This is a genomic window from Psychrobacter sp. DD43 (genome assembly GCF_904846555.1).
In the GTDB taxonomy this organism is placed as follows: domain Bacteria; phylum Pseudomonadota; class Gammaproteobacteria; order Pseudomonadales; family Moraxellaceae; genus Psychrobacter; species Psychrobacter cryohalolentis.
The window spans coordinates 1-57671 of the sequence record NZ_CAJHBE010000009.1 but is presented as its reverse complement, the minus strand read 5'-3'; the positions used below and the strand labels follow the sequence as shown (position 1 = coordinate 57671).

Annotated in this window: 53 protein-coding genes and 1 pseudogene (1 of these 54 running past the window's edge); 12 read left to right on the top strand and 42 right to left on the bottom strand. The window is 39.7% G+C overall.

Annotated features, from left to right (window positions below):
* From pilW to JMX89_RS06665, 5 genes are all read right to left on the bottom strand, one after another.
* A protein-coding gene (gene pilW / locus JMX89_RS06685) for a type IV pilus biogenesis/stability protein PilW (protein ID WP_227673034.1) crosses the window boundary here: on the bottom strand, nucleotides 1-916 show its 5' portion. It extends 17 nt beyond the left edge of the window; only the first 916 of its 933 coding nucleotides appear in the window; its start codon is at nucleotides 914-916; the stop codon falls past the left edge of the window.
* Between the two features lie 230 nt (nucleotides 917-1146).
* Entirely contained in the window at nucleotides 1147-2388 is a 1242-nt protein-coding gene (rlmN, locus tag JMX89_RS06680; RefSeq protein ID WP_227673033.1) for a 23S rRNA (adenine(2503)-C(2))-methyltransferase RlmN, read from the bottom strand.
* A gap of 337 nt (nucleotides 2389-2725) precedes the next feature.
* Entirely contained in the window at nucleotides 2726-3157 is a 432-nt protein-coding gene (gene ndk / locus JMX89_RS06675; RefSeq protein ID WP_011512998.1) for a nucleoside-diphosphate kinase, read from the bottom strand.
* A gap of 299 nt (nucleotides 3158-3456) precedes the next feature.
* A complete protein-coding gene (locus JMX89_RS06670; protein WP_133105247.1) occupies nucleotides 3457-4746 on the bottom strand; it encodes an adenylosuccinate synthase in 1290 nt (429 codons plus the stop codon).
* Between the two features lie 184 nt (nucleotides 4747-4930).
* Complete coding sequence (locus JMX89_RS06665) at nucleotides 4931-6235, bottom strand: ATP phosphoribosyltransferase regulatory subunit (protein WP_201551192.1); 1305 nt, start codon at nucleotides 6233-6235, stop codon at nucleotides 4931-4933.
* A 507-nt stretch (nucleotides 6236-6742) separates the two neighbouring features.
* Between JMX89_RS06665 and JMX89_RS06660 the strand changes: the two genes are divergently transcribed.
* Entirely contained in the window at nucleotides 6743-7132 is a 390-nt protein-coding gene (locus JMX89_RS06660) for a DUF2237 family protein (RefSeq protein ID WP_149492997.1), read from the top strand.
* 61 nt (nucleotides 7133-7193) lie between these two features.
* A complete protein-coding gene (corA, locus tag JMX89_RS06655) occupies nucleotides 7194-8411 on the top strand; it encodes a magnesium/cobalt transporter CorA (protein WP_201551190.1) in 1218 nt (405 codons plus the stop codon).
* Between the two features lie 130 nt (nucleotides 8412-8541).
* Here corA and JMX89_RS06650 read toward each other — a convergent pair whose 3' ends face one another.
* The 11 genes from JMX89_RS06650 to JMX89_RS06600 all read right to left on the bottom strand — a co-directional run bounded on the left by JMX89_RS06650 (nucleotide 8542) and on the right by JMX89_RS06600 (nucleotide 20461).
* A complete protein-coding gene (locus tag JMX89_RS06650; protein WP_201551188.1) occupies nucleotides 8542-9039 on the bottom strand; it encodes a phosphate-starvation-inducible PsiE family protein in 498 nt (165 codons plus the stop codon).
* Nucleotides 9040-9183: 144 nt separating this feature from the next.
* On the bottom strand, nucleotides 9184-10080 hold the full coding sequence (folD, locus tag JMX89_RS06645; protein WP_201551186.1) for a bifunctional methylenetetrahydrofolate dehydrogenase/methenyltetrahydrofolate cyclohydrolase FolD: 897 nt from the start codon (nucleotides 10078-10080) through the stop codon (nucleotides 9184-9186).
* A gap of 394 nt (nucleotides 10081-10474) precedes the next feature.
* Complete coding sequence (locus JMX89_RS06640; protein WP_201551184.1) at nucleotides 10475-11917, bottom strand: capsule assembly Wzi family protein; 1443 nt, start codon at nucleotides 11915-11917, stop codon at nucleotides 10475-10477.
* Nucleotides 11918-12038: 121 nt separating this feature from the next.
* Entirely contained in the window at nucleotides 12039-13238 is a 1200-nt protein-coding gene (locus JMX89_RS06635) for a DegT/DnrJ/EryC1/StrS family aminotransferase (protein ID WP_201551182.1), read from the bottom strand.
* A 97-nt stretch (nucleotides 13239-13335) separates the two neighbouring features.
* Nucleotides 13336-13995, bottom strand: a complete 660-nt coding sequence (locus JMX89_RS06630; protein ID WP_201551180.1) for an acetyltransferase — start codon at nucleotides 13993-13995, stop codon at nucleotides 13336-13338.
* Nucleotides 13988-14611, bottom strand: a complete 624-nt coding sequence (locus JMX89_RS06625; protein WP_201551178.1) for a sugar transferase — start codon at nucleotides 14609-14611, stop codon at nucleotides 13988-13990. Before JMX89_RS06625 ends, JMX89_RS06630 begins: the two co-directional genes overlap by 8 nt.
* The gene (locus JMX89_RS06620) at nucleotides 14612-15742 is read right to left on the bottom strand and encodes a glycosyltransferase family 4 protein (RefSeq protein WP_201551176.1); all 1131 of its coding nucleotides are present in this window, start codon (nucleotides 15740-15742) and stop codon (nucleotides 14612-14614) included.
* A complete protein-coding gene (locus JMX89_RS06615; RefSeq protein ID WP_227673037.1) occupies nucleotides 15739-16749 on the bottom strand; it encodes a hypothetical protein in 1011 nt (336 codons plus the stop codon). The genes JMX89_RS06620 and JMX89_RS06615 overlap by 4 nt, the downstream gene beginning before the upstream one ends.
* 73 nt (nucleotides 16750-16822) lie before the next feature.
* The gene (locus tag JMX89_RS06610; RefSeq protein ID WP_201551172.1) at nucleotides 16823-17899 is read right to left on the bottom strand and encodes a glycosyltransferase; all 1077 of its coding nucleotides are present in this window, start codon (nucleotides 17897-17899) and stop codon (nucleotides 16823-16825) included.
* Between the two features lie 31 nt (nucleotides 17900-17930).
* Nucleotides 17931-19004 (bottom strand): glycosyltransferase family 4 protein, encoded by a 1074-nt coding sequence (locus JMX89_RS06605; RefSeq protein WP_201551170.1) that lies wholly within the window; start codon nucleotides 19002-19004, stop codon nucleotides 17931-17933.
* Nucleotides 19001-20461 carry a capsular biosynthesis protein gene (locus JMX89_RS06600; protein WP_201551168.1) on the bottom strand — a complete coding sequence of 487 codons (1461 nt, stop codon included), beginning with the start codon at nucleotides 20459-20461 and terminating at the stop codon, nucleotides 19001-19003. The genes JMX89_RS06605 and JMX89_RS06600 overlap by 4 nt, the downstream gene beginning before the upstream one ends.
* Nucleotides 20462-21077: 616 nt before the next feature.
* Here JMX89_RS06600 and JMX89_RS06595 point away from each other — a divergent pair.
* Nucleotides 21078-21518 (top strand): transposase family protein, encoded by a 441-nt coding sequence (locus JMX89_RS06595; protein WP_201551166.1) that lies wholly within the window; start codon nucleotides 21078-21080, stop codon nucleotides 21516-21518.
* Nucleotides 21519-21536: 18 nt separating this feature from the next.
* On the top strand, nucleotides 21537-21911 hold the full coding sequence (locus tag JMX89_RS12975; protein WP_201551231.1) for a transposase family protein: 375 nt from the start codon (nucleotides 21537-21539) through the stop codon (nucleotides 21909-21911).
* A gap of 59 nt (nucleotides 21912-21970) precedes the next feature.
* Here JMX89_RS12975 and pseI read toward each other — a convergent pair whose 3' ends face one another.
* The 8 genes from pseI to JMX89_RS06550 are packed head-to-tail and all read right to left on the bottom strand — an operon-like array spanning nucleotide 21971 to nucleotide 29525.
* Nucleotides 21971-23032 (bottom strand): pseudaminic acid synthase, encoded by a 1062-nt coding sequence (gene pseI / locus JMX89_RS06585; protein ID WP_201551229.1) that lies wholly within the window; start codon nucleotides 23030-23032, stop codon nucleotides 21971-21973.
* Complete coding sequence (locus JMX89_RS06580; protein ID WP_201551164.1) at nucleotides 23022-23669, bottom strand: formyltransferase family protein; 648 nt, start codon at nucleotides 23667-23669, stop codon at nucleotides 23022-23024. The genes pseI and JMX89_RS06580 overlap by 11 nt, the downstream gene beginning before the upstream one ends.
* 2 nt (nucleotides 23670-23671) lie before the next feature.
* Nucleotides 23672-24775, bottom strand: coding sequence for a UDP-2,4-diacetamido-2,4,6-trideoxy-beta-L-altropyranose hydrolase (pseG, locus tag JMX89_RS06575; protein ID WP_201551162.1), 1104 nt, complete (start codon nucleotides 24773-24775; stop codon nucleotides 23672-23674).
* Nucleotides 24772-25458, bottom strand: a complete 687-nt coding sequence (pseF, locus tag JMX89_RS06570; RefSeq protein WP_201551160.1) for a pseudaminic acid cytidylyltransferase — start codon at nucleotides 25456-25458, stop codon at nucleotides 24772-24774. Before pseF ends, pseG begins: the two co-directional genes overlap by 4 nt.
* Nucleotides 25455-26612 carry a UDP-4-amino-4,6-dideoxy-N-acetyl-beta-L-altrosamine transaminase gene (gene pseC / locus JMX89_RS06565; protein ID WP_201551158.1) on the bottom strand — a complete coding sequence of 386 codons (1158 nt, stop codon included), beginning with the start codon at nucleotides 26610-26612 and terminating at the stop codon, nucleotides 25455-25457. The genes pseF and pseC overlap by 4 nt, the downstream gene beginning before the upstream one ends.
* Nucleotides 26613-27611, bottom strand: coding sequence for a UDP-N-acetylglucosamine 4,6-dehydratase (inverting) (gene pseB, locus JMX89_RS06560; RefSeq protein ID WP_201551156.1), 999 nt, complete (start codon nucleotides 27609-27611; stop codon nucleotides 26613-26615).
* 57 nt (nucleotides 27612-27668) lie between these two features.
* A complete protein-coding gene (locus tag JMX89_RS06555) occupies nucleotides 27669-28670 on the bottom strand; it encodes a glycosyltransferase family 2 protein (RefSeq protein WP_201551154.1) in 1002 nt (333 codons plus the stop codon).
* A gap of 45 nt (nucleotides 28671-28715) precedes the next feature.
* On the bottom strand, nucleotides 28716-29525 hold the full coding sequence (locus tag JMX89_RS06550; RefSeq protein ID WP_201551152.1) for a glycosyltransferase family 25 protein: 810 nt from the start codon (nucleotides 29523-29525) through the stop codon (nucleotides 28716-28718).
* An 89-nt stretch (nucleotides 29526-29614) separates the two neighbouring features.
* Here JMX89_RS06550 and JMX89_RS06545 point away from each other — a divergent pair, with 89 nt between their 5' ends.
* Both JMX89_RS06545 and JMX89_RS06540 read left to right on the top strand, forming a co-directional pair.
* Complete coding sequence (locus tag JMX89_RS06545; protein ID WP_192529622.1) at nucleotides 29615-29965, top strand: IS630 transposase-related protein; 351 nt, start codon at nucleotides 29615-29617, stop codon at nucleotides 29963-29965.
* Nucleotides 29949-30464 (top strand): IS630 family transposase, encoded by a 516-nt coding sequence (locus tag JMX89_RS06540; protein WP_227673031.1) that lies wholly within the window; start codon nucleotides 29949-29951, stop codon nucleotides 30462-30464. The genes JMX89_RS06545 and JMX89_RS06540 overlap by 17 nt, the downstream gene beginning before the upstream one ends.
* On the opposite strand, the gene JMX89_RS06535 is transcribed toward JMX89_RS06540, so the two are convergent.
* The 6 genes from JMX89_RS06535 to JMX89_RS06510 all read right to left on the bottom strand — a co-directional run bounded on the left by JMX89_RS06535 (nucleotide 30451) and on the right by JMX89_RS06510 (nucleotide 39364).
* Nucleotides 30451-31419, bottom strand: coding sequence for a polysaccharide pyruvyl transferase family protein (locus JMX89_RS06535; RefSeq protein WP_201551150.1), 969 nt, complete (start codon nucleotides 31417-31419; stop codon nucleotides 30451-30453). The genes JMX89_RS06540 and JMX89_RS06535 overlap by 14 nt on opposite strands.
* Before the next feature lie 45 nt (nucleotides 31420-31464).
* Nucleotides 31465-33264, bottom strand: coding sequence for an ABC transporter ATP-binding protein (locus tag JMX89_RS06530; RefSeq protein WP_201551149.1), 1800 nt, complete (start codon nucleotides 33262-33264; stop codon nucleotides 31465-31467).
* Between the two features lie 168 nt (nucleotides 33265-33432).
* Nucleotides 33433-35442, bottom strand: coding sequence for a polysaccharide biosynthesis protein (locus tag JMX89_RS06525; RefSeq protein ID WP_201551147.1), 2010 nt, complete (start codon nucleotides 35440-35442; stop codon nucleotides 33433-33435).
* Between the two features lie 52 nt (nucleotides 35443-35494).
* Nucleotides 35495-37762, bottom strand: coding sequence for a polysaccharide biosynthesis tyrosine autokinase (locus JMX89_RS06520; protein WP_201551145.1), 2268 nt, complete (start codon nucleotides 37760-37762; stop codon nucleotides 35495-35497).
* 74 nt (nucleotides 37763-37836) lie between these two features.
* Nucleotides 37837-38268: a low molecular weight protein-tyrosine-phosphatase gene (locus JMX89_RS06515; RefSeq protein WP_201551143.1), complete on the bottom strand. Its 432-nt coding sequence runs from the start codon at nucleotides 38266-38268 to the stop codon at nucleotides 37837-37839.
* Between the two features lie 19 nt (nucleotides 38269-38287).
* Nucleotides 38288-39364 (bottom strand): polysaccharide biosynthesis/export family protein, encoded by a 1077-nt coding sequence (locus JMX89_RS06510; protein WP_201551141.1) that lies wholly within the window; start codon nucleotides 39362-39364, stop codon nucleotides 38288-38290.
* Between the two features lie 575 nt (nucleotides 39365-39939).
* Here JMX89_RS06510 and rluB point away from each other — a divergent pair.
* Nucleotides 39940-40872, top strand: coding sequence for a 23S rRNA pseudouridine(2605) synthase RluB (gene rluB / locus JMX89_RS06505; RefSeq protein ID WP_201551139.1), 933 nt, complete (start codon nucleotides 39940-39942; stop codon nucleotides 40870-40872).
* Nucleotides 40873-40977: 105 nt separating this feature from the next.
* On the opposite strand, the gene JMX89_RS06500 is transcribed toward rluB, so the two are convergent.
* From JMX89_RS06500 to JMX89_RS06490, 3 genes are all read right to left on the bottom strand, one after another.
* Entirely contained in the window at nucleotides 40978-41535 is a 558-nt protein-coding gene (locus JMX89_RS06500; protein ID WP_201551137.1) for a hypothetical protein, read from the bottom strand.
* A gap of 57 nt (nucleotides 41536-41592) precedes the next feature.
* Complete coding sequence (locus tag JMX89_RS06495; protein WP_201551135.1) at nucleotides 41593-42237, bottom strand: hypothetical protein; 645 nt, start codon at nucleotides 42235-42237, stop codon at nucleotides 41593-41595.
* Nucleotides 42238-42552: 315 nt separating this feature from the next.
* On the bottom strand, nucleotides 42553-43311 hold the full coding sequence (locus JMX89_RS06490) for a hypothetical protein (RefSeq protein WP_201551225.1): 759 nt from the start codon (nucleotides 43309-43311) through the stop codon (nucleotides 42553-42555).
* 144 nt (nucleotides 43312-43455) lie between these two features.
* On the opposite strand from JMX89_RS06490, the gene JMX89_RS06485 reads away from it, so the two are divergent.
* The gene (locus JMX89_RS06485) at nucleotides 43456-44058 is read left to right on the top strand and encodes a LysE/ArgO family amino acid transporter (RefSeq protein WP_133105281.1); all 603 of its coding nucleotides are present in this window, start codon (nucleotides 43456-43458) and stop codon (nucleotides 44056-44058) included.
* Between the two features lie 128 nt (nucleotides 44059-44186).
* Here the strand turns inward: JMX89_RS06485 and JMX89_RS06480 are convergent, their stop codons facing one another.
* From JMX89_RS06480 to JMX89_RS06470, 3 genes are all read right to left on the bottom strand, one after another.
* Nucleotides 44187-44828 carry a MarC family protein gene (locus JMX89_RS06480; protein WP_083759462.1) on the bottom strand — a complete coding sequence of 214 codons (642 nt, stop codon included), beginning with the start codon at nucleotides 44826-44828 and terminating at the stop codon, nucleotides 44187-44189.
* A gap of 394 nt (nucleotides 44829-45222) precedes the next feature.
* Complete coding sequence (gene nadC / locus JMX89_RS06475) at nucleotides 45223-46083, bottom strand: carboxylating nicotinate-nucleotide diphosphorylase (RefSeq protein WP_201551133.1); 861 nt, start codon at nucleotides 46081-46083, stop codon at nucleotides 45223-45225.
* Between the two features lie 164 nt (nucleotides 46084-46247).
* The gene (locus JMX89_RS06470; RefSeq protein ID WP_133105283.1) at nucleotides 46248-47339 is read right to left on the bottom strand and encodes an NUDIX hydrolase; all 1092 of its coding nucleotides are present in this window, start codon (nucleotides 47337-47339) and stop codon (nucleotides 46248-46250) included.
* 272 nt (nucleotides 47340-47611) lie between these two features.
* Here JMX89_RS06470 and nadA point away from each other — a divergent pair, with 272 nt between their 5' ends.
* From nadA to JMX89_RS06455, 3 genes are all read left to right on the top strand, one after another.
* On the top strand, nucleotides 47612-48751 hold the full coding sequence (gene nadA / locus JMX89_RS06465; RefSeq protein ID WP_201551131.1) for a quinolinate synthase NadA: 1140 nt from the start codon (nucleotides 47612-47614) through the stop codon (nucleotides 48749-48751).
* A gap of 1 nt (nucleotide 48752) precedes the next feature.
* Nucleotides 48753-50660 (top strand): L-aspartate oxidase, encoded by a 1908-nt coding sequence (nadB, locus tag JMX89_RS06460; protein ID WP_201551129.1) that lies wholly within the window; start codon nucleotides 48753-48755, stop codon nucleotides 50658-50660.
* Nucleotides 50661-50866: 206 nt separating this feature from the next.
* Nucleotides 50867-51778: a lysine exporter LysO family protein gene (locus tag JMX89_RS06455; RefSeq protein WP_011512949.1), complete on the top strand. Its 912-nt coding sequence runs from the start codon at nucleotides 50867-50869 to the stop codon at nucleotides 51776-51778.
* Nucleotides 51779-51811: 33 nt separating this feature from the next.
* Here the strand turns inward: JMX89_RS06455 and JMX89_RS06450 are convergent, their stop codons facing one another.
* The 6 genes from JMX89_RS06450 to JMX89_RS06425 form a co-directional block, all read right to left on the bottom strand.
* On the bottom strand, nucleotides 51812-52525 hold the full coding sequence (locus JMX89_RS06450) for an OmpA family protein (RefSeq protein WP_201551127.1): 714 nt from the start codon (nucleotides 52523-52525) through the stop codon (nucleotides 51812-51814).
* Between the two features lie 107 nt (nucleotides 52526-52632).
* The gene (locus tag JMX89_RS06445) at nucleotides 52633-53289 is read right to left on the bottom strand and encodes an OmpA family protein (RefSeq protein ID WP_011512947.1); all 657 of its coding nucleotides are present in this window, start codon (nucleotides 53287-53289) and stop codon (nucleotides 52633-52635) included.
* A gap of 64 nt (nucleotides 53290-53353) precedes the next feature.
* Nucleotides 53354-53938: an OmpA family protein gene (locus JMX89_RS06440; protein ID WP_201551125.1), complete on the bottom strand. Its 585-nt coding sequence runs from the start codon at nucleotides 53936-53938 to the stop codon at nucleotides 53354-53356.
* 11 nt (nucleotides 53939-53949) lie between these two features.
* A complete protein-coding gene (locus JMX89_RS06435) occupies nucleotides 53950-54648 on the bottom strand; it encodes an OmpA family protein (protein ID WP_201551123.1) in 699 nt (232 codons plus the stop codon).
* 37 nt (nucleotides 54649-54685) lie between these two features.
* A complete protein-coding gene (locus tag JMX89_RS06430) occupies nucleotides 54686-55990 on the bottom strand; it encodes an FAD-dependent monooxygenase (protein ID WP_201551121.1) in 1305 nt (434 codons plus the stop codon).
* Nucleotides 55991-56091: 101 nt separating this feature from the next.
* Nucleotides 56092-57393 carry an FAD-dependent monooxygenase gene (locus tag JMX89_RS06425; RefSeq protein ID WP_265088680.1) on the bottom strand — a complete coding sequence of 434 codons (1302 nt, stop codon included), beginning with the start codon at nucleotides 57391-57393 and terminating at the stop codon, nucleotides 56092-56094.
* A gap of 150 nt (nucleotides 57394-57543) precedes the next feature.
* Here JMX89_RS06425 and JMX89_RS06420 point away from each other — a divergent pair.
* Nucleotides 57544-57671: pseudogene (locus JMX89_RS06420) on the top strand (IS1595 family transposase); the annotation flags it as partial.

The following is a 57671-nucleotide window of genomic DNA, read 5'->3' as shown; positions in this document are numbered from 1 at the left end:
CTGGATTGTTAAGCCAAGTCTTTAGTTGTTTTGCTTCATCACTTAATGGATAAGCAGATAAAAGTTGCTGTGCCAATTGTTGGCGTGTCTTGATGTTTTTTTGCGCTGCCGCCAATTTGATGCCTTGTAGGAGCAAGCGTGGACTAGCACCCTGCCCTTGTACCAATATCAAGGTCTCATCATAGAGCCTTTGTGCCTGCTCAATACGCTGCTGCTCAAGTAATAAATCAACCAGTTCAATATGCGCAATAACGCTATTTCGATTGCCATCTAAAGCCCGTAAAAAAGCCTTTGCCGCTGCAGGATGGTCATTGAGCTGAAGGTAGGTACGACCTAAGTTCTCTAACGCCCCAATACGACCTTCGTAACCAAGGGCAGCACCTGCGATTTCAAACTGCTCAGCTGCCTCTTTATAACGCTTCATCTGCGATAAATACACGCCATAATTATTGTGAGCTTGGTCAAAATCTTTATCGAGCGCAATGGCTTTTTTGAAATATTGATCCGCTTTTTCAAGATTAAGGCGGCTGCCTTCTTGCTGCAACAAAACACCCATCATATCATAGGCGGGCGCATGACGGCTATCGGCAGCAAAGGCTTTTTCGAGCTGTCTTTGGGCAGCATCAAGCTCGTTTTTGCGGATATATTGTGCAGCAAGTGTCGTTCGAACGCGAGCAATTTCTTGCTGATCCAATTTACGATTGTCATTGGGTTGCGTTGAGGTTTGATAAGGCGTGCCCGTTATTAGATCTTTGGTTGGCGTGCTTTGACAACCAGAAATCAATAACGCGCTTAGCGTGCCAGCAAGCAATACACGATGAGCGCTTTTTCTAACAAAAACTGTAGCGCCCAACTGTCTCGCTGCATGAGAAAGAGATGTTTGATACTTGAACTGACAAGAATTTTTAGAAGTCATTATAGCCGCCATCATAAAACTGTGATTCAATGCGCTGAATTAATGCGTTCGATCATCGAGGCATCAGTTTAATAGATTTAGCCTCCATAAGTACAATTTAGTTGTCATTAATTGTCTTGTTCCCTTAGCGTCAGCATTGGCGACTACATTTTATTACCGTTGTGATGCAAAAAAGACAGCTCAACATCTATATTCCAGAAAAAAATTGCGCAGTCAGTCTCACTATGTCATCAGATATTCTCGCGATCCTTGATGCTTTGCTGCCATGCGGCTGAACGACGCGTTCTATCAGCGACTTGCCCAACCAATTGCCCACAAGCGGCGTCAATATCATCGCCACGCGTTTGACGAATCGTACAAACAAAACCTGCTTCACTTAATATATTACTAAAAGCATGAATACGATTATTACTCGACTTATCATAATTTGCATGTGGGAACGGGTTAAACGGTATCAGGTTAATCTTACTGGGTAAATCACCCAACAATGTGACCAATTGCTCAGCATGCTCATTACTATCATTGACACCATCTAGCATCACATATTCAATAGTCACGTGTTTCTTGTGGCGTGGGTTCACATCAAAAACGTAATTTCTCGCCGCTGCCATGAGCTGCTCTAATGGATATTTTTTATTAATCGGCACTAATTCATTACGCAGCTCGTCATTTGGCGCATGTAATGAAATCGCTAAAGCCACGTCAAGCTCCTGTGCCAACTCGTACATTTTTGGCACCACACCTGAAGTCGACAAAGTAACACGGCGCTTTGATAAACCATAAGCATGGTCACTGAGCATCAATTCCATCGAGCTGACAACAGGACGGTAGTTTAGTAACGGCTCACCCATACCCATCATGACGACGTTGGTGACGTTGTTTTCCCACAAGCTATGGTCAACATTTTCTAAACTATCATTTTCATCAGTCATATAAGAGGCATTTGCCACCCATAATTGTCCAAGAATCTCAGCCGCCGTCAAATCGCGCTCAAAGCCCTGCTTACCCGTACTACAAAAACTACAGTCAAGTGCACAGCCCACTTGCGAAGAGACACACAAGGTTTTACGACCGTTTAATTTGCTATCATCTGCGGGAATCAATACGGTCTCAACCAATGAACCGCCAGTGACTTCAAATACCCATTTACGCGTGCCGTCATCACTATATTGACGATGAATCACTTTTGGCGGAATGACACAGGCATTGGCTGATAATTTATCACGCAAAGATTTACTCAGATTGGTCATTTGCTCAAAATCAGTGACACCCTGCTGATATATCCACTTGATGACTTGCGTCGAGCGAAACGGCTTTTCGCCAATACTCTTAAAGTAATCCGCCAGTTGCGCTTGTGTCATACCTAGTAGATTGGTTTTCGCCTGCGCTTCATCTACCAGTTTTATACTCTTAGTAGTTTTAGCAGGTACATGTTGGACGTCAGTTTGAATAGGGCTTTGAGCAGTTGACATAATAAATAACCTTTTTGCATCTACTGGTATGAGCGATGCAATTGTTGAGATGGGTGTTGCTAGACGTACTCAATATATGAGTGCATGAGCAATCCGTTATGAGCGCATTTTTTACCAAAAACTGAAAGCAATATGCTGATAAAGGATTGATAACGCTATATAAAACTAATAATGAGGGAGAAAAGTTAAAATTTCAATATATAGTCAGACTATTATAATAGCTAAAACGGCTTATACCAAAAGATATAAGCCGTTTCGCTACACTAATTATTAATTAGCACTGTTATTATGCATAACAGCTATTATGCATAAAAGCGGCTATCAATAAAAACTGCTATTAACGCGTACGTGCACACACTTCTTCTTCATTGAAAAAGTAGCTGATTTCACGTGCTGCTGATTCAGCTGAATCTGAACCATGAACCGCATTTTCATCGATACTGCTAGCGAAATCAGCACGGATAGTGCCTTCAGCTGCGTCTTTTGGGTTAGTCGCGCCCATGATATCACGATGCGTAGCGATCGCATTTTCGCCTTCTAATACTGATACCAGTACTGGACCTGACGTCATAAATGATACTAGGTCGTTGTAGAATGGACGCTCAGCGTGCTCAGCGTAAAAACCGCCCGCTTTTTTATCATCAAGTTGCATCATTTTAGCAGCAACAATTTTTAGACCTGATTTTTCAAAACGATCGTAGATAGCGCCAATGTTGTTGCCAGCGACTGCGTCAGGTTTGATGATAGATAGAGTACGTTCGTTAGCCATGAAAAGCTCCTAATAAATAAGTGAGAAGTTAAATAATTTACATTGTCTGTGATCATTGCGCTGAGCGAATTCATTTATGAATGTCCAATGCGGATACGCAATACGATGCTCAGCGAATGATTGCTGCCTATTATAATGATTAAGACTGTAAATGATAGGATTAATTTACGGTTGTAACTTGCACAAAAGTAAATTGGATAAGCTTTTACTGCTCATCAATCTTTGATTTATCAAAAACAAAACCCCAATGTTTAGCATTAGGGTTTTGTGAATTAAACATATAATAGCGTTATAACCAATTAAGCATCATACGGGTCACGTAATACAATCGTCTCTTCACGATCAGGACCGGTTGAGATGATATCAACTGGGCAACCAATCAATGCTTCAATACGTTTGATATATATTTTGGCATTTTCAGGCAGCTCATCGTAGTTAGTGATACCAACCGTTGATTCGCTCCAGCCTTGTAGCGTTTCATACTTTGGCGTTACCGCTTCGTAGAACTCTGCATCATGCGCGCCTGCACACTCAGTCTCAGGTAAGTTATAACCCACACCGATTAGCAATTCTTCTAGACCATCTAACACGTCAAGCTTGGTTAGGCAGATACCTGACATAGAGTTAAGTACCACTGCACGGCGTAATGCTTCAGCATCGAACCAACCACAGCGACGCGCGCGACCAGTCGTGGCGCCAAACTCATGACCGACTTTGGCTAAATGTGCACCAACATCATCAAACAATTCAGTTGGGAATGGACCGCTACCAACACGGGTGGTATAGGCTTTCGTGATACCAAGGACATAATCTAAATATAATGGACCGATACCCGTACCTGTAGATACACCACCAGCAGTCACGCTTGAGCTGGTTACAAACGGATAAGTACCGTGATCGATATCAAGTAATGTACCTTGCGCGCCTTCAAACATTAGGTTCTTGCCAGCAAGACGCAATTGGTTCAAATCTTCAGTGACATCAGTTACCATGCCTCTGATTTCTTCTTTCCACTCTTTACAAAGCTTAAGCGTCTCATCAAAATCAATCGCTTCAACTTTATAATACTGAGTCAGTTGGAAGTTATGATATTCGATTAAGTTACGTAGTTTTTCTTCTAAGTCATCACGGAACAAATCAGCAAGCTTGATGGCACGGCGCGCAACTTTATCTTCATAAGCTGGTCCAATACCACGACCAGTCGTACCGATTTTACCACTACCGCGCTTGGCTTCACGCGCTTGGTCAAGGGCAACATGATATGGCATGATTAATGGGCAGTTAGGAGAAATACGCAGACGCTCACGTACTGGTACGCCATTCTCTTCTAAACCTTTCATCTCTTTAAGTAGTGCATCAGGTGCTAATACCACGCCATTACCGATAAAGCAGGTAACGTCTTCACGCAAAATACCAGATGGGATTAGGTGTAAGACGGTGGTTTTACCATCTACAACTAACGTATGTCCAGCGTTATGTCCGCCTTGGAAGCGTGCAACTGCTGAGGCTTTTTCGGTTAGTAAATCGACGATTTTACCTTTACCTTCATCGCCCCATTGGCTACCTAAAACTACGACATTCTTACCCATGATAAATCCTTACCTTAATATATTGAGGTGTGTGCAATAAGTGTTTAAAACTACCTATCAAAACGAAAGTAATGCTAAAAACGATACTTTAAACAAAGTATATTTTTAACGACTTAATCACTAAATATCTTTTTATAGCAAACGCTTTTTTTATAGCATTCATAAATGTTAAATATTTTCAAAGTTAAACCGCGTGTAGCTGCCATTGGTTATCGACAAGGCTTAAACGATGAGTCATACCCACTGGAATATCTTTTGCCGTTAATGGCATGGTCACGCGATAGCCCTGCTGACGTAAGCTTGCCACTTGCTGTAATAATAGCTGCAGCTGCTCACTACCCAAATCCTTGAAAGCGTCATAATCGACCAGCACAATAACAGGTGCATCAAGCTGAGTATGCGCGAGCAAACGGCTGACATCCATACTAAAGCCGGTCGCTTGACGTGGCTGATTCGTGGCTAATTGATTACTTTTCATACCATCAAAGCGCCCGCCACGTACCAGTGGCTGAGTTTCACTATTGATATAACCATTGAACACAATGCCCGTATGATAATGATAGCCTGATAGCTCGGTCACATCGATACTGACCGCACACTGCCACTGTACTTGCAAGTGCGCTTTTAGACGTTGCAGCTCATCAATAGCTGTGACAATTTGAGCGTCTTGTTGCGCATTCTCTGACAATCTTCCAAGCAGATTTGCAATGTCATGACCAAAGCGCGCCAAGGTATAAAAATCGCTACCCAGCGGTAGCGCTTGGCAAACCTGCTTAAGCTCTGGCAAGTTCTTATTGGCATAAAGCTGCATCAATTGCTCAGTATCACTTTCTGATAATACTGCCAATTCTGCCAAGCGCTTAAATATCGCTACATGACCCAAATCAACGTGTAATGCTGCGCTCATCTCTAGGCTATTGAGCATGCTAAATAAGACATCAATCAGCTCAATATCTGCTGCAATTGACTCACAACCAAATATCTCAGCACCGAGCTGTAACGGTGTACGAGAGCCAAAAAGCCCCGATGGCAAGGTATGAATGACATCGCCTGCATAGCAATAACGCGCGATTCCATCACCGCCATGATGTGCATCAATACGTAGAATCTGCGGCGTGATATCCGCGCGTATACCCATTAAGCGACCCGTTAGCTGATCGATAATCTTAAAGGTTTGACGCTTTAGATCTTCTGAGGCACCGCTCAGTAGTGATTCGGTAAACTCAATCATTGGCGGATTGACCAACTGATAGCCGTGGCTGATAAGTTGCTGGATCAATTGATGTCTAAGCACTTCTTGCTTATGGGCGTCTTCAAACAATACATCGACCACCCCATCAGGCAACAACCAGCTGTTAGCAACATCGCTGGCAAGATTGCTTAAATAAGGTAAACGGTTGGGTGCGGCAGTATTATCAGCGGGCTGAGTAGCCGCTTGCTTGAGGGTATTTTGCAGGGCAGGTTTTGCAGAATCAGAACTGGCAGACACAATAAATCCTTGTTTGGCGTATCGCTTACCAAAAGCGCGGTAAAGATGCGGTACTTAAAGGTTATATTTCCAATTGCATAGATATCAGGCGTTTTTTATTTTTCACGCGCAACATCACTGACCCAATTATTGATAAGCAAACTAGGTAACCGCAAAAGGGTGAGTAATAGTATAAGTTGGGATGATAAGACGAGTATCTTTATGCGCTAAAATTTATGTGATAGAAAACTATGATAAATAATCAAGGCACTTTATGCTTTAGTTTAGCATAGCAGCTAAGCTTCGCCTAGTGACAATTAACGGCAATCGCCATCTAATTTATACTAATAACCTTAAAAACCGTCTTTTTTATGACAGATTTATCATCATCAATACCGTATTTATATAGAGAAAATATAGCGTTAACGGGGCAATATTTCGTCTAACTATCTGTTGCATCTATCGTTGAATAACGTCTTAGATGTGCACTCATGTTACACTAGCCTATATTTTTATTTTGGAAGCCTTATGTCATCTGATTATCATCCAAATCCTGCTACCAACCAAGCAAATGTGCTTGGCACTGCTCTAGCCAGCTGTTGTTTTGATCCGCTTACCGGTTATTATCGCAATGGTTTTTGTCATACGGGCAACCATGATGTTGGTCAACATACCGTTTGCGCCAAAATGACCAGCGAGTTTTTAAACTTTTCAGCCAGTCGCGGTAACGATTTGATTACGCCATTGCCTGAGTATGGTTTCGCCGGTCTACAACCAGGTGACTACTGGTGTATTTGCGCGCTACGTTGGGTTGAAGCACTCGATTTAGGCATGGCACCACAAATCAAGCTTGAAGCATGTCATGAGAGCTTATTAAATTTGGTCGACATTGATACGTTAAAACGCTTTGCCTTATAATCCGCATCAGTTGCAGAAGTTATTTTATATTTATTTTTATACTTAGACAGAAGGAGTAGGTATGAACCAAGATGATGACCTGATTGTCAAAACGGCAACGCGTATCACACCTGAGTCTAATGTCAGTCTTATTGACGCCACTATCATAGACGAGCAGCACTCCTATCTAGACAATTATGACAGCTATATCTATGGCGATTCTGATGCGACGGTTGAGGACACTATTGAGACCATGACCGTCTATGATCCAGACTCTGAGCGCTATGAGGATATTGAGCCACTCAGTGCTAATGAAGTGGTCAATTGTTATGCTTATTCCCGTAAAACGGGTGAACAGCTGAACAAAATAGCGCTCAGGGATGTCAGTCGAGCCTTGAGCAATAGCGGTCAGTTTATCTGGTTAGGTCTTTATGAGCCTAGCCTGCAAACGATATCTGAGGTAAAAGAAGCTTTTGATCTGCATGAGCTTTCAATCGAAGATGCATTTGCCGATCATCAACGCGCCAAAGTTGAAAGTTATGATAACGATACGATATTTGTGGTATTACGTACTGCTAAGCTTGAAGGTAATGTAATCCGCTACGGGACTACCGCGATATTTATGGGTAAGAACTATCTGATTACGATTCGTAATGGTCCGTCTAACTCCTATGCGCCAGTACGTGAACACTGCAATCGCCGCCCTGAAAAACTGCGTATGGGACCTATATTTGTCTTGCACGCTGTTATTGATTTTATCGTCGATAACTATATGCCAGTGACCGACCGCTTAGGCAGCTATTTACGTGAGCAAGAGCGCAATATTTTTACTTATGAATTCAATAAAGAAACGCTTAGAAACCTATATGAATTAAAATCACAATTGGTGCATATGCGTGCAGTTATTTTACCAGTGCAGGATATCTGTAGCTTTTTTATAAACCATCAAAAAAGCGATTTGGTCTCACCATTTTCGCATGCTGCAAAACCCTACTTTCGAGATGTGAATGACCATTTACTGCATTCTTTAGATGCCATCAATGGTTTAAATGAGATGCTCAGTGTGGTGATGAATACCTATCTCGCTATGGTCAATATGGGACAGAATGAGGTGGTTCGCAAGCTTGCGGCTTGGGCAGGTATTTTGGCAGTACCGACAGCGATTGCTGGTATCTATGGGATGAACTTCGACTTTATGCCTGAGCTACACTGGCAATATTCTTACTTTATCATTATGGCGGTTATCATTTCACTATGTAGCTTTTTATACCTTAATTTTAAGCGCTTAGGCTGGTTATAAACCCGCTTTTTAGATAAAAAAAAGGGCTTCCATATATATGGAAGCCTTTTTTTTATTAACAGATATTAACTATCGTTAGTAACTCATCGACACCTATCATCCCTTTATTCATGATATTTATCGAAAATAATTATTTAAGAGACTGTTCATTATCAACACAAGGCAAGTGATGCTCAGTACTGGTCACTTGATGGTCTTTCAAATAATCTTCTGGTCGCCCAAACATCTTAGCTGTCCAAGTTAATATAACAATTGACGCACTCAGCACCATAATGGCAAAGGAAATCGTTGCTAACAGCCATAAGTGAAAGTTATCTGATACCGCCTGTACATCGACGACTAAATGTCGCGATAACGCCGTAATCGCAATAAATATCAAGAACTGCACTGGCAAACGATGAGTCTTAAAATAGATCCCTATCATCGCTAACAGCTCTAGATAAATAAAGAGTAATAAGATGTCTTTCAAATCCGCTGAACCTTTTTGAAAGATGACAAAGAATTCTTTGCCCGCTGTCCAAACCACCACTACACTGATTAAAAATAAGATTATGTAATGAGAGACATCGACGAACTCTCTACCAATACCTTGTAATCGCTCATGAATATCCACGTTATTTTTAGCCATGTTAGATCCTATCAACGGTAAAGGGGTTGATTTAGCCTGAGTCTTTGTGCTGTCTACTGTGAAGTCTCAGGCTCCTTATCTATCGGCAATCGGTGCTCTTATGCTTAACTCATTAACTCATTAACTCATTAACTGATTAACTGATTAACTATTGTCTAAACCGGCAGCTTTTTCAGCGGCTTCTACCGTCTGGCGAATGAGAGTATTAATCGTCATCGGGCCTACGCCGCCTGGCACAGGTGTATAAGCACTAGCGATATTTTCTACGCCTTGCAACTCGATATCACCGACGCCGCCATTATCTGTTGGATGGAAACCTGCATCGATCACCACCGCGCCTTCTTTAATCCAATCCGCTTTAATCAGCTCTGGTACGCCCACTGCACCAACGACGATATCAGCGCGTTTAATATGCGACTCTAAATCTTGCGTTCTTGAATGGCAAATCGTTACCGTGCAGTTGGCATTTAATAGCATCATCGCCATTGGCTTACCCAAGATGGCACTGCGACCAACGACTACCGCCTCTTTGCCTGCAAGCTCAATGTTATGATGCTCTAATAAATGCATGATACCTTGCGGCGTACATGAGCCGTAAGCGGACTGCTGCATCGCCATACGACCAAAGCCAAGGCAGGTCACACCATCGACGTCCTTTGCCAAGTCAATCTGCTCAAAGCAAGCACGCTCATCGATATGAGCCGGTACTGGGTGCTGCAGCAAAATACCATGCACGTCTGGATTGCTATTTAGCTCGTCTATTTTTGCCATCAGCTCTGCAGTCGTTGTCGCACTTGGCATCTCAACCCTAATAGAATCCATACCGACACGTTTACAAGCATTGCCTTTCATACGTACATAGGTCGCAGAAGCCGGATCATCGCCGACCAATATCGTCGCTAAGCTTGGTGTACGTCCTGTCTTAGCTTTAATAGCGTCTACACGCGTACTCAGTTGCTGTTCTATTTGTTTAGCAAGTGCTTTACCGTCCAAAACGGTAGCAGATCCTTGGGCAGTTGACGTAATAGACGCAATTGACATAGTAACTCCAATAGAGGGTGCGATAAAAAAAGTAAAGACAGCGCCGCAATTGCTTGCATGCCTGTCTTATCCTTGATCAAGGTATGATTGATACTCATATTGTACCTGCCTGAGCCAAAAAATCCTAGCACCCTATATTCGATTCAATTTAAAAAGAACACCGTACTGCTGGGATAAATTTTACGAAGCCTCTGGAGTGCGAAGCGCACAGCAAGCGAGAGAAATTTATCCCAGTGTAATGCTATTCTAAGCATAACTCCTTTATATTGAACTCACTATATTAAAAAGCCATAATTAAAAAACAATAACGTGACCATAAAAAAGTCGATCTATTAAATATTAATAGACCGACTTTTTGTTTTCAAGCACTGTCGTGCATTGATTAAGCAAGCATTTAATAAGTCTGCAGCTCAATACCTATACCTACGCCAACATCAGTGGACTGGATATCTGAATCTACGGCCCAAATTCGGCTAGAGATAAGTGCTTTGGGATTGTATTGATGCTCCCAAGCCACATCAATACCAGTCAACTTATCAGTCGTTGGGAATGCTTGATTAATGGCTTCATCGGCTTGATTTACCTTAGCATGCTGTACTTTTGCATTAATAAAATTACGGTTATCGAGCCATAAGCGACCACCAAGCGCGATACTTTCCGCATCGCCGCCTAACGCATAGCCTAATGGGAAGCCTTGCTGATAATAGCCATCTTTATAAGTACCATGATCATAAGAAACCCCTCTAACTTCACCGCTAGTACGGGTATCTGTATACTCAGCATAAAGCTGATAAGGTTTGCCGTAAGCAGCAGACGCATAATCAACACCGGCTAAATACATGTTTTTCGCTGGCAAGCCGCCTGCTTCATCTTCACCGATATATTGAGCATAAACGCCAGCAGGCACATTCACCAATGGCGCTAAATTTAAGCGCGCATCAAAACCGCCTAACTGATTAGCAGGGTCTTCTTTACCTGTATCTCCATTATCTCTAGTTCCTAAGAGAGCATCAGTAAAGGAGCTAAAGCTCTGTGGACGACCTTCACCGCCCCACATAAAGGTACGTGAAGCACCAACTTCTAACCATTCCCAAGGACTAGCCGTCAGCCTTGCGCCAAATAGCTTAGCATCAGGAATCGCTTCATAATCCTCTAGCTGACCGGCAAATAGCTGATACTGCCAAGGTCCGACCCACGATAAATATGGGGATGTCGGTGCAGCTTGTCGGTCACGCTGCATCGTAAACCCTGTCACTGGTAAGCTTGCATCGCCTCGAATCAGGCTACCATCATGCCCAGGTCCCCACCAGGTTGGAATTTTACCTGCAATCAACCATTGATTGGCTGCGGTACCAGCAAGATATGAGCCTTCAAAGCTAACGTCTGAGCCATCTTCAATGAGTTTGTCATTTTTTAGATTGGCTTGTAGATTAAATTCCCACTCTGCTTCGCTAAGTGACACCCCAACGCTTGCTTGTTGACCCGCCAGCTTATCATCAGCAAATTTTTGTGGTAGCTGGTCTCTATCGGTTTGTATATGCAGGGCGGCCGTTCCTTTTACCACAGAATTGCGGTTTTGAGCTAGGCGGTTTTGTACCGACTGCAGGATCTGCTCCTGCGCAGGTGTCTGAGCATTAGCCGTATTTAAAGCGCGCTTGATCTCATTGGACGTCAGTGGCCATGTGCTGGTGCTAATCTGCGCGACCCCTTGAGTATTTAGCCAGTCAAGTTCTGCCTTCAGCTTGAGATCGTTCATATACAGGTTTTGTGCAGATGCCAGCATTGACACTGATGATAAGACACCAAAACCCAATAAAATACTTAGCTTCTTGTACATGATCAAATACTCTTTGGTTAAAAGGGGTTTATTATAAAGGCTATCGCTCAAACAGTAATATGGATTAACGTAATTAAAATAACGTCATTAAATTAAATTTAACCTAACAAATTATAAATTATTAGTCATCAATCTTAGTGAATACACTATCAATCGCCTGTACGGTTTGCTTAATTTCGTCTGCCGTCAACGTTGGATGCACAAGAAACATCAAGCTGGTTTCGCCGAGCTGCTTTGCAACTGGTAGTCTCGTCTCAGGACGTAAACCTGTATTATCAAAGGCCTTTTCCAGATAAACTTCCGAAGCGGAACCAGAAAAACAAGGAACCCCTAACTTATTTATCTCTTCAATAATCCGATCTCGTGACCACTCTTTCGGTAGGTTGTCTGGCTGCACATAGACGTAGAGCTTATAATAGGCGTGGGTCGAATCTGCAAACTGCGGCGACTCTTCTAATCTTGGTACAGAAAGATAGCCTTTTGCTTCCCATTTAGTACAGGCATCTAAAATAGCTTGAGAATTAGCCGTACGTTTGGCTGTCCACTCAGACATTCTCGTTAATTGAATGCGACCAAGCACCGCTTGCATTTCAGTCATGCGCCAATTGGTACCAAAGCTTTCATGTAGCCAGCGATAGCCTGGTGGATGCTCGGTCTCATAGACAGCGGCGTAGCTTTTACCATGGTCTTTATAAGCCCACATTTTGCGCCATAATTGCTCATCGTTAGTGGTAACCATACCGCCTTCACCGCCTGTGGTCATTACTTTATCTTGGCAAAAGCTCCACGCACCGATATGCCCAATACTACCAACGCTACGACCCTTATAACGTGCACCGTGCGCCTGAGCACAGTCCTCTATCACATATAGATTATGCTGTTCTGCCAACGCCATGATGCCATCCATATCACAAGGCCAACCTGCCAAATGCACGCAGACGATAGCTTTGGTCTTAGCTGTCAGTACCGCAGCAATTGACTCAGGCGTGATATTACCAGTTGCCTCATCGACATCAGCAAAAACAGGCGTCGCTCCCGCATTGACGACTGATGAGATACTTGCAATAAAGGTACGCGGCGTGACGATTACTTCATCACCTGCGCCAATATCTAACGCTTGTAAGGCCACGTCTAATGCCAACGTACCATTTCCCATCGCAATGGCATATTTGCTATCAGCCCATTTAGCAAACTCAGTCTCGAACTGACGACACTCTTGCCCTGTCCAGTAATTTACCTTGTTGGATAATAATACTTGACTGACGGCATCAGCCTCTTCTTGAGTAAAGCTTGGCCAAGGTGAAAATGGGGTGTTTAACATAGTTGCCTCGATGGTGCTTATTTATAATTGATGATTCATCATTGACGATTAATAACTTATAACGAAATATTTGATTCTGATTTTTTATTTAAACTTTTTATTTATTGAGGGGTCTTGCAGGATTACCAACCACGACAGCTCCCGCTGGCACGTCTTTGGTAACGACTGCACCCATTCCTACAATGGCACCTTTACCAATAATTAATGGCTTATCAGGTGTGCCTTGTTTGATGACTGCCCCTGTGCCGATATAGGCATAGTCATGGATATGAATATTGCCATTACAGCTAACGCGCGGGGCAAAGGTGACATAGTCGCCAATCACGCAATCATGTTCGACATAGCTATATAGATTGGCATGGAAGCATTTACCGATAGTCACATTAGCAGCGATAGTAACAAATGGACTGAGTGCAGCACCGGCAGCTATACTGACTGCATCCATAATTAAGGTGGTCGTTCCTTTTACTGTCCACAATGAGATACCATCTTGAACCAATTTATCTGCAATTTTTTGACGAATGCTGCTATTAGCAATGGCAATCAGGACAAATTTATCATCACAATTTATACTCTTAAATTTTGCATAATTCATCGCCGTATAGCCGTTAACATTAGTATCTTTATCTAATGCGTCGTCAATAAATACGATTTGGCTATCTAATTGAGCATCTAATCTTTGTAATTGATCAACGGCTACCGGCATTAAGCTACGACCACAGCCTGAGGCACCATAGACGGCAAATACTTTACTCATAGCTATTTTCTAAAGCGGACTGGTCTTGAGAGCCAGTGAACTTACTCATTGTCGCTTCACCGTCAGCGCTAATACCATCTTTAACAACCACTTTTTTTACGGTCTTTAATAGTATTTTGATATCTAACCACAATGATTGGTTATCTACATACCACGTATCAAGCTCAAACTTCTTATCCCAACCGATGGCATTACGCCCATTTACTTGCGCATAACCCGTAATACCAGGGCGTACATCATGGCGACGTGCTTGTTCTTTACTATATAGCGGTAGGTATTCCACTAATAACGGGCGTGGTCCGACTAAACTCATATCACCTTTAACGACATTCCATAGCTCAGGCAGCTCATCCAAACTACTATTACGTAGTGCTTTACCAAAATCAGTTAGGCGCTCACTGTCAGGCAATGGATTGCCAGCACTATCTATGGCATCTTTCATGGTACGAAACTTAATCATCTCAAATGGCTTACCGTCTAGACCCGGACGTGTTTGACGAAATAGCACTGGTGAGCCTAAGTTCTTTTTGACTTTGTAAGCAGTGATGGCGTACACCGGAGATAAAGCGACCAAAGCGGTGGTCGCAGCAGTGATATCGAAAAGGCGTTTTATCATTTATAAACCCAACATATTTATTAATCGTTTATTTACTTTATCGGCATCAAATTTATCTTGCGCTATTTTATAACTTTCATAACCCATTTTTTTAATATCTTCAGGATGCTCTATAAAATAAATCATTTTTTCTGCTAACGCTTGCGGACTCCACTTCTCTACTAAGAAGCCATTGACCCCCTCAACCACCGTCTCACGACAACCTGGGACATCGGTAGTGATAATAGCACGTCCAATAGCCATCGCCTCTTGGGTACTACGAGGTACGCCTTCGCGGTATGAAGGTAGAACAAATACATGACTGTCTGCAATCCATTTTTGAACGTTATCAACCTGCCCAGGATAATTGATAATATTTAAGGAAATTAGTCTGTCTAGTTCAGATTGCTGTAGAGCACCAGGGTTAGAAGAATCGATCGCTCCTAATACTGTAAATTGCACTTCAGGATAAATTTTCTTAACGATTTTTGCTGCTGCTATAAAGTCATGTATTCCTTTTTCTTTTAACATTCGCCCAATAAATAAAAAACTAATAGGTGAGTCAATAGTCTCTATAGGTTGATAATTGTACTCATCTAAATCCAAACCTATACCGCCCAATACGTCTAGTTTCTTCACTTTTATATGATAAGCCTCTAATAAGTCCTTTGGATCATCTGGATTTAGAAAAATAATGTTATCAAGTTGTGGTAAAGCTATTTTATAAAGAAGCACTTGAATGCTTTTGATTAACTGTGCTTTTTTACTCAGTCCTTCTGGTTGTTCAGTAAATGTATATCCCAAACCTTCTAGCATACCAATCACTCGCGGTACTTTAGCGATTTTTGCAGCTAGGGTTCCAAAAATAACTGGTTTAGAGAAGTAGGAGAAAACCAAATCTGGAGCTATTTCTTTAATTTTTTTAGATAAGGCATAAGTTGCTTTGGCATCCGCTAATGGATTCATACCTCCACGATTTAATTCGTAAGTAATAGGTATAGCACCTAGTAGCTCTATCTTCTTAAGTTCATATTGACCGTATTCAGAAGTAAAAGCATATACACTATGACCTTTGAGTAATAGTTGATAAATCAACGCTGCCCGGAAGCCATAAAAGCTACTGGCTACTGTACCTATAATGACAATCTTCACTTGCTGACAACCTCTGATGTTGCTGAATATAACTTTTTAAGTCTTAAAATATAGAAAAAACTGATATATATAGCTAAATAGTTATATATTCTCAAACGAAGAGCAGTTCCTAGATTATCATTACCAATCAGCCATACACTCCCATATAATACAAAGAATATAATTAGAAAACGCACAAAACTATCTGCCAATTTAATTTCTTTCAATACATATAGGAACATGAAAAAGAATGGTAACGTTTCAATTAGTAGTAAAATAACTGCTAATGGATTGGTTATGTACAGGCCAAAAAGCTGACCCAACGTGCTGAGTATAAAGTTAGGTATAAATAATACAGGGTTAGAGAAATTCAAACCTAGAGTAGAACCGCCGCTTGCCTCTTCAAAACCAGAGCGATATTCAGTAAGGGCATCTAAAGCACCTATATAATTTAGAACGAAAAGGGCTAAAAAGTATAAGATAGCTAAAAAAACAATTCTCTTTTTAGTGAATTTTATTTTCCATAAAAAAAGGCTTATTAAAAATGCATATCCTAAGTAAGGCCTTAAGGCTAGCAAGAAAAAACCCACTAGAATAGAAATCGAAAAATAGATCATAAAAGAGAGTGGGTTGTTACTATGCATAGATTTTTTTGCTACAACACAACCTAACAAAAAAATAAATACCATAAATACATCACGAAATACATCTAAGGAATAAAAATAAATTGTTGGATAGGCTAAGTAAATCAGAAAACTATAAAAATAATATTTTTGATAATTATTAAGCTTTAAACCTGAAAGTCTCGTGGCTAGTACAGGAATGACTAACATATTTAAAAATATTAATAAATAGGTAATTACATCTCTCGAATATAACCCTACATCATTAAGATGTCTTAATATTACTGGCCAAATATTTACTGCAAAATTTATAGACCCTTCAGCATATGAATTATAATAATTGGCATCACTTCCACCACCGAATGAGAAGTTCAAAAGACTATTTTGCACCAAGATCAAGAACATTATCTTTAGTAGCAATATGCCCACTATTAGAAATAAAATAGCTTTACTAGAGATTCTTTCGAAAAAATGTCGTTCACTTCTCATTATATATTTTCAGCCATTTATCTGATATTAAATCTAAGTCAAATTTATTCTTGACATACTGCTGTCCTGATACATTTTTATTGCTATTTTGCAATCTGTCTTTAATAGCCTCGGCTAAAGATATTGGGTTTTTTGTAGGTACGATTTTGCCACATGTACCCACAATCTCACGAACGCCGCTTACATCGGTAGACACTACCTGAGCTTGACAAGCTAGTGCTTCTATCAGTACAGTAGGTAATCCTTCATAATCAGAAGATAAAACAAATACATCACAAGCACTCATAAGTGTTGGCACATCATTGCGTCTGCCTAACAATATCACTTCATCACTTATATCTAATTCTACAATGAGTGCTTCTATCTCTGTTCTTAACTCACCATCACCTGCTATTAATAAAAGAAAATCTTCAGTAGTCTGTTTCTTTAAATAGCTAACCGCTTCCAGCAAATTAGGGTAATTCTTTTGCTCATTAAATCTTCCTACTGCTAGAATTATTTTTCTATCAGTTTTTAGAGTTAACTCCTTTATTACTTCTTCTCTTGCTGAAGAGTGATATATAAAACTATTAAAATCCACTCCATTATAGACACATTTCATGCCTCCTTTAGGTATGGCACGATCGATCTCAAAAGAAGAAACCGCAGTTTTACTTACGTTAGTAGTCAAGTCTGCTAAATTATGGGTGATTCGATAAGCTAATTTACGAATGTAACCACCCTCATTGCTATTATGAGCGGTGCAAATCAATTTTGTCATGGGTGTAGTTGTTCTGATCAATCTCGATAAAATGTTAGCATGTACCATATGAGCATGCACAACATCTGGTCTGTAATCTCTAATAATTTTTGAGAGTTTTAAATAGGCTCTAGGTAATGAATAGGCTCCAGTGAGGCTTATCTGAATTAACTCTATTTGGTTATAATTTGGACGAGTAAGCACATCTCCTGTTAGATATGCAATTTTTACCTCATTACCTTTCTTAAACATTGCATCAGCAAGATCACAAACAACCCGTTCTGCACCGCCTTGTCCCAATCCCGTAATAATATATAGAATCTTCATAACATATGCCTATAGTAATCCTAATGTAAATCTATTTAGACAGTTCTATTAGATCAATCCACTGATTTATTATATTTTCTGGCTGATAAACCTCAGCTTTTTCTTTACTTTTGAAACTGATAGTTTGTCGTTTTTTATCATCTTTCATCAAATCAACTAATGATGATGCAAGTAAATTAATATTGTTTGGAGTAACTAAAACAGCGTCTGTATGCTCTAGGATCTCTGCAGGACCAACTTCACAATCGAAACTAACCACAGGCAAACCAAAAGCTAAAGCTTCAATTAAAACCATACCAAAACCTTCAAAACGAGAACTTAAGCAAAATATATCAGCTTGTTTATAGTACTTATCTACCTCATCAGTATTACCAACTAACTCTACACTCTCAGTTAAGTGATTTTCTTCAATAAACTTACTTAACTTAAATCTCTCTTCGCCTTCACCAACTATATTTAACTTCCAATCCGGCATAACTTTGTTTACCTGCACCCAAGCTTCAAGCAACATATCAAAACCCTTTTGATATGTTAGGCGACCAACCGCTAATACTGTTTTTGTATTTTCGTTTTTAATATAATCTTGAGGTGGATACGGGCAAGGATTTGCAATAGCCGTTATCTGAGACTTATGTTTTGTACCATTTAGCCAATATTCTTTATCTCTTTCGGTTAAAGTCACTACAGAATCACAGTATCGGGCTGCTAGTTGACGTGCGAATCTTCTGCCAGACTTCCCTAAATCACTATTGAAGTTAAAATGCTCCCAGCATATATGCTTTACTGGTAAAGCTAATGTTGCGGGCAAAGTAAATAAAACAGACATTGTTTCCACAACTATCAATACATCGATAGATTCTCTTATTAGTAAACGCCTCAATTTGTAAATAATATTTGGGGTATGGTATAAAATACGATCCGAGGAATGCAATAATGAAATATTTTTAATTTCTTTATTTATAGGAAAAAACGGATCATCCCCACCAGCGATACTCGCTACAACTATTTCATAGCCAGACTCAGATAAGCCATTTGCTAATATTGACCCTACGCGTTCGGTGCCGCCGGCATTATTAAAATCACCACCTAGAATCAGTATTTTCAAAGTAAACCCCTTTTTTTAACTTGATCGATTCTATAAAAAATATCATCTACTATTTTAGAAAAATAACCTGGATTCCAAAGTTCTGGCTTACCTATCAATAGTTGACCCTCAAAAGTATAACGATAATAGGCAACAATAAATTTCGTAATATCTTGATTAGAATAAAAAATGGGTTCTTTATAAAACATTTCTCTTAATTCTATAAAGCTATTTATTTTAAAAACATTAGGGAAGTTTTCATAAAAAACATTTCCTAATAAGTATACAGGCTTATTCATTAGTGCCGCTTCATAACCAACAGTACTCGTCACCGTAATAACGCCACGAGAATATTTAATAAGCTTTTTAACATTATAATCAAAATGTATTAAACGCACGCCTGGTAAAGCACTTACTTTCTCATAAAATTGTTTGTTTTGTACACCACGCGCACTAATGTGATCTTTAACATACAAATATCTCCCTACAGGCAAATTATTGTGGATATTAATAATATTGTTAAGCTCATTAGTATAATCAGGCGCCAATACAGAAGTCGAAGATTCTGGATGATAGTGAGTAGGGTAAATATAGAATGCCTCTTTACTATTTTCTAGTAAAACATCTACCTCCTCCATAGACATATAATATTTATTACTTTGATTTTCATTCAGCATTTTTCGCCAATTCAGCTTATACATAGATGTTAGCTGTTCAAAAGAAGAGCCCACCTGATAGTTGTAATAACTATCTGCTTTTTTTATAACTTTTAGTATTTTTTGAGCTGTCAGAAATTTTTTATAGCTAAACAAACTGGATAATTTTATTTTTTTATTTATTGCACTATCTTTCATATAGTCAGGCTGAATATAAAACAACTCTTTCAAATAACTATTAGACCAGTTTTCTTCATCTACAGTGACATCTGTAACATCTATATCTGACGTAATAAAATCTGACTCTGAAGTGATAGAGGTTTGTATCTCGTAGCGGTTGGGAAGTCTAGAACCAATAAGACCTATATACGTGCAACCTAATGACATTCCTACTTTATAAGCCATATAGGCGAATGAATTAGAAACATTTTCATATAGAATGACATCTATACTATTGTTAGATATAACGGATTCAAAGAAACCTTGTAAACCATTGAGTACTGCAGTCCAGTAATCATTATTTTCCCTAAGGTTATAATTATGACAAAAAAAACGATCAAAATCAGAATGAAACACATCTCCCCATGTCTCTTCTAATTTTATTGGTTTTTTACTCAAAAATTTAAAATTTTCTTTTAAGTAATTATCAAAAAAAAATGTATTTTCCGAATTATCAATATCAGCTATTGGTTCAGCAATGGCTGATGTCTCAGCATTAACAGCAAAGTATATGTTATGCCCTCTTTCCGCAAGGTGCTTTGCAATTTCTGCGTAGAAATATTTATATTTAGGAGCGCCGTTGACTAAAACAAGAAAGTTCATTTTTCACTCGTTATCTATGTTATTAATAAAACAGGATATAGTCAGCTCAAAATAAAATCGATACATTAATAAGTATGTGTAACTGGTATAAATTTTCCTTGCTTGCTGCTATTAAAGAAGCTATAAAAAGCTTATCCCAGTCGCACTGTATCGATTTTATCGTAAATCCACTATAGAATAAATTTTATTTAAAAAAAGCACAATGCAATAAAAAAAACAGTCAATGACATCACAGTAAGAATACCAAATGATATAAAAGTCAGCACTGAATAAAATCGATACGTTATTCTATATATGAAAGAGAGGTATGAGTTTTTCTGGCTTGCTGTGCCTACGTACACAAAGGCTGCAAAAAATCCATCCTTGTCCTGCCGTGTCGTTTTTATATTGAGCTGACTATAGCTGCGTGCTATTGGTATAGATTTTCCTCACTTGCTATGCGATTGGCGCTTCAGAGGCTTCGCAGAATTAATTCCAACAGCACTGTACCGGCTTTAAAGAGATTTAACTATATCTCCACTAAAAAACCTTGATTAAAGTTATCATCTAATAGACCTCTTGCAAAAGTAGCAGAGGGTCTTACAATAACTCATACATCCATAACTGGCTAGGAACCATGCCAAATATAGATAAGCTTCACAAACAAAGTGATGTTGGCTTTAAACGCTATACAGGTACTCATAAAGCGACCTTTTATGAAATGCTTGAGGCCATGCAGCAGCATGAAACCCAAAAGACCAAATCAGGTAGACCAAGCGTGCTTAGTCTTGAGGCTCAAATATTACTGGCCCTTACTTATTGGCGTGAATACCGGACGCTGTACCACATCAGTATGGACATTGGTATTCATGAGTCTTCTGCTAGCCGTATTATTCGAAAAGTAGAAGACATACTGGTTGATTCAGGTAAGTTTGAATTGCCCAAAAAGCTCCCTAATAGAGTTGATGACAATATTAATTGGTCAGTCGTCATCGTCGATGCCACCGAAACCCCCATTGAGCGTCCAAAAAAAACCAAAGAGACTACTACAGCGGTAAGAAAAAACATCACACCTTAAAAGCGCAGGTTATCGTTCATTGGCAAACCGGTTTTAATATTAGATATTCAAACGTCTAAAGGGTCAATCCACGATTTTAAGCTGTATAAAGACACTTGTCCTGATTGGCTTCCTGACAATGCTAAATTACTAGCAGATAGTGGCTATCAGGGCATTGCAAAGTTACATAAACAAACCTTCACCCCTTTTAAAAAGCCACGCGGGGGCCAACTGTTAGAGCTCTGCAAACAAGCCAATCAGTATCTCGCTAAGTTTCGCATTATGGTTGAACACAAAATAGGCTTAATCAAACGGTTCAAAATCGTGGCTCATAAATATCGTAACCGTCGTCAGCGCTACGATCTTAGAATGAAACTATTCGCCAGTATTGTTAATTTCGAGCTTGGTCTGTGACTTTTGCAAGAGGTCTAATGATTTTGGATTAAGATTTATTATATTCGACAATATAATACTTAATTATTTTTTTCATTCAAAACATCAAAAATTACTGGAGTGTTTTTAATCACATCTTTAACCACCTTCTTTCCAATCACTTCCTCTAAAAACTTCGGAGCTAATCCAAATCCAGGTCTAACACTGCGTACTGCATCTTCCGTGATAACATCACCTGCTTTCAAATCTTTTACAAAATATAATGAACGACGAAATTTTATATTACCTTGCTCACTTGCTTTACGCCCATAATCTACTTTGCCAAGAGCTTGCCAAACAGTCTTACTATCACGGCAAAGAGCCGTTAAATCTTCAGGCTCTAAAGAAAAACTGTCATCAGGACCACCAGCATTACGGTCAAGCGTAAAGTGCTTCTCTATAATAGAAGCACCAAGCGCCACACTAGTGATTGCTGTCGTATTATCAAGCGTATGGTCTGATAAACCTGTCACCAAACCGAAACGATTTATCATATCTGGAATCGTAAGTAGATTATAATCCTCGCTAGGTGCAGGATAGCCACTCACACAATGCAAAATAGCGAGTTCTTTACAGCCTCCTGAACGTGCAGCATCGATTGCTTCTTGAATCTCTTCAGCATCAGCCATACCAGTGGATATAATCATGGGTTTACCCGTGCTTGCCACATATTTAATAAGTGGCAAATCCACCGCTTCAAAAGAAGCGATCTTATAAGCAGGTGTGTTTAAGTCTTCTAATAAGTCTACTGCTGTATTATCAAATGGGGAGCTAAAAATAGTAATTCCTAACTCACGAGCATACTCAAAAAGCGGCTTATGCCATTCCCAAGGAGTATAAGCCTTTTGGTAAAGGCTATATAAAGTTTCACCATCCCAAAGACCTCCCTGAATTTGGAAATCAGGTAAATTAGAGTTTAAGGTAATAGTATCAGCAGTATAAGTCTGTATTTTTAAAGCATCCGCACCTGCTTTTTTTGCTTCTTCAATAATATTTTTAGCTACATTAAAGTCACCATTATGATTAGCGGACATTTCAGCTATTATATATGGAGAAGTATTCCGACCAATGATACGACCGTTAATATTAATATTATTCATTATCTATTCTCTCTAAAGTTAGCTTAAATTTCTTACCATGAATCTCTAAATAGGCGGGGAATCGATTGGGATCACACACCCTTATCTTATCAAACTGGCTTGTAATACTTCTACATATATCTAACTTACTATCTAAGGGAGTACGTTTCGGGTAATATTTAGGCTTTATATTCAAGTTTTGAGGAGTAGGTATAATAGAGTCGAAATTCTGTACAGCAAAATCTATTAGTTCAATCTCTTTTTCAAAAAGTCTATGGTTAATTTCATCCCATAATGCATGATTTGGAATTTCAAACTTTATTTTTTTCCATATATCTCCACTATCAACTTTATCCTCAGCCTCTAAAAGAGTAATAGTTATCTCATCAGAACCTTCGATTATTTGCCATATATGAGGACTCCACCCCCTTCCTTCTGGAAGATCACTAGCATGTAGAACTAAGCTTTTATTATACGAAGAACGATCTTTCTTATTAATAATCTCTGAGCAGGAGACAAGAAATAAAATATCACCACCACTTAGCTCATCCTTTTTTCTAGCTAATTCAATAGTATGTTTCGTAGAGTTCTTTTCAATCCATTTATATAAGTAAGAGTTAACTGGGTGTTTTGGGTCACTACATAAAAAACTGATTTTCATTGTTAAAATGTATCCTTAGAATTATTAGTCAATAATTTAGAAGCTCTTTGCGCTCCTAAACCATCACATATTAATCTAGCCGCTTTACTCATAAAAAGTAAGTTGTCATTTCTTATAATATATTCTATGCCAAGATCTGCTATTAAGGTCTCATTTAACTTCGTTAGTAGTACAGCGCCAGTTTCCTCTAGGTTTTTAGCAATCAAAAGCTGATTTTCAGCTAAAACTAACATAACAGTAGGTAGCCCTAAGCAACAACGCTCCCACGATGTTGAGCCAGCTGCACCAATAGCTAAATCACTATTAGCCATCAATTCAGCCATATTATTTACACCACTCTTTACTTGAGTTTTCCAAGGCAGTGCTTTTGCCTGAGCTTTTACACTTTCAATCCACGGTGCTGTTGAACCCATAACTACCGTTATTTTACAACATTCCGGTAAAGAACTGTTTTGAAGGCCTTTGAGTATTTTTGACGTTATATTGTCTTTGTCAACACCGCCTAAATTTATAAGTAAATGCTTAAGCATACCATCTTTTCGACGTTCAAGACTGTAATCTCGCCACTTAGCAAATTCAGGGCGCAGCAGTGCATATTTTGAACCACATAAGACTTGACAGTTATCAGGGATCCAATCAAGATAATCTTCTGTATGTCGCCCAAATGTTTGATCAAGTAGTATATCGCAATCATGAGCGCGATCGGCTAAATCATCTATGACCATAAGTTTTTTGCAATAGGGACGCAGCATTTTTTCCCACACTATATCGATAGCATAATGATCAACGATTAGCCAATCCGGCTCTATAAGTTTAATTATATCAATGCACTGCTGAGTATCTTCTTGCTGCGTAGCTCCTAACCAATCAGCATGTAAGAGCTTTATACCATTTTTACCACTCTTTTCTACATCAGCTTTAAATGGTAGGCTATAAACTTGATGACCACCTTTTCTGATTACTTCAAGCAAGTGACCTTCATGTTCACGGCAAATGAAGTAGCATACTGCGCCCCTTGCAGCCAATGCATCCGCCAATGTGAGGCAGCGCATCACATGACCAGTACCTATTTGGATGGAAGCATCGCAGCGGAAGATGACTCTCACCCTTGCAGCGCCTTAAATAGCCATTCAGCGCGTTCCCAATCTTCAGGAGTATCAATATCTTGTACACGGTGTCTTGGTAAAATAACTGGGGTAGATTCAGCCCCAAAAATTATTTTTTCACTTAGCCAAGCACCTACCCTACCCCAATAGAATTGACCAGCATCATGCCAAGCTTCTTCTAAATCTTGAGAGCGAGTATTAAAGTTATTCGCATCGAACATCTCTACTCCTAACTCAGGATTAAGCTTAATAGCTCTTTGAATAGGAAAAGCATAACTTGTCACTGTAAAAGCATAAGCTGCATTATTATCCTCTAGTTGCTGCAAGCCTTGCTGTAAGTATTCGGCGGTAACAAAGGGAGCCGTGGCATATAAGCAGCATACTAGATTGGTATCAACTCCATGCTCTACAAGCCACTCAATGGCATGACGTATCACGGGAATGGTACCAGTATAGTCATTAGACAGCTCTTTTGGTCGTATGAACGGTACTTCAGCGCCATAACTTTTAGCAACTTGGGCAATTTCACTATCATCTGTAGATACAATGATTTTATCGAAACAACCAGATTGTAAGGCGGCTTCGATTGAATAAGCAATCATTGGTTTACCACAAAATTCTTTGATATTTTTGCGCGGTATACGTTTACTACCACCGCGTGCCGGAATCACCGCAATCTTCATAATAATAACTCTTTCAGGGTGGCAATTACTTTATCCTGCTGTTCTTCCGTCATCGTAGGAAACATCGGAATACTCATAGCTTCTTGATAATATTGTTCCGCTTGAGGAAACTGACCAACTTCAAAACCCATTGATTGATAATAAGGCTGCATATGTACAGGAATATAATGCAAATTAACTAAGATACCAGCTTCACGCATTCCTTCAAAAACTTCTAGATGCGTTTTAGTAACCTTCTCTAATTGCAATCGAATCACATATAAATGCAAACCTGAATAGCCATCTTCATGCTGCCAAGGTAACGTTATAGGTAAGTCTTTCAGTAATTCATTGTAACGCTGAGCCAGCTTATGACGCTTAGCAACAAAATCATCTAAGCGCTGCATCTGAGAGACGCCTAACGCTGCTTGCAATTCTGTCATGCGATAATTAAAGCCTAAATCTATTTGCTCATAGTACCAAGGACCATCCATAGGTTTGGTCATGAGACTAGAATTACGAGTAATACCATGGCTACGCAGTAAGTCTAGTTTTCTTGCCAACTCTGCGCTATTAGTCACTGCCATCCCGCCTTCAGCGGTAGTCACTATCTTTACTGGATGAAAGCTAAATACAGTAATATCGCTATATCGGCAATTACCAATAGGCTCACCTTTATATTTACCACCAATAGCGTGTGAAGCATCTTCAATAATTTTGAAGCCGTACTTTTTGGATAAATTATAAATCACTTCCATATCGCAAGGCTGACCACTGAAGTGTACGGGAACCAAAACTTTGGGTGATTTTCCCGATTTTTCGGCATCAATCAATTTCTTTTCTAGCTCTTTCGTACATAGATTATAAGTATTAGGATCAATATCTACAAAATCAACTTGTGCACCGCAGTACAACCCACAATTTGCTGAAGCAACAAAAGTATTAGGCGTCGTCCAAAGCCAATCACCTTCTCCTAATCCTAATGCTAGACAGGCAATATGTAGTGCAGATGTCGCACTATTAACCGCCAAAGCATATTTTGCATCACAAGCTTCCATCACCGCTTGTTCGAAAGCAGGAACTTTAGGCCCCTGAGTTAGAAAATCGGATTTGAGGACTTCTACAACAGCATCAATATCTTGTTGATTAATGTCTTGGCGGCCATAAGGAATCATTTAGATACTCCCAATTTTATCACGGTTAGTATCTATCCACTCTTGCAAATCAGCGTCGCTCATCCATTCGCTATTGTTATCACTGGCGTATTCGAACCCTTCGGGAACACGTTTACCGTCTTTAATCCTTGCAGGATCAGTTGCCCATTTATTGATAGTAGGTAAAATTTTGAAGTGCTCTGGATACTCGTAAGTATAATAAGCATCTTCAACACTAATCATTTGCTCATGTAGCTTTTCACCTGGGCGGATGCCAATAACCTCTTGCTTTGCTTCTGGCGCTACAACACGAGCTAAGTCTGTCATTTTCATCGATGGAATCTTTTTAACGTAGATTTCACCGCCTACCATATCTTCAAAGGCATGCCATACTAATTTAACACCATCTTCTAATGAAATCATAAAGCGAGTCATACGATCATCTGTAATTGGTAGCACACCTTTGTCTTTAATAGACATAAAGAATGGAATCACTGAACCACGTGAACCCATGACATTACCATAACGAACAACTGAGAACTTAGTACCATGCTCACCAGAGTATGAGTTACCTGCAACGAATAGCTTATCAGAAGCCAGTTTAGTGGCACCATAAAGATTGATCGGGCTACTGGCTTTATCTGTAGACAGTGCAACGACTCCTTTAACCCCTTTATCAATACAAGCATCAATCAAATTCATGGCACCATTGATATTGGTTTTCACACATTCAAAAGGATTGTATTCAGCAGTAGGGACAATTTTCGTAGCCGCCGCATGTACGACATAATCCACTCCATCTAATGCACGATATAAACGTTCTTTATCACGAACATCACCAATAAAAAAGCGAACTCTATCGTCGCCTTCAAATTTTTTGGCCATTTCCCATTGCTTCATCTCATCGCGTGAAAAGATAATCACTTTTTTAGGATTGTATTTTTCTAGCACCATGGGGACGAAAGTGTTTCCGAACGAACCTGTACCGCCTGTAATAAGAATAGTTTGATTAGTTAGCATGTAGTTAACACCCTTTAAAAGCATAAATTAAAATTAGAGTCTATAGAGTTATAAATATCAGTTCCAAGCTTTCTTACGAATATTATTAAAATACTCTGTTTGATCAGTAGTTATAAGAAAGGATATAGCCCAGTGAAAAGTGAAATATAATTTAAATTTATAGCTACCCTCCAAAAAACAAAATGGATTTAGGTTTATATCCAATTTTTTATTTAGTTTTCGGTATTCTTTCATCACTTTCCAAGTAACTACCCAGTTTTTACTTGGTTTTATACTTTGTAAATTTATAGTAGTCATTGTTAAATAATTTTTTATGAACTTCTCTTTCAAAATATCAACTTCTACATTATTCTGAGCTAACTCTAAACCTTTTTTAAATCCATATATTGAAGTATACAAACGGTCCAAAGTTCTTAAGCTTGGCTGGCTTCGAGTTATGGATTCAAACTCTAGATGATGTATATAACCAACAACTTCTGTTTTCAGAAAACTTTTCACTAAAAAAGGATAAATATATGTAAGCGGATTATCTTCATATAAGCAATACTCAGGATAAAATATATTATTCTCTATTAAGAACTCACGTCTTATAGCTTTAGACGAGATACGACCAAAATGGTTAAGCAAAACGATACGATAGTTTTCTGCATCAGAATATTCCCCTGGATTGATATCCATACTATTTATAACTTCTGATCCTGACTGTATGTTAAAGTCAATAAAATCATAGTTCTTATCACTAATTTCTTTTAGAAACTCTATTGCCTCTATCCTTATATCATCATCAGAATCTACAAACCATACATATTTGCCCTTAGCCCTTGTTAAACCTGCATTTCTAGCCCCACCCGGTCCTTTATTCTCCTGCTCAATTACCTCTATATTTTCATTGATAGCATTTATTTTGAAATCCATTAGCATTTTATAGGTGTTATCAGTAGAACCATCATCTATAAGAATAATTTCGATATCATCTTGATCAATACTTGATAAAGTTTTCAATAACCGTTTAGACTTTTTTTTCGAATTAAAAAAGGGTACAATAAAACTTAATAACATAAGAATTCTCGGTATATTATGATTTCTTAATTAATCACAAGTAATTTAAATAGTATCTTTTTTTTCCACATACTTATACGTATTCAGTATTAACAGTCTAAGTCGCCATTCTATAGAATTCTTGACTCGTAAAGGAAAAAAATTTTTCTTTTGATGGTAAATTAAATTTCTATTTAATGCCGCAGACTCTCTTTCTTTCTGTAAATGACTCTCGGAGAGATCTAATGGATGATCAACAAAGTTAGACAGATAGATATTGTTAATAATTTTATTTTTTACTAAAAAATCAAAGTCGTCTGCAAGAATGAAGCTTTTTTTAGATAGAAATATAAGGCTTTTAGCTAAAGACGAACTAATAAGATAGCAACAGGTTCTATAAATGAAACGCTCACTTCTAATCACTTTAGTAAATTTTTGACCACCGATATACTTAATGTTGTTAATACTCTTAACAACATGAGTACCAGGAAAACCATTCTGTCCGCCAAGAAGATAAAGTGACTCTGAATTTAACCCAGTAGTTTGAAAATTATTAATAAAGTCCTTAAATCTTTCATCTAAAATAGCATCATCTTCTAAAATACACGCCCAGTCTAAATCCTTATTTAATATCTCTTGATAAGCCATTATATGACTCAAAGTACAACCTATCTCGCCGGGTGTTAATGAAAACCCTCTACGAACAACATTTCCTACGCTTTTAGCTCTGATTGAACTTAATACGCCCTCTGATAATTCTTTTCCATAAACAGCATTAATAAAACTAAACTTTAGACCATAGTCTTCTAGAGTCTTACTAATTACTCTTCTCTTTTCTACGTCTTGCTGTAATGAAACTATATATATGTGTAACATATTATTTATCCCAAATAGACGTGATATAGTCAAGCCTATATAAAAGTGTTATAAACTAATTATTAAATCCAATTGTTATCATAAAGACCATGACTTACTCACTAGATTTCCGCAAACAAGTACTAAAAAGCTTAGACGAGGGTATGACCTTTGCCGAGGCAGCTAAATTCTATAACCTCAGCCCAACCACCATACAAAACTGGAAGAGACGTGTTCATAGTAAAACAACCAGGCAAACCAAACCCTATAAAATACCAGATGACGTGCTACTTAATGATGTCAAAGAACACCCTGATGATTACCAGTATGAGCGAGCCCGTCGTTTAAACTGTAGTAAAACAGGCATTCATCATGCCCTAAAGCGCCTAGGCATCAGTCAAAAAAAAGACTTTAGAACATCCAAAAGCCTGTCCGATCAAAAGAGTGGCGTATCAGAATAAGCTTGAGCACTTTAAGCAGCAAGGCTACCCCATTGTATATATGGACGAAAGCGGCTTTGAGGCTGAAACCATTCGCTCTCATGGTTATGCACCGATTGGTACACCTTGTATCGATAGCTACAACTGGCAAGGTAAAAAGCGAACCAACGTTATTGGTGCTCTTTATGACAAGATGCTGTTTGCACTAGATTACTTTGAGACAAACATCAACAGCAGCATATTCTACAACTGGTGCAAACAAACCCTAATCCCAAGTCTTAAAACCAAATGCGTGATTGTGATGGATAACGCTCGATTTCATAAGAGCAAACGCATTCAAAAGCTACTAAACAGGCACGGGCATCGTATTCTTTGGTTGCCGCCGTACAGCCCAGACCTAAACCCTATCGAAAAGAAATGGGCTCAAGTGAAGTTTCTACACCAAGGCTGGATGGAAAATGACTTATCCAAATTGTTTTATGATGTTTGCCCTAACCATAACAATTTTATTTTGAGCTGACTATATCTAACTCTTTTGTCCACATCTGATAATATTCAGTATTTTTACCATAACTGTTATCAATAATAGAAGAGGGAACATCAACCAAGCAAGACAAAATATGTCCATGCAATCGTGAGGTTATCACTTTTTCATAACTTGAAAATAATTTTGACATGTCAGAAACTAAAGTTTCTGCATGAACATTCCAGATTTTAAAAATCACTTTATCTAGTGCGTTAGACTTTAGTTTTCTATTAACTCGTATTAATTGATGAGCACCATATGCAACTCTATAATCTTTTTTAGTGAGCAAATCAGTCCAATCACAACAGTCGTTATCTTTAATTTCTTTTATAATTTGTAATTGTATTGGATTTTTCTCTACATCATTTCTTAGGAAGTATAAGACAGGTTTGTTTTTAGCAACTTTGGGTAAAGTACCATAGAGTTCGTGCGCCATATCCGGCATTAAGTATGCCTTTTCTGAAAACTGCTTGAATATTTCATGCGTTTTTTTATCACGAGCAAACATAACAACATTATCATGTTTGTTGAATACTTCTTGGGAATTCTCTTGGTTCTCTATACTGTTAAAAAATGCAGTTTGCGGAAGAATAATAATTCTATTACTAGGAAACGACTTTATAAGCTGTTCTCTCAGATTTTGATGTACAGGATATATATCACCAAAATTCCCTCCGCCGTGACAAATAATAGTTGTACCATTATTTATAATTTTTTTTAATTGAGAAATATCAGTATTATATGTCGACAAATGAGACTTTACATTAATAGAGTTGTTTTTAAAGAAATTAATAGTTCCAGATAGTATTAATAAGTCACCAACGTTGTGATGGAGGGGGTAGTCTAAAAAAACGACATTATTCTTATCTTCTATAAACTCTAAAACCTTACCAAGTTTATTTTTCAGCGAGTACATGTCCATTAAAATAATATCTCCATTTTCAGTCATTCAATTTCAACGATATAAAACTGAACGTTATTCAGATAGTGTTACTTAAGAATGCTCTGCCATTTTTTTAAATTGAATATTCTTTTCCAATAGTTCGTGATATGTCCCTTGGTCAACTATTTCACCTTGATCCATTAAATAAATAATGTCACATTTCTGTACCGTTTTTAGACGATGGGCAATCATAACGATGGTTTTTTGACCACTAAAGTCGTGTATGGCATCCATGATTATCTTTTCTGTAATACCATCTAGTGCACTGGTTGCTTCATCAAATACCAGAACCTCTGCTTCATGATAAAGTGCTCTTGCAATTCCAATACGTTGACGTTGTCCACCAGACAGCTGGACACCGCGCTCGCCTACTTTTGTGTTTAGGCCATCAGGAAGCTGTTCGACTAATTCAGTTAAGTGAGCGAGTTTGAGTGTTTTATTTACTTGCTCTAGATCAATATCCCTAATAGGTAGGCCAAAAGCAATATTTTCAGCGATAGACCCTTCGCTTAAAAAGATACTCTGTGGAACAAAGCCTAATGTATTTTGCCAGGCACGTTTATTTTCAGGAGTGATACAAGTGTCATCTATACACAAGTGACCACTTTGAGGTGTCAATAAACCAAGCAATAAGTCTATTAACGTGGACTTGCCAGAACCAGTCGATCCTACTAAACCGACCACGCTATTAGCAGGAATAGTCATAGTGACCCCATTCACAGCAGGTTTTGGTTTGCTAGGATAACTAAACTGTATATTACTTAAAGTAATTTTTTCCTTTAGCTCGATTCGTCTTGGTAGAGTATCTTTAGAAATAGAGTTATTATGATTAAGTGATTTTCGCAAATCCTCTTCAACTGCTTCAAATGCAGCGAGATTCCCTTTGATTTGAGCCACACTAGAATATATTTGTTGTAAAGCTGGAAGTAACTTAAATGCAGCGAGAGCGTAAACGGCTAGTATTGGTAATACGGCTCCTAAGTTGCCTTCGTGTAATTTAATCAGTAATAGAACCAACCCAATCATAGTACCGAAAGCAATTAATTCCATAAAATAGCGTGGTACTTGACTGATACCTGCATTTAATCCTAGAGCGCGAGCATAAACCCTACCACTATCTTCAAAGCGTTGAATGAAATCATGTCTACGATCAAGTAGTAAGACATCTTTGATACCACCAAACCCTTCATTCATTAACCTAAATCGATCAGTAGATACTTTTGATATCTCTTGGCCATTAGAAACCAATTTATTACGAACAAGTTTATAAAGTAAGAAATATGCTAACGCAAATATAATTAAACCGCCTATAGCTATAATAGGATTGTAAATTAATATACTTACAGAAATCAGAATAGCTAAAATTACTTTTGCATTCATTTGCATCAGTGGCTGTATTATTCCACTCATTATGCGCATGGCTTCTGTAGATACCTGCTTGGTCAATTGAGCGCTGCTACCACTCGCATGAAACTGCCAGTCTTCCTGCATATAATACGCGTAAAGACGATCGGCAATTTCAATACCGACGCTCGCCCCATAAAGGGATAACTTCCAAATCGTAAACATAGAAACTAGGGTAGAGACTGTTAGGGCTAAAAGTACCAGTAACCCAGTATAGAACACAAAATCCATAGGATCTGTTAAGCCAGATATTTGGTATAATTCTGCAAAGACATTACTTTTTTCTAGTATAGAAATGTCACCGACTAGAGCCATAAAGGGCGCTATAGACGCAATACCTAATAATTCAGTAAAAGCCATAACGACAACAAGAACCTGCAAAATGTAAAACCGTCTTACTTGACTAGCTGAAAGTAATGAGAAAAGCTGCTTAATAACGTTTAACATATACATTCAACTATAAAAAATAATATAAAATTTGACATATCATTGTATCACTTTATTAACATTATCTTTAATTATAAGATTAAACTTGGAGTAAAATAAGACTGTTTTCTTTTGTTGACCGCGCTAAAGATTGATTACAGTTGTCTTAACATTTATCATATAACTACACTAACTGATCATATTAATAGGCTTTTCAGTAGGCATTCGGGGCTCAATTGCAGTATTTGTTAAGTTGTCTTGATAACCATCTACAAACTGCTTGAATTGCTGCTTCAGCCAAGGGACATCGAATTGTTTTTGTTTTTCAGTCAGCTCAAACAATACCGATTCCAGCTCATCTAATGGGAAGCTATGCTCAATTGCTTGCATGATAAGAGGGTGATCAGTGGATTCAACATTATCTTCACCGATGATGAGCTCTTCATAAAGCTTTTCTCCATCTCTAAGTCCAGTAAAGATGACTTCGATATCACCATCCGGATGGGCAGCATCTTTAATATCAAAACCACTTAAATGAATCATTCGATGTGCTAAATCAACGATTTTGACCGGCTCGCCCATATCAAGCACAAATACTTCACCGCCCGATGCCATTGCACCCGCTTGGATAACCAAATTTGCCGCCTCTGGAATCGTCATAAAGTAACGAGTCACATCAGGATGGGTGACCGTAATCGGCTTACCTTGTTCGATCTGCTTGGTAAATAACGGTACTACAGAGCCTGATGATCCTAGGACATTACCAAAACGCACCATACTAATGCAGGTCTGGCTATCTGTCTGGCTTAGCGCTTGGCAAACCAATTCTGCTAAACGCTTAGAAGCGCCCATCACATTGGTCGGTCTTACTGCTTTATCGGTCGATATAAGTACAAAGGTCTCGACATTTGCTGCAATCGCAGCTCGGGCACAATGATAAGTACCTTTAGTATTATTAATAACACCTTCGAAAGGGTTGTGCTCTACCATTGGCACATGCTTGTAGGCGGCAGCATGATAAACCGTTTGGATATTATAGAGATTTAGTATTCTGAGCAGGTTCGATTCATTAGTGACATTACCGATGACTGCAACGATTTTAATATCTTGATAAGCAGGCGTATTGGCTTGTTTTATAGTTAGCTCTTGATGAATACTATAAAGCGCAAACTCGGAAAGCTCATAGAGCACGATACATTTAGGCTGGTTCTTGATTACTTGGCGACATAATTCGCTACCGATAGAACCACCAGCGCCAGTAACCAACACGCACTTATCTTTAATATTTAGCTGCAGCAATTTTGCATCAGGTTCAACAGTCTGTCTGTCTAACACATCCAAGATGTCTACTTTGCGCATACTACTGACGGTCACTTTTTCATCAGCAATCTCTTCTAAGCTTGGCAATTCTTTAATTTTGATGGCGATGCCTGATAGTTTATCTATAATCTGGCGTTTTTGCGCGCGGCTGATAGAAGGAATGGCCAAAAACACCTGTGCAACGTCTAGCTCATCAATCAAGCTTATCAATTCATGAGCAGGGTAAATCTTTTTGCCGAGTAAGTAAGCACCAGTAAGTTGAGGATCATCGTCAATATAAGCCACGACATTATATTTATGAGAGTTTCTTAAGCCTTCTAATAAGTCTCGACCCGCCTCTCCCGCACCATAGATAACAACATTATCATAAATGCCATCATCTTTGAGGCGACGCTGGGCTCTCCCGCTCAAATGCATCAAGAGCTCACGAATAGTAAGACGACTATTCCATAACCAGATAAATAAGAAAAATAGAAAGATAATAGGAACGGAGCGCGGTATATCCTCTAAGGGATTTAAATAGATGATAATCTCATAAACGACCATGAGTACAAAGAACAGCTTTGCGACACTACCCATTACCGTATCTAAAAAACCACGTGCTACGCCTTTATAGAAACCAATCAGATATAAACCGACGATAGGCAGCGTGGCATAAGATATTAATATTGCAGGGTTTATATTATGAGCGATACTACCGTAGCGCAAAGACAAAGCTAAGAACAGGCAAACTAAAGATGCTACCAAGTCTGTAGTGAGTAAAATGGCTCGCTTGAGGCTGCGAGGCAATGATAACAAGTGTTTTGCCATACGCTGTAACCAGCCAGTTTTTCTATCAAGTGATGAATAATCACTTGACTGTTTTGAATTTGCAGACATAACACTTAACTACTTAAAAATATGAATTTTGGTAGAATTTCGAAAAAGCTAACTATTGGTTATTACCATAAGCATAACTATAGTGATAGCTATATTTGCTCATAATGCCTTGCTGTACATCGTTGAGAATAATACCGTCAACTTGTATGTTGGCTTTGTTCATCTGATTGACCGCATACACCAATTGTCCTTCTATCGAGTCATCGTATCTGGTGACCATCAGTACTTTGTCAGCATGTTGCGCTAATATCATAGCGTCAGAGGCTGCCAATATCGGTGGTGAGTCAATAATAATATAATCATAATGCAGGTTTAGTTCTGTCATTAAATGATCAAAACTGCCATTAGCCAATAGCGACGCCGGATTGCGTGGATGCTCGCCTCGCGGCATAAAATCGATATTATCAATACCAGTCGAGTGGATGAAAGTTGCTAGATGACCAGACTCTTGAACAGCATCAATTTTTACTAGCTGAGTTTTATCTCTTGATAAATGTGTCGTATCTTGCGTTAAATAATCCGCCAGACCATTATGTTGGTCCATATTAAACACTTTATGCAACTCGCCCAAGCGCATATCGGCATCTATAATGAGGACTTTTTTATCTAACTGGGCAAATACTTCTGTCAGGTTAGAGGAGATAAAAGACTTACCGACCCCCGGACTTTCACCAGTAATCAAAATAACTTTGGCACGCTGACCAGCTCGCCCTTGGCTTGGCATCCCAAACATAAGGTTAGTACGTAAGCTTTTAATGGCTTCGTAACTTAAGCTGTTATTATCTGCATAGGCAAGCAGTCGATTAGGTGATTTTTTCTTACTAAACCTTGTGAGCACTGGAGAACGAGGAATGGTTGCAATAACAGGTACGCCTGTCTTAGCCTCAAGACGCTCAGGGTCTTTGACCACGTTTCTAAGCATGTTTTTAACAAGCACTAGCATCGTACCAAGCATCGTACCTAATAAAGTAGCCAATACCCAAATCAGCAGTTTTTTCGGCGCAATAGTTCTATAGGTATTGATTGGTAAGTCAATAATACGCACATAGCCAACTTCACCAGCTTTAACAATCTTTAACTGTTGGTAGTTCTTCAGCATTGTGAGATAGATTTCCTTATTGATCTCTACATCTTCTGAGCGCTGTAAAAACTCACGCTGGACTTCAGGTAAACCAGCAACTTTGCTATTTATTTCCTGCTTTCTATTATTTAGTACTTTTAACTGATCATTAATTTGAATAACTAAAGGATGCTCTTCCGTATAATAGGTAGTTAAGTCCGCCTTCTTTAGCTTTAATTCATTAAGTTGAGAGTCAATTTGAGACTTCTCTCCAACTAGTAATGCTGCTTCCTGACCAATATCAATAGTGCCATATTTTTCACGGAACCTATTAAATACCACTTGTGATGCTTCAAGTTTCTGCTTCAGGATAGGTATTTGTGACTCCATAAAACTAAGTGTTCTAGTAGTCTCTTCAGAACCACGAGACTCATTTTGAGCGATATAGGATAAAATAATTTCCTTCAAAACCAAGCTTACCTGCTCTTGACTATTGCCTGTCATTGACAGCTCAACAATACCTGTTTGCTGCCCCTTTTCAACAACCGATAAAGCAGATTTTATAGACTCTGTAGCATTCTGCAGGGATAGCTTAACAATATTAATTCCATGGTCATTAACAGGTAAGTCATTCACTGTAATTTCGATAATACCATCAACACCCTTAAAAACATGAGCTTGCCCTATCTGTCCTTTAAAGTCATCAAATCCATTACTCAATAAAAACCCATCACTCTTATTAGATCGCACTAAAGTAAAAGAACGATTAAGATACGCCTTCGACACATTAAATTGACTAATCTGTACTTGGCCATCTGACGTTTTTAGCGTTACACCTTCAGGTATATTTACTTGAACAGTAGTAGTATTGCTTTTTATTCGATCAAATTTACCAACAGCAGGATCGCTTAAACGAATATCCAGATGTAGTAAATCCACGACAGGCTTTAATACCATTCGCGACTTAATCAGTTCAGTTTCAGTTTGCGCTTTACTACTCTCTGCTGACACTAGATCTGAGATATTAGAACCTAACGCTGAGATACTTTGTGACTTTTGATCAATTTGAATAAGTGCATCTGACTTAAAAGTAGGATTCACATATCTGCTATACAAGATACCTATTATCAAACCTAAAACAGCAAAGAATACGATGGTTTTCCAGCCACGTAAAATGGCAAAAAGTAGCGCCATTAAATCGATTTCGTCATTGTCTTCTTTAACAGGAGAGTTTGATACATTCTTTGAATCTGTAGTCATAACGGTAGGTTCATCACTTAAGGTAATCGTTTAGTATTAATCTTTTATAATAATTATTTATTTACAACAGTTATTTAGCTAACTTTATCAGCCCATTGTTTTATACCTTCAACAATGTCTAGATGTGCAATCTCAAATGCACTTAACTCATGCTGGTAAGGATCCGCAATGTCTTTATTCATCCAGTGACCAAGCTTAAAGGTTTTACCGCGGCAAAAAGGCCAGCGCTCTTCAATCCATTTGGTCTGACCATCTGACATAGTAAAAATAAGATCCACTTTTTTCGCCAATTGCTCATCAATTTGCTTAGCAACATGATTGGTGATATCAATCTGCTGCTTTGACATAATTTCTAGCGCAGCAGGATCGGCAGGATGCCCAACCAAAGCACCCACCCCTGCAGAGTCAATAGTCTTATTGGGAAAACGCTGCTTCAATAGCGCTTCTGCCATTGGACTACGACAAATATTACCCACACATACAACAAGAATATGATCAAATGCCATGATAGTTATTACCTATTATTTATAAGCCTGATAGACTTCTGACCGCTGATGTAGAAGGCAAGATGGAGCTAAGTACGCGATTCCAACGCGTCAAACCAGTAGGATCTACATAAATGATATCATTGGCACGCATCTCAAAACGATTGGCAAGTGCAAAACTGGTAATCGTCTGCATATCCACATAGTAAATATCGGTTGTTCTTGTATTAAGGTTATCGCGGACGACATATATCTTAGATGCATTAGCAGTATTAGAATTAAGTCCGTTTGACTCTCCTAAAACCTGAGCTAGACTGATACCTTGCTCGCGGATAGGTACAGGCTCTACCTTGCCAAATTCTCCTAGAACATAGACTTTATTACGGTCTTGACTATTAACATGGATTGAATCGCCATCTTGGAGATAGATTTGGTTGGCAGAACTGCCCAGTTGACGTAAAGATTGTAGGCCCAGATTATAGCTTACACCTCTACGGTTAAACACGATATTATTTGAATCAGCGGTCGGCGTTGCACCACCAGCCATAGAAATCGCACTATATAGCGAAACTGGTGCATCATTAATTGCAAATTCGCCAGGCTGCTTAACTTCACCATCAATAAAAAACTTGTTACCCCGATAATCGAGAACTTTAACCTGTGGATCTGAAAATTTCAGATAGCGCTGTAGTTGTCTCTGCAAGTTCGCCGTGAACTGCGGCACACTCATCCCTGTCGCTTTAATACGTCCAACCAGTGGGAACTGAACAAACCCCTGCTGATCTACAGGATAGCCTGATGCCCCTGCCGATGTAATATCAGGATAACCAACTAAGACAATACTAAGAATATCCCCTTTGGAGATACGATATTCTGCTCGACTAGAGTTCCTTATTAGCTGATTTAAATTACTGCTTGGTAATACTGTTTGTTTTGGAGGTAATGTCGTTAGATTTAGCGGCTGAATATTAAAATGCAGACCATTTTCAGCGATAAATGTACCACTCGGCGGCAGCTCACCTGCTTGCAGCCCAGCATTGATACTGGAGCACCCTGAAACCATACCAACTATCAATAGACACGTTACACTTAATAACTTTGATGAATTGAAAAACATAAAAAGACCTTTATAAATCATAGATATAAGTAGTGTCTAGCATTAAAGAATCAGACAGCCATACTAAAGCGTTGCATTATGTACAAAAAAACAAAATCATAATAACATAGGTGCTTAAATATTAAACATGCAATCATGTATGTTTAATGAAAATTTTGCTTAATTATAAAGTAAATTATATGCAAATATTCTTATATTTGGCGATAGCCATCATATATAGTTAATATAGTTAAAATACCTTAAAAACGCTACGATGCTGCTGGTATCAATTTTTTGCAGCCTCTGTCTGCGTAGGCACAGCAAGCAAGAAAAATTGATATCAGCAGTACGTTATATATCGATATTGCTTTTCCCTGACTATATTTATTATTCATATAAACTAAAAAACAATATCCTATTTATTATCTTAGTAAAAGATTTGAATCAACAAGTGATATGAAACTCACTTATCTTATTCAGATATAAAATCGAGAATAATCGTAACATAGTCTGTATAACTCTTAGAAAGAGCGTATAATATGCAGTCCAATTTTATACATTGAGAAATGTAAACCCACCGATTCTAGGAAATCGTTATGAAAGATGAAAAATTACAGAAAGCACTTGCCCGTATGGGACTTGGTTCACGTCGTCAGATGGAAGAAGTCATTAAAGCAGGTCGCGTAACCGTCAATAACGGTCCTGCGACTATTGGTGATCGTGTTGAACAAGGTGATGAGATTCGCGTTGATGGTCGTCAGATTAAATATACTTCTGAAAATGAAAAGCGTCGTCGCGTTTTAGCTTATTATAAGCCTGAAGGCGAAGTATGCTCGGCGAATGATCCAGAAGGTCGCCCTACCGTATTTGAACGTTTGCCAAAGCTGACTCATGATCGTTGGGTTATGGTAGGTCGCTTGGATATCAACTCAACTGGTCTATTATTATTTACTAACGATGGTGAAATGGCGCATCGTTTGATGCATCCTTCTAGCGAAGTGACCCGTGAATATGCCGTACGTGTATTGGGCGACGTTACCCCAGATATGGCACGAGCGATGACAACAGGTGTCATGTTAGAAGATGGCTTGGCTAAATTTGAAGATATCAAAGAAGGCGGCGGTGAAGGCGTTAATAAATGGCATCATGTGCAGCTTAAGGAAGGTCGTAACCGTGAAGTACGCCGTTTATTTGAATCCCAAGGTCTTAAAGTCAGTCGTCTATTACGTACCAGCTATGGCAATATTGCGTTACCAAAAGAGCTACGTACAGGGCGCTTCTTAGAGCTTGATAGAAAAGATATTAATACGTTAACAGACCTAGTGAGCTTACGCCCACGTTATGGTACAGGTCTTCATGGTGCTGCTAAAGAAAAGCAAGAGCGTATCAGAAACAAACCGCTGAAAGCACGTCGTACTGACACTCGTAGCGATAATCGTAATAGCACTAGTAGCGCAAAACCAAAAAGCAGTGCAAGTCCTGCCAGTCGCGGCACCCGTAATCCCCGTGACCGCAACGATAAACGCTAATATGTTTTAGATTTAGCATAATTAATAAAAAGCTGCCAATGATACATAATCATTGGCAGCTTTTTTGTATGTGACATTAATAAGTATTCTCTAGCCACTGACATATTAGTGATTATGACTATCAATATAGCTTTTCATGATTCGTAAATCCTGTAATTGCTGCTGCTCCATTTGTTCTAATAAGCTATCTAAGCGTTGTTCTATATTATCTAATACGTCTTGCAGCAACTTGCCGGCTTCATATCGTGATTGATTGTTAACGCTTTTAGCATTTGCTTTAATGATCGTCAGTTGATAATAACTACTGAGTAGTTCAGGTAAACGTATATGTAGCATCTTATGCAATACGAACTGTCCTTCGGTGATTTCAGGCATCTTTTCTTGTGATTTTAGCTCTATCTGATAGTCATAATAACTGGCTACCTTTTCATCAATATGTTGTAGCTGGCGTAGCTGATTATCTGTTAAAAAATTAAGATGCTTTTTATTAAGATTTAATTGTTGCCAGCTTATATTAGATAACGATAATGGTGCATTAGCATTTTGATAAATAAGTACACCTGGCGTAATACCAACCGCTTTATGAAAAGCATGCCAGCCTTTTCTACTTAGATAGAAGATGCTCATTGTCGTTATGACACCAACGCCTATTAATACACTCATAGCAATTTACTCTTAATCGTTCAACCGTCATTGATTCTCTTAACTATTTACTACTCTCTATCTCATATCCTTACTAACAGTATCGTCCGCAAGTTTTTTGATCGTCTCTACTTCATCAGCATGGTTAAACAACTGCGTATCTATATTTACATTAGGATTATCAAAACGCTGTTGTAAATATCGATTGGTTGCCAGTAGTTTTTGTCCATCTTGATGGTAGGATGCATTAAGCAGTTCATTAAACTGGGTGTTAATAGTTCCTAATATATCCAAAAGTGCTTCTTTGCCAGTGACATCCGAATGCTTAATTTTTGTGGTATCAGCAAGTGCGCCATCCCCGACATCTAAGTCATGTAAACGGCGATAATCTGCTACTGCTTCTGGTACATGTTTATCCATCAGATTTTGAATGGTAATATAAGTTTCGTTAACTGCATCGCTATCATCTATCTTGCCATCATTATTGGTATCACCATAAATAAGTCGCAGCTTTTCACCTTTTTCATTAATTTGGGTCAATGCAGCTTTGACATCAACTGGTAAGCTTTTTTCAGGAATATAACCCAATTGCGGCATCGCTTTATACTCTAGCATTTTGGGTGCTGTCACCTTTTTTATACCACGATAGCCTAAATACAGACCTGCTGCGGGTAGCACTCCATATAAAACAAGCATGACAAACATGGCAGTGATTTGAGTCATAAAATTATCCTTATTATTTAATAGTATTAATTGGCAAATTTATTATTATTCTTGATATGGTTGCTCCACTTTTGCAAGAACACAGCGCTACTAGGATCAATTTTCTTGCTTACTGTGCCTACGCAGACAGAGGCTACGAAAATTAATCCTAGTAGCACTTTATAATATTCATATTTCTCTTATTTAAGACTGAATATAGTATTTAATGATTTTATTAAACAAAAAAATAAGGCTCTATTAAAGCCCTATATTGTTATGCATTGAGTTGTTTGTGTTTGCTGATGCTTATTTTTTAGCAGAATAGAAAAATGGCGCCTAATTTTGCGTACGGCTTTTAACATAACGATGGGTTGAAGCCAGACGATTCATCACCGTTTGATGCAGCTCCTCTAACAATTCATCAAGCTCATAATCAATCTCTAAAAACAAATCCGTCAGCATATCGCCTGCAGTCATTTTACCCTGTACTACATTATTCTTCGTACGATGTGGACTAAAACGTTGCAGCTGCTCGTAATGATGCAAGGCTTCTGGAATACTTTCAGATATCAGCTTATCAATGACAAACTGCCGCTCATTATGTTGCTGCTTTTGCTCATCATTAAGCTCGCTACTCCATTCACGATAGCGTTTTAATTTGCTATTAATTCTATCTAATATAGCAACTGCTTCAATCGGCATGGCATTTAGTGTGGCTGCATCGACCACATTCACAAGCTCAGTCATAATCGGACAGCGTCCATGTTTAAGAAACCATAAGGTATCTGGGTCAAAAGGTGGTCTATTACTCGGTCGCATTTGAGCACGATTGGACAAATAACGATCGGTCAATGGCGTCGGTGCGCGAATATCAGACACTTGCGCTAAAGCATCGCAAATACGTTCGGTACGCTGCGGCTCAGTAAGCGGCGAGGCATTAGGCGTTAAAGTATTGACATCTTCTTGCTTATCACCACTATCACGATGGGCAACATCATTTTTATTATTAGTAAGTTTATTGGCAGCCGCTTGCTGAGCATTTTTAGCAGCGGCGGTTGGCAGGTCATCGTGTGCTTGCCCAAATGACTGTAGCATTCTTGTCAAACTTATGACCATAACTTACCCTGCTCCTCGCCCATTTACTGATTGCATTTGACCATTCAATACCTTATCTTAACAGCTTTTTGCCATACTACCAGTAAGCAAACGTCAGCGTTTTTAAAGGATAAGACAGCCATCATGAATATCACCGATTACAGTTCTGGTTTTTTGCTTGGCTTATCCCTGATTATCGCTATTGGTTCACAAAATGCCTTTGTTCTAAAACAAGGACTAAAACGCGAGCACATATTTTTTGTATGTCTGTTCTGCGCCGTCAGTGATGCGTTGTTGATTTCAGCTGGCGTTGGTGGTTTTGGCGCGGTAACGGCACGCTACCCGCAAGTGGTCAATATTGCCAAGGTCACGGGGGTCATATTCTTATTGGGTTACGGATTGCAAAGCTTGTATGCCAGTATACGCTTATCACACGCACTTACCGTCAATGGACAAGTCGTCACCAGTCTAAAAAAGGCATTATTACTATGCTTTGGTTTTACATGGCTAAATCCACACGTCTATTTAGATACCTTGGTGCTGGTCGGTATGGTTTCAACAGGAGCCAGTAGTAAGCTTGCCTTTGCAGTAGGAGCGGTCAGCGCTTCATTCTGCTTTTTCTTTGCACTCGGCTATGGCGCACGGTTACTCAAACCATTATTTGCCAAACCAAAAGCGTGGAATATCCTTGACGCCTTAGTCGGCATATTGATGCTATATTTGGCTTGGCATTTGTACCAAAGCTAAAACAGAGCTTTCTACTCAAGAGCCTTTATCCAAACAATGATACGCCGTTTAAAAAACAGAAAAACCAAATACTTTTTTGAAAGTAGTTGGTTTTTTGAGCGATTAAATCGCTTCTATAGACTAAAAAATTAGATCAAATCAGGAAATAGCGTACGTAGCCCATTAACGATAATTTCGATAGCAACTGCCGCCAATAGCATCCCCATGATTCGACTCATAATATTAAGCCCTGTATCACCCAATAAGCGACTGATACGACCAGCTGCCATCAATGCCAAATAACAAAATAAACTGATAAACAAACCCGCAATCAAAATGGCAGATATTTGCAAGATGCCAGAAACTTGTGATGAGTAGATAATAACGGTTGAAATACCACCCGGTCCAATCATCATAGGAATAGCAATCGGCACAACTGCGGCTGCCATCGTTGGCGGCGCACCTTGGAGATGGTCAACATCGAAGTTTTCTTGATCAGGCTTAACCGGATTACCATCGCCATTCATCATATTGAGAGCGATTAAAAACACTAAGATACCACCTGCTAACTGAAACGAGCCGATTGAAATACCCAAGACTTTGAGGAGCGTTTCGCCTGCTAAGGTGAAGAAACTGATAGTAATAAAAATGGTCAGACAAGCAACGCGTGCTACTTTACGTCGATTATTCATTGAATAACCACGCGTTGAATCTAAAAACAATGTCAATGCGCTAAAGGGGTTAATCAATACCATAAAGGCTAGGATTATCTTAATAATTTCAGTATTCACTGAGCGCTCGCTTGTCTATTAGTCAAATCGGGCAAAAAACAAGGCCATTGGGCAAGTGCATCAATGACCTAATATTCGGTAGCAGCGGCATTGTAGCATAGGCAGATAAGCCTATTAAATCATTAACTTCGCTTAATTCTCATGCCTCACCAAATCCATAGGATATCGATACAAATCTGCCCTTTTAATAGAGGGTTAATCCTCTATTAAACTTCATTAAAACAAGTCTATATAGTCGATCCATTTTTAAAAGAGTACAGCACTGCTGGGGTTAATTATTCGCAGCCTCTGTCTGCGCAGGCACAGCAAGCAAGAAAAATTAACCCCAGCAGTGCTTTATAACATTTGTACTTCTTTTATTTGGGACTCACTATACTTAGACCAAGCGTTAAAGCTAAGCGCTAAAATCCAAACCAATATCTAATGCAGTCGTGCTGTGGGTCAAATAACCCATCGCGATAAAATCAACGCCTGTTTCTGCAACGGCTTGCACTGTTTCAGGGGTGATACCACCTGATGCTTCGGTTTTAGCGCGACCTTTACACATAGCGACTGCCTGCGACAATATCTCAGGCGCCATATTATCTAATAGCACTAAGCTCACACCAGCATCTAGTGCTTGCTCTAACTGTGCTAATGTATCGACTTCCACTTCGATTGGAATCAAATGCCCAGCAAATTCTTGCGCTTGCTCAATCGCTGTTTTAATATCACCTGCGATGGCAATATGGTTGTCTTTAATTAAAATCGCATCATCTAAACCCAAGCGATGATTACGCCCGCCACCGCAGCGTACGGCGTATTTTTGGACGATACGTAAGCCTGGAATGGTTTTACGGGTACAAGTAATTTGCGCTGGATATGCTGCCACGCTATCAACAATCTTCTTAGTATCTGTCGCAATACCGCTAAGATGAGTCATAAAGTTAAGTGCCGTACGCTCTGCTGTCAGCAAATTACGCGCATTGCCGCGCACAGTTGCTAATACCGCGCCAGCTTCGACCGTTTCACCATCATGGACTTGAGCAACGAATTCTATCTGCTCATCAATCAAAGCAAAAGATAAGCGTGCTAAATCCATACCACATATCACGCCTGCTTGCCTTGCCTTAATCTGTAATTGCGCTTGCATGCCGGCTGGAATGGTCGCTTGTGAAGTGACATCACCACGTCTACCCAAATCTTCTGTTAATGCCGCTTCAACCAACGGTTTAAGTAATACCTCAGCCAGTGCTGGCTCTCGTTTAACTGTCATTTTTAGCCCTTATTATGCTTATATTCTGAATATCTATTATTTAAACTCAAAATGAGCATAAATATAACGTAAAGTTTATTGGCTCGCAAGAAAATATCATAAATTAAAATTTTCAATAAATTTATTGGGTTTGACAATGATAGAGGCTGATAGCGATTGGGCGGCTATTTACGTTTTGGCAATTTGCTGTCCATCAGCAAACTTTGCAATTCAATATCATGGCGAAAACGATAAAGTTTAGCGGGACGACCACGCTGGGCACTAATACTCTGCCCTGTTTCTAGCACAAGATTTTGTGACTCTAGCAGCCGGCGGAAGTTTTGCTTATGTAAGCGCACACCCGATAGTGCTTCGACACTCTGCTGCAACTGCGACAAGGTGAATTCATCTGGCATTAAGCCAAAAATGAGCGGTCGATATTCAATTTTTGCCCGTAGTCTTGAGATAGCCGTCGCAATCACTCGGCGATGGTCATAGTACATCGGTGACCCTATAAGCTGTGACCAGTTACTAGGCAATTTAAACGCCTTGTTAGATTCAGCACTGTCAGGTTGAACATTAGCCAAATAGCTGGGTGGATAAGTTGGTGCTTCTGCAATAAGACCTGCTTCATACAACATCTCATAGCGCAAAAGGACATGTTCTGCAATCCATTCCCTATTCTCGTATTCTTTGTCATTTATCAGCTGATCGTTGCTCTCTGCATTTGAATGCGCGCTTTTATTTTTAGAGCAATTATTTAGAATCGTCTCACTGACGCCCCAACACAGACCCATACGTTGACGCCGGCGCTGCTGAATATCAGGCTCTTTTGCAGCATCTGCCCAACATAATAATGCTGGTACGATATAGTCCATAATGATAGCTGGCATACCATCTAAGTGATTTTCCCATGGGAAGTAATCGTACCAATCACGCCATAATGCTTGGCTTTGTAGCTGTGTTTGCGCCTCTTGCACCAAACCCAAATAGCTGACGTAAACCAGCGCATGACCATCATCATTGCGTCTATTGGTATCGACAAAGGTATATAGCTGTTCCAAATAACCAAGTGGCTGCTGCGTTTGCTCTTCAACCCATTGGCGCACACCTGCTTGCAACGAGCGATGTAATGGCATGAGGGGACCATTGGGCAATAGCTTGCCTTGATCAACAGTTAAAACGCGCGCCGTGTGTTCAGTAATCGCAACCAGCACTGCGACAACCTCAGTCGTGCCGCTACCTTGTTGATGGGCATGTGAATAAGACAACGTCATGACGTTAATGATTACCTTTTATTTTAATTATAAAATACAGCTCAACTGATAAGCCATTGACCACATGCTAAGTATAGCTTGAATCGATGCTTATCATAGCTTGTGGTTGTAATTATACAAAATGAGTCCTGCATAAATAATAAACGTATAAAAAATTTCTTGTATTTATGCTCAAAATGAGCATAATTAAAACAGTTTATTTTTTAGCACTATTCAACTGACTCAATCTAACGGCAACTGACGTGTCGTTATTGCATGAAAGGTTTGCACTTATGAAAACGTATCCGTATGACGCACCGATTATGAGTACTGATAATCGCATTGCCACGCAAATGAATATTGAATATGCCAAAGCAAAAATGCCCGCAGACTTGCCGCGTAGTGAGCGACTGCAAGTTGAAGAAAATATTAAGCAGTTATTAAAAGCGCATAACGCCGTCTTAGTGGCGCATTATTATGTCGACCCTTTTATTCAGGATTTGGCATTGGCGACCGGCGGTTGTGTTGGTGATTCACTTGAAATGGCGCGTTTTGGTCAGGCGCATAGTGCACAAACACTGGTAGTTGCAGGTGTACGCTTTATGGGTGAGTCGGCAAAGATACTCAGTATGGAAAAAACAGTACTGATGCCAGACTTAGAAGCAGAATGCTCGCTTGATTTGGGCTGCCCTGCCGATGAATTTTCTGCCTTTTGTGATGCGTATCCTGAGCGTACCGTAGTGGTCTACGCCAATACCAGTGCGGCAGTAAAAGCACGGGCTGATTGGGTAGTAACTTCGTCAGTTGGTATCGATATCATTCGACATTTGCAAGAACAAGGCGAGCCTATCATTTGGGGTCCGGATAGACACTTAGGTAAATACATTGCCCATGAGACTGGGGCAGATATGCTGCTATGGCAAGGTTCATGTATGGTGCATAATGAGTTTAAAGCCACTGAGCTTGAACAATTAAAAGCTGAACATCCGACAGCAAAAGTCTTGGTACATCCTGAATCTCCAGATAGTGTCGTGGCGCTTGCCGACGTGGTTGGCTCGACCAGTAAGCTATTGCAATCCACCTATGAGATGGATGCTGATACCTTTATCGTCGCAACTGACTTGGGTATCTTGCATGAGATGCAAAAGCGCTCGCCAAACAAGCGCTTCTTGGCTGCACCGACTGCGGGCGAAAGTGCAAGCTGCAAAAGCTGTGCTTTTTGTCCATGGATGGCGATGAATGGTCTACAAGGTATCGAGCAATGTTTGACCAATAATTCAGGTGAGATATTGATGACGGCTGAGCTGGCAGCGGCAGCTAGAAAGCCATTACAACGCATGCTTGATTTTGCTGAATCACAAAAACAGCGGGTAGCAGCAAGCGGTGATATCGTCAAAGACCGTGCATTGTTTGCAAATGTTGGAGCAGCATAATATGAGCGCGAACTGGTTAAATGGCAAAGATAACTGTAATGCACATCAGATCCTTGATGCTGTTGTGATAACAGATGTACTTATCGTTGGGGCTGGGCTTGCAGGATTAAGCACCGCGCTTGCTTTACCGGAGTCGCTGAGCATTACCATATTAAGTAAAGCTGCATTGGAAGTTTGCTCAAGCCATTACGCCCAAGGCGGTATCGCCGCAAGCTTGGACAAAAATGATTCGGTAGCTGACCATATTGCCGATACGCTAATCGCTGGTGCAGGATTATGTGCAGCGGATAATACGACAAACATCCTCAGCGCTGGACAACAAGCGGTTCAATGGCTATGTGAGCAAGGCGTACCCTTTACTCAGATTCCTCAAGCTAATAAAAAATACAATACTGAGCAAAAAGTCTTCACTAAATTGCAAACTGCTGATTTACATCTAACCAAGGAAGGCGGTCATGGCTGTAGACGCGTTGCCCATGCTGATGATGCAACGGGTCGCCATATTATGGAAGCCTTGACTATAAAAGCGCAAGCCGCTTCTAATATAACTATTTTGCCCTACCATGAAGCACTGTATTTATTAACTGACAACAGTGATAACCGATGCCAAGGGGCGCAAGTTTTTGATCATATTATTCAGCGCCAAATCACATTTCATAGTCGCGCGGTTGTCTTAGCCAGTGGTGGTTTAGGGCAATTATTTCAACGAGCCAGCGCGCCCAACGTCTGTGTCGGTGATGGCGTTATGATGGCGTGGCAAGCAGGCTGCCGTTTGGCAAATTTAGAATTCATCCAATTTCATCCGACTGGTCTAGCACTAGGAGATAGCAGCTTTTTGATTTCTGAAGCTTTACGCGGCGAAGGTGGGCGCTTATATTGTCCACAAACTGGCGACCGCTTTATGCTAGAGATTGATGAGCGTGCAGAACTGGCGCCGCGAGATATTGTCGCTCGGGCAATAGCTGAGCAGATTAATAATAACGGACTTGGCTACGTTCATCTTGACGTCAGTCACTTGCCAGCGGAATTTTTGCAAGAGCATTTCCCTCAGATTTATCAGACACTATTAGCACTTGGTATTGGTATAACTAAAGAGCCAATTCCGGTTGCCCCAACCGCCCATTATAGCTGTGGCGGCGTGGTCACTGATGCTAATGGCGTAACCGATGTAGCAGGTCTTTATGCCGCTGGTGAAGTTGCTTATACAGGTCTGCATGGAGCAAACCGTTTGGCGAGCAATTCACTTTTGGAATGCGTGGTGGTTGGCCGCAATATCGCCGCTGATTTACCTCGCTATTTAAAAGCGTTAGAGAATCTAGATACTGCTGCCATTTATGAGAGCATAAACTTATCAGCACCTACCATTTGGACAGCGCCAACACTCAAAGATACTCAAGCCATTACGCTCTCTTCTTTTATTACACATCCATTGACTTCAGATGATTACGAGGACACTGATAGCAATATAGATACTAATAATCAGGCTGGCAAAATAACTACAGAATTAAAAATTTTAATGACCACCTATATGGGTATCACTCGCACTGCCGAATCATTAGAGCAAATGTTAATACAGATACAGCAATGGCAACAGTGGCTTGAAAAATCTGAGTTAAGTCAGCCCAATATAAATGCTTCAGACGACGCTATGACCATTGATAAACTTGCACACTTTCAATTAGCAAGACAGTTACAATTAGCGACTTTAATTGTTCAGTCTGCTTGTCAGCGCCTTGAAAGTCGTGGCGGACACTATCGTAGGGACTATCCCAACCTAGCAGCCACTGCTCGCATTAGTGTGATTGAGCCATTATCAAATCAAGCTATTTGCCCATTAAGTGGTATCAATAATCCCACTTCAGAAATTCAGAAACATCATAAATTTGTCCAATCCGAACAAGCAGTATAGTGGCTTTATATTCAATCAATGCGGCACTGCTGGTCTAGCATATAGAGAAGCTCATAAAAAAAGCTTTGAGCAGCAGCAATTCAATGAATTTTGTCTGCTCATGTCAGTATTATTATACTAATATGTTACAATCCTCGCCTTCTTAAAAACCCTTCCTAAAAACAATTTATTAAAACGCCTTTTAAAAATGCCGCGAGCCCTTTACCATGCAAAGCTTAGTTACCCTTGTCTTGGTTTTAATGCCAATGTTTATTGGCTTTGCCATTCCATCCAATCCAGCCCTGACCAAAATTGCCGATAAAGGCTTGTCTTATTTGGTCTTTATTATTTTAGGCTTGATTGGTATTGAGCTGGCACAAGTCGAAGGACTTGGCAGTCAGGTAGGTGAAATCGCACTGTATGTCACGATATTATCAATACTGACAATTGGAACTGGATTATTTGGGTTAATGCTGTTTGACCGTTTGCGCCCGTGGCATGCCAAAAAACCCAGTGTTAAATCTAAAGAACATCGCGTCAGTATTCGCGGCAGCCTCACTCAAGTTATCTGTGTAGCAATAGGTTTTGTGATCGGTTATTTCTTGCCAGCCAACTATATACCGCCTGAGAACACCATGACGGTCATGCTAATGATATTAATCTTGCTGGTTGGTATTGGACTAAAAGGCTCGGGTATTACTCTAAAAGAAGTACTGCTTAATAAACGCGGTGTCGAGATGAGTATTATTTTTACATTATCGGTATTAGTTGGTGGGCTTATCTTTGCGCTGATGTTTAGCGATATCTCTTGGACGAAGGGCTTAGCACTAGCGTCAGGATTTGGTTGGTATTCGCTATCTGCGATTGTGATGACCGATGCTTATGGGGCAATTTGGGGCAGTGTTGCGCTATTTAACGACTTGATACGTGAGTTCTTTGCGTTGATATTTATCCCCGTCTTTATGCGTAAATATCCGTCTGCCTCGGTCGGACTTGGCGGTGCGACCAGTTTAGATTTTACTTTGCCAATTATTCAGCAATCAGGTGGTCTAAAAGTGGTGCCATTGGCGATTAGCTTTGGCTTTATTATTAATATTGTCGCGCCCGTGCTAATGGTATTGTTTTCGTCTTTGGGGTAAGGTTAGATTTTGACGGTTTATCAAAATTTGCCATTATTCAAAAGGCTTACAATGCTTGGCGTATTCACCATATCTTTGAATATCAGATTTATATTTAAGATTCATTAAATCATTGACTAAACTACTCGCCATTAAAGTGGCGCGGCGCTGTTTTGACTCAATATTTTTAACATTAAGCTTTTCAAAACTTGGATCTATAAACGCTGTATCTGTAACTAGAATCTTATTTGAACACTCATAAGTACGGATACGCTTAGCATCAATATGATGCTGCAAGACTAACGTATTTTTGATGCTAAGGGCGCGATTGCGTGATAAAGAATCGAAACCAAGCGTCGCTAAAGCATCTTTATCAATTTCATTTGTTGCTACATGACCAAAAATAAAAACATTGGCTTTTGGGTAATCATTAAGACTTTCTGCTACTTTCACAAATACTGCATCATAGATATCGGGTAATTGATTTCTCATTGGCGGAAAAAATCCATTGAATTCCATTTCAAGTCCGCCCACATCAACCTCTATTGGACAGCCTTTAGCATCGACCACTACGTTAGGTGGCGTTTCAGGACACTCGTCTATATCATCAAGTACGCCATCGCCATCTGAATCAATTTCTGCTTGCATCGTCCTGATGTTTTCATATTGCGGTGTAGTTTTGGGCGGTACAATTTCGGTAGTTTGACAGCCTGCTAATGTTATAGATGCTGCTAATAACAATAAAGTGCTATGAGTTTTAATGGTCATTATTACCCTCTCTTTATCCAGAATAATTTAAATCTTTGTCTGTCATCACTTTTCACTCTTTTAAAACACTCAATATTGCTAGTAAGGGCATAAACGTTTAAAAACAATTAATCTTCAGGCTCTACAGCTATCTCGAAAATTCGGCGGTTCATGGACATTTCCTCTTCGCTATCAAAATCTGCAGTAGCTACCCCATAAACTCTGCGGTTCATAGACTTACCTTCTTCTGTATCAGAAGAGGTAATAGGCTGTTCGGCATCATAATTAAAGGTATTTAAACGCTCAGGATCAATTTTATGCTTTAGTACAAGATAGTTTTTGACGATAAGTGCCCTATTTCTTGCTAGAGAATTTGGTCGCAATTTTGTATCTGACATTTCATCTACTGAAGCGTGTCCCTCAATACGCATAGTTGCCGTATAGTACTCTTGCAGCTTTAGGGCTACTGTATCAAGCTCAAGCTGATACTCTTTTGATAACTCACTGCTGCCCTTGGCAAAAAAGGCACGATATTCCATTTTTAGGCCTATCCCCATACCCGTAAAAGGACAACCCCTTTCATCTGTTACTATATTTCTTGGGGTGCCTGGACACAGGTCTATCTCATCAGAATATCCATCACCATCAGAATCGAGGCTCACCATTAATATTGGCATTGGCGCTGTCACTATGTTATCAATCGCTAGTTTTGGCGCGGTTTGACACGCTGATAATGCCAAAGAACTACAAAGAGTAATGCTGACTAAATATAAAATTGCTTTCATATCAACGTCCTTTTTCAATTATCACATATTCTTTATTTTCAATCTTTTTGAAACGCTTAATATATTATTCAACATTGCTAATAAGCGCATAAATACGCTGATTGAGCCAACTGTTTTCGGCATCATTTGTCGCAATTGGGCGCTCTGATCCATAGTAAATGGTCTTAATACGATCAGGATCAATATTATATTTCATGGTCATATAATTTTTAATCTCTTCCACACGGTATCTTGATAATGTTTGACTGGCACTATTGTCTTCACGTTCCGATATATGCCCTTCGATATGCATGACAGCGTCCAAATGATCTTGCATTTTTTTGCCTGCGTTATTTAGCTGTTCATAATACTCACTTTTTATCTCACTACTATTTTCGTCATAGTAGGCTCTAGCTTCCATCCTAAATTCGTTTTCACCAAAAAGTAAGGAGTGCGGACAGCCCCTTTCATCTATCACCACGTTATAGGGAGTGCCTGGACATTGATCTAACTCATCAGGCACTCCATCACCGTCGCTATCCAAATTAACTAAAACCGTTGGCATATTGATAGTTTGACTTTTTCGATTAGAAAAATCGGCGGTTTGACAGGCGGATAATGTTAAAGCGCTGACTAAAACGACAAGCGTATTTCTTAATAGCATTTTCATAAATGATACCTTTAAAATTGCTGACAGAATTCTTTATAGTACGTGAGTGACTGCTCGTGAACACTGCCTGCATAAAAATCATTGGCATTTAACGCCTTGCCATAAATACGCTGGTTCATTGATCTACCTTCCTCAGTATCGTTAGGTGCAATCGGCATACTATCAGCACAATCAAACGTATAGATTTTATCAGTAGCTATGTTTCTCTTAACCAAAGCAGTTTTTATTATCTGTGCCCGATCACGTCCTAATTGACGTTTATCAACTTTTGCTTGATTCATTTCTCCGTATATATCTACTGATGCATGCGCAGCTTCAAGCTCAGAGGTATGACCAGACAAAACCACTACTAGCTCAGGATTGCTATGCATTTTTTCAGCTACTTTTTCCACTTCTGGCAAGTACTTCGTTTGCAACTCATTACTATTGCGCTTAAAGAAAACTCGTAGCTCCATCGTAAGATAACCTATTAAACTCACTGCTACTGGACAGCCATACTCATCCGCCACTACCCCTTTAGGAGTGTTAGGACAGTTATCGATAATGTCAGGGACGCCGTCATTGTCTGTATCTGCAAGTGGCTCTATCATGACTTTAGGAGGAATATATGGTTTTCCATTAATTACGGCAGTTTCTGGTGTGGATTGGCAGGAGGATAAAATAAAGCTAGCTATTACAACGCCTATCGTCATCCATGACTTACTTTTCATATGCTTTCCTTAGTTCATCTAGAAAGTTCCTTAAACCCTAAACCCCACTCGCCCGCTTAGCAAACAACCGCATTAAAGGTTTAATTTTACTCACGCGATACATGCCTTCATTACGAAGTTGTTGGATAGGACGCATCTGAGCAAACGAGCCAGCAAACAGCCAGTTAAGCGCTGAAAAGCTGTGCATCATCAGACTATTATGCGGACGACGCAAGCGCTCATAGCTACGCAAGGTTTGATTGGTACCCCAAAGCGTCCCGCCACTACGGTTATAATCATGCGCCAATTGTTTGCTTAATGCTTTTACATCGAGCATCCCAAGATTGAGCCCTTGCCCAGCAAGCGGATGCACACCATGCGCCGCATCACCGATCAATACTAAATTATCCGCAACGTAAGTCTTTGCTTGCTGCGCCGCTAACGGAAAGCTGGCGATTGATTCAATCTGATGGATAGCGCCAAGTTCATAATGACTGGCAGCAGCCAATTTATCAGCGATATAGCGCGGCTGTTCTTCTATCAATGCCAATGCTTGGTTGCGTGGCAGTGTCCATACAATCGACTGCCAATGCTGCGGATTGGCTTTGTCTTCATCGGTGATATCAGCAAGCGGCAATAATGCCAATGTACCTGTCGGCAGCATGGCTTGACGAGCAGTTGCTTGATGAGGCTTTTCAGTTTGAATCGCGCAACAGATCGCGGTTTGGTTATAATCAAGAATATCAAGCTCAATACCTGCTTGCTTGCGCACGAATGAGCCACGACCGTCAGCACCGACCAATAAACGCGTGTCAATCACGGTTTCGTTATCCAACGTTACACGGTAACCTTGTGTCGCACCTAGCCAGTCCATATCGACAACCTTTTGCCCATCGATAACGGTTAAATATTGACTGACATCAGGCGCTGATAAACGTTGCCATAAAGCGTATTCGATGACCGCAGGCTCAACCATACTACCGAGCATTTTTGGCTTAGCATTACCGCTGTTATTAGCAACATTGCTATTGCTATCAGTGCTGCCATTAGAATCGCCGCTTTCGCCAAACAGTAACTCACCCATACCGTTTAGCTGCCAAACTTGCATTTGTGAGTAATCAGCCTTGCGCTCTGACTCTGCTATCTTTTGCCAAGCGCCAACCTCTTTTAATAATTCAATACTGGCAAGACTTAGCGCATAAACACGTGCATCACGTTGACCCAGTACTTGCTGCCAATCTTCCTCGTCACGCTTTGGGCGCGCATCAATGAGTGTCACCAGCTTATTGTCTTGTGCTAGTTTTAAGGCAAGCGTTGCACCGACGATACCGCCACCGATAATCAGCGTATGGTTATTTTTCATAAAATATCCTTTGTGTCGCTATTTGAATTATCCGCTGATATTTTAATAATTAGCAGCAGTTAGATTTTTGAATTTTGGATTTTTTTAATGGCTTATCAATACTAAGACTTTAGACCCATCGCATAATTGGCAATTAATGGTTTAATATTCGGTAATTTATCAAAGGCAACCAAAGCGACATTACGTGCCAGCTTCACGGCTGGATTTGGATGCGTAAAGCCATGTACCACCGCATCACAAAAACGAATAACGCGTTTTTGGTCAGTTTGACGGGCTTTCTCATAACGCTTTAGCAATGTAGGATTACCGATGTCTTCGCCTTTTAATACTTGCGCGTGCATCATTTGTGCCAGTACATGAGCGTCACGCATACATAGGTTAAACCCTTGTCCTGCTACTGGATGCAGGGTGTGCGCTGCATTACCCATGATAACGCAGCGACCATCCACTTGTTTATCTGCCAGCACTCGTGTCAATGGATAGGCACCACGGCGACCAGCAGTTTTAAACGTGCCTGCACGCTGACCAAAAGCTTGCTGCAAAGTCGCTAAGAAATGCGCGTCATCCTCTAAGTATTGCGTCTCTTCTCCGGTTCGGCAAACCCAAACGACTGAACGTCTATAGCCAGTCTGATATTCATCATTACCGTCGCCCTCTGGATCCGTTAATGGCAACACTGCCAGTGGTCCGGCAGGACTAAAACGCTCAATCGCATTATGCTCATGTGGTTTGTCCGTTTCTACCACGCCGACGATAGCCGTTTGCTTATAATCATAAGTAGTCGTACCGATATCTAATAACTGACGCACGGTAGAGTCGCGACCATCACAGGCGACCAAAACACTACCCTGCAATTGCTGCTCATGCTCTTCTTCACCGTAGTAGCTAAAACTTAGGGTTACGCTGTCACTTTTCTGGTCAACGGCTATTACATCGGCATTATCAATCAGGGTAATAAGCGGCTCTTGCAGTGCGGCTAGAAGCAACTTTCGTCCAAGCCACGCATTTTCCATCACTTGCCCGAACGACTCAACTTGTTCATCCTTTTTATTGAGTTGCGCACGCCCAAAGCTACCTTGTTCACTAATCTGTACGGCATCGATACGGCAGGCATGGCTTTGTAGTTCATCCCACAGCCCGATCTCTTGATAAATCTGTACCGTACGCCGTGACAATGCAGTATTACGGCTGTCTAAGTAATGACTACGCTGACTATCATCATTTGGACTGATGATCGGATAGCTGTTCTTCTCGAGCAATGTACTGGCGATACCCTGGTTTGCCAATAGCAACGCAAAAGATAAGCCGACATGACCGCCACCAGCGATAAGTACCTGCTGCTCAGTCATCGCAGTGTGTTTAATATTGTTAGATTTTGACAGATTTTCTTCAGTAGTTTGCATCATTATTATTCCTATCATTGCCGATTTAGCACGCATTTATACGTGATTATTATTCACTCAAAATTTTATTTTATTAAAAAACCTATTGTTATTTGAACATATTAAAAAATGGGGCTGTCCTAGATAAGCAAAATAATCTAGGATAGCCATATGAGAAAGAGTAGATTAAGTTGGTACAAACAAACCAGACTCATTGAACTCTTTGTTGCTGGTTCTACCGCAAGAACAGCAGCAAGCCTAGTGGGTGTTAATAAAACAACATCTAGCTATTACTTTCA

What these genes read in the sequence shown, in the direction of transcription:
- JMX89_RS06640 (WP_201551184.1), bottom strand. Translation starts at nt 11,917, where the DNA reads ATGTACAAGAAGCTAAGTATTTTATTGGGTTTTGGTGTCTTATCATCA.
- JMX89_RS06660 (WP_149492997.1), top strand. Translation starts at nt 6,743, where the DNA reads ATGTCATCTGATTATCATCCAAATCCTGCTACCAACCAAGCAAATGTG.
- JMX89_RS06615 (WP_227673037.1), bottom strand. Translation starts at nt 16,749, where the DNA reads ATGTTCTTGATCTTGGTGCAAAATAGTCTTTTGAACTTCTCATTCGGT.
- JMX89_RS06485 (WP_133105281.1), top strand. Translation starts at nt 43,456, where the DNA reads ATGAATATCACCGATTACAGTTCTGGTTTTTTGCTTGGCTTATCCCTG.
- pseC (WP_201551158.1), bottom strand. Translation starts at nt 26,612, where the DNA reads ATGATTCCTTATGGCCGCCAAGACATTAATCAACAAGATATTGATGCT.
- nadC (WP_201551133.1), bottom strand. Translation starts at nt 46,083, where the DNA reads ATGACAGTTAAACGAGAGCCAGCACTGGCTGAGGTATTACTTAAACCG.
- corA (WP_201551190.1), top strand. Translation starts at nt 7,194, where the DNA reads ATGAACCAAGATGATGACCTGATTGTCAAAACGGCAACGCGTATCACA.
- JMX89_RS06435 (WP_201551123.1), bottom strand. Translation starts at nt 54,648, where the DNA reads ATGAAAAGTAAGTCATGGATGACGATAGGCGTTGTAATAGCTAGCTTT.
- JMX89_RS06430 (WP_201551121.1), bottom strand. Translation starts at nt 55,990, where the DNA reads ATGAAAAATAACCATACGCTGATTATCGGTGGCGGTATCGTCGGTGCA.
- folD (WP_201551186.1), bottom strand. Translation starts at nt 10,080, where the DNA reads ATGTCAATTGCGTCTATTACGTCAACTGCCCAAGGATCTGCTACCGTT.
- pseB (WP_201551156.1), bottom strand. Translation starts at nt 27,611, where the DNA reads ATGCTAACTAATCAAACTATTCTTATTACAGGCGGTACAGGTTCGTTC.
- JMX89_RS06630 (WP_201551180.1), bottom strand. Translation starts at nt 13,995, where the DNA reads ATGAGTAAAGTATTTGCCGTCTATGGTGCCTCAGGCTGTGGTCGTAGC.
- JMX89_RS06445 (WP_011512947.1), bottom strand. Translation starts at nt 53,289, where the DNA reads ATGAAAGCAATTTTATATTTAGTCAGCATTACTCTTTGTAGTTCTTTG.
- nadA (WP_201551131.1), top strand. Translation starts at nt 47,612, where the DNA reads ATGAAAACGTATCCGTATGACGCACCGATTATGAGTACTGATAATCGC.
- JMX89_RS06515 (WP_201551143.1), bottom strand. Translation starts at nt 38,268, where the DNA reads ATGGCATTTGATCATATTCTTGTTGTATGTGTGGGTAATATTTGTCGT.
- rluB (WP_201551139.1), top strand. Translation starts at nt 39,940, where the DNA reads ATGAAAGATGAAAAATTACAGAAAGCACTTGCCCGTATGGGACTTGGT.
- JMX89_RS06470 (WP_133105283.1), bottom strand. Translation starts at nt 47,339, where the DNA reads ATGACGTTGTCTTATTCACATGCCCATCAACAAGGTAGCGGCACGACT.
- JMX89_RS06500 (WP_201551137.1), bottom strand. Translation starts at nt 41,535, where the DNA reads ATGAGTGTATTAATAGGCGTTGGTGTCATAACGACAATGAGCATCTTC.
- JMX89_RS06520 (WP_201551145.1), bottom strand. Translation starts at nt 37,762, where the DNA reads ATGACTACAGATTCAAAGAATGTATCAAACTCTCCTGTTAAAGAAGAC.
- JMX89_RS06580 (WP_201551164.1), bottom strand. Translation starts at nt 23,669, where the DNA reads ATGAAAATCAGTTTTTTATGTAGTGACCCAAAACACCCAGTTAACTCT.
- JMX89_RS06625 (WP_201551178.1), bottom strand. Translation starts at nt 14,611, where the DNA reads ATGATAAAACGCCTTTTCGATATCACTGCTGCGACCACCGCTTTGGTC.
- JMX89_RS06525 (WP_201551147.1), bottom strand. Translation starts at nt 35,442, where the DNA reads ATGTCTGCAAATTCAAAACAGTCAAGTGATTATTCATCACTTGATAGA.
- ndk (WP_011512998.1), bottom strand. Translation starts at nt 3,157, where the DNA reads ATGGCTAACGAACGTACTCTATCTATCATCAAACCTGACGCAGTCGCT.
- JMX89_RS06555 (WP_201551154.1), bottom strand. Translation starts at nt 28,670, where the DNA reads ATGTTATTAAGTTTTATTGTACCCTTTTTTAATTCGAAAAAAAAGTCT.
- JMX89_RS06610 (WP_201551172.1), bottom strand. Translation starts at nt 17,899, where the DNA reads ATGAAGATTCTATATATTATTACGGGATTGGGACAAGGCGGTGCAGAA.
- JMX89_RS06455 (WP_011512949.1), top strand. Translation starts at nt 50,867, where the DNA reads ATGCAAAGCTTAGTTACCCTTGTCTTGGTTTTAATGCCAATGTTTATT.
- JMX89_RS06650 (WP_201551188.1), bottom strand. Translation starts at nt 9,039, where the DNA reads ATGGCTAAAAATAACGTGGATATTCATGAGCGATTACAAGGTATTGGT.
- rlmN (WP_227673033.1), bottom strand. Translation starts at nt 2,388, where the DNA reads ATGTCAACTGCTCAAAGCCCTATTCAAACTGACGTCCAACATGTACCT.
- JMX89_RS06635 (WP_201551182.1), bottom strand. Translation starts at nt 13,238, where the DNA reads ATGTTAAACACCCCATTTTCACCTTGGCCAAGCTTTACTCAAGAAGAG.
- JMX89_RS06545 (WP_192529622.1), top strand. Translation starts at nt 29,615, where the DNA reads ATGACTTACTCACTAGATTTCCGCAAACAAGTACTAAAAAGCTTAGAC.
- JMX89_RS06535 (WP_201551150.1), bottom strand. Translation starts at nt 31,419, where the DNA reads ATGACTGAAAATGGAGATATTATTTTAATGGACATGTACTCGCTGAAA.
- JMX89_RS06600 (WP_201551168.1), bottom strand. Translation starts at nt 20,461, where the DNA reads ATGAACTTTCTTGTTTTAGTCAACGGCGCTCCTAAATATAAATATTTC.
- JMX89_RS06425 (WP_265088680.1), bottom strand. Translation starts at nt 57,393, where the DNA reads ATGCAAACTACTGAAGAAAATCTGTCAAAATCTAACAATATTAAACAC.
- JMX89_RS06495 (WP_201551135.1), bottom strand. Translation starts at nt 42,237, where the DNA reads ATGACTCAAATCACTGCCATGTTTGTCATGCTTGTTTTATATGGAGTG.
- JMX89_RS06440 (WP_201551125.1), bottom strand. Translation starts at nt 53,938, where the DNA reads ATGAAAATGCTATTAAGAAATACGCTTGTCGTTTTAGTCAGCGCTTTA.
- JMX89_RS06530 (WP_201551149.1), bottom strand. Translation starts at nt 33,264, where the DNA reads ATGTTAAACGTTATTAAGCAGCTTTTCTCATTACTTTCAGCTAGTCAA.
- JMX89_RS06595 (WP_201551166.1), top strand. Translation starts at nt 21,078, where the DNA reads ATGCCAAATATAGATAAGCTTCACAAACAAAGTGATGTTGGCTTTAAA.
- nadB (WP_201551129.1), top strand. Translation starts at nt 48,753, where the DNA reads ATGAGCGCGAACTGGTTAAATGGCAAAGATAACTGTAATGCACATCAG.
- JMX89_RS06670 (WP_133105247.1), bottom strand. Translation starts at nt 4,746, where the DNA reads ATGGGTAAGAATGTCGTAGTTTTAGGTAGCCAATGGGGCGATGAAGGT.
- JMX89_RS06450 (WP_201551127.1), bottom strand. Translation starts at nt 52,525, where the DNA reads ATGACCATTAAAACTCATAGCACTTTATTGTTATTAGCAGCATCTATA.
- pseF (WP_201551160.1), bottom strand. Translation starts at nt 25,458, where the DNA reads ATGAAGATTGCGGTGATTCCGGCACGCGGTGGTAGTAAACGTATACCG.
- JMX89_RS06510 (WP_201551141.1), bottom strand. Translation starts at nt 39,364, where the DNA reads ATGTTTTTCAATTCATCAAAGTTATTAAGTGTAACGTGTCTATTGATA.
- JMX89_RS06490 (WP_201551225.1), bottom strand. Translation starts at nt 43,311, where the DNA reads ATGCTACAGTCATTTGGGCAAGCACACGATGACCTGCCAACCGCCGCT.
- JMX89_RS06550 (WP_201551152.1), bottom strand. Translation starts at nt 29,525, where the DNA reads ATGTTACACATATATATAGTTTCATTACAGCAAGACGTAGAAAAGAGA.